This window comes from Alcanivorax sediminis (assembly GCF_009601165.1).
GTDB classification, from domain to species: Bacteria; Pseudomonadota; Gammaproteobacteria; order Pseudomonadales; family Alcanivoracaceae; genus Alcanivorax; species Alcanivorax sediminis.
On record NZ_WIRE01000003.1, the window covers coordinates 1 to 55701 of the forward strand.

Consider the following 55701-nt stretch of genomic DNA (forward strand, 5'->3'; position numbering starts at 1 on the left):
CATCGCCGATGGTAGTGTGGGGTCTCCCCATGTGAGAGTAGGTCATCGTCAGGCTCTTAAATAAACAAAAGGCCCCCGTTGCTAACGCAACGGGGGCTTTTTGTTATTGGGGGTTGTGTGGGGTGCGCGGGTTGAGGGTCGAGGAGTGGACCGCTGCTCGTCTTAGGCGCTTCCCCTGGCTGGGCCACACGCCCCCTGCCGTCGCCGTCAGTCATGCCGACCAGCGTTGGAGTGCCGGCGCTAAAGTCCTGTCGGGTGCCGTGAAGGTCAGGCGATAAACAGCTACCCCGTGGCCTTCGTGCTCGCAAAGGCCTTTTTGCGTGGCATTTTCCCTTGCTAAAGCCGCTTACTTTAGTCTGCTCTGAGCTCGGTAAGCGGAGCTTGGGGGCGGCTGTCACTGCAAGTTCGCTGTCATTGCTGCTGGCCATGTGCAGATTATGAATTTTGTTCATGGGTCTGGATCACAAATAATCAACGGTTTGCTTCTTTATCCCGCGCTTTTGGCCATCTATTCTCTATCCGTTCCCCTTGTTCTGGCCTGCAGAGCAGTGCGAATTTTCTGCGCTGGACTCTGCATTGCCGGTTTGGAAAGTGGTAAGGTTGAGCCTGTTTTTCTGTCACCACGATAGCGTGCTGTGGCAGAGGCATCGGGAGTAAGCGTAGTCAGTTTTGGTGGGGCGCACTGGGAAGTCGCCTTGATGATTCGCAGGGTTGGCCTGCAGCGGCTCCGCCTTGAGGGCCGTTTCAACTGTTTGGATTTGGGAAAAGGTTTGCATTATGACAACAGAAAACAAAGCCAGCGTAACGACCCCCCTGCAGGCGCTTCAGCAGCGCGTTGAGCAGCAGGGTGATGCCGTGGCATTTGTTCAGCCACTGGGTGGCGGCAAGGTGCGTGAGTATACCTGGAAAGAGATTGAGCTGGAGGCGCGCAAGATGGCGGCCTACCTGCAATCCCAGGGCATGCAGCGGGGAGATCACATCGCACTGGTTTCCAAGAACTGTGCAGAATGGATCATGGCTGACCTGGCAATCTGGATGGCCGGTGGTGTCAGTGTTCCCTTGTACCCGACCCTGGTGGCAGAAACTGTTCGTCTGATCATGGAGCACAGTGAATCCAAGATGCTGTTCGTCGGCAAGCTGGATGATTGGGACATCATGAAGGATGGCGTTCCTGACGGTGTGAAGCAGATTTCTTTCTCCCTGGCGCCGCAAGACGTGCAAAGTGCATTCCCGATGTGGACGGACATCATCCGTGACACGGCTCCTATTGAAGAGATTTACACCCCGCAGCCCGCTGATCTGGCCACCATTGTGTACACCTCTGGCACGACAGGTATGCCGAAGGGCGTGATGCACGACTTCCAGGCGCTTTCTACCGTGGGTAGCAAGATGATCAAGGTTTACGATCTGCAGCCTGACGAGCGTATGATTTCCTATCTTCCGCTGTCGCATGTTGCTGAACGTCTGGCGGTTGAAATTGCACAGCTTTATGTGGGTAACAAGGTCTTCTTTGCAGAGTCCCTCGAAACCTTTGGTGAGGACATCAAGCGGGCCCAGCCGACGGTGTTCTTCGCTGTACCGCGAATCTGGTCAAAGTTCTATCAGAAGGCATCCGAAGCGGTTCCACCCAAGAAGCTGAATACCCTGTTGAAAATTCCGTTCTTGAACAAGGTCATCAAGAAAAAGGTTCTCGGGGCCATGGGGCTGGATGAGTGCCGTATTGCCTTGTCTGGAGCAGCAGCGCTGTCTCCTGAGATCATCACCTGGTTCAAGAAGCTTGGGCTTGAGATTCTTGAGGTGTACGGCATGACCGAAAACCTGGCCTGGTCGCATACCACTGAGGTGGGTGATCAGCAAATTGGTTGGGTGGGTACCCCCAATGACGGCGTTGAGTGCCGTATTGCCGAGAATGGTGAAATCATGGTGCGTAGCCTGGGCAACATGAAGGGCTACTACAAAATGCCGGAGAAGACGGCAGAAGACCTCACCGATGATGGCTGGCTGCATACTGGTGACAAGGGCCAGATTGACGCCAAGGGTCGCCTGAAAATTACCGGTCGAGTGAAGGAAATCTTCAAGACCGAGAAAGGGAAGTATGTGGCGCCTGTGCCGATCGAAAACCACATCGTTACCCTGCCTGGACTGGAGTTGGCCTGCGTGATTGGTGAGGGCATGGGGCAGCCTGTAGCGCTGCTGAACTTGACTCCAGAAGAACAGGTTCGTCTGTCTTCCGAGTCTGAGAAAGAGCATTTCACCCAGGAGCTTGAGAAGCACCTCAAGCACGTGAATGGTCTGATCGATCCCCATGAGCGCCTGACGACCCTGATTGTGTGCAAGGACGCCTGGAGCGTGGAGAACAACATGATTACTCCTACTCTCAAACTGAAGCGTAATGTGATTGAGGAGCATTATGCAGAGGGCATCAAGCAGTGGTCTAAAACCAAAGGGGTGGTCTGGGAAGCTTGAGCACCCTAAAGGAGGCGGATCAGCAACTGATCCGCCTGCTGGCCGATGGCCAGTTTCGTTCCGGCTCTCAGCTCGGAGAGGTATTGGGTGTATCACGCGCTGCCGTCTGGAAGCGTGCGCAACGCCTTAACGACTTCGGGCTGGCACTGGAGTCAGTGAAAGGGAAGGGTTACCGGCTTGCGCAGCCCATTGAACTTCTCGATGCTGAGTACCTTCAGGACTATCTCTCAAAGACGGTTACTCCCGTCGACCTTCATTATTCTCTGATTACAGATTCCACCAATGCGGATGCATTGGCAGCCAGCAATCAGGCTGGTCGTCCGGCCGTGTTTATGGCGGAATGTCAGTTGGCGGGAAGGGGGCGAAGAGGCAGGCAGTGGCAGTCGCCGTTTGCTGCAAACCATTATCTTTCCGTTCGTTATCCCATTCAGGGAGGGTTTGGCGCGCTCGGAGGACTCAGTCTTGCTGTGGGTGTTGCTGTTGCGGACGCACTAACCTCAATCCAGCCGGGAATGCCGGTCGGTCTGAAGTGGCCCAATGATTTGCTGGTTCATGGGGCAAAGCTGGGCGGTGTCCTTATTGAGTTGGCTGGCGAGATGGATGGTCGTGTCGATGTGGTTGTTGGGGTCGGCTTGAATGGTCGTATGACAGCAGCTCAGGCGGAGCAGATTGATCAGCGCTGGACGGATCTGGCCAGTGTGATGGATCAACTGCCGACAAGAACCCAGGTGGCAGCAGAGGTACTCTCAAGGCTGCTGATCATGCTGGAAGAATTTTCAACGCAAGGTTTTGCGCCCCTGGTGTCTCGCTATGAGCGCTATGACCAGGTCGCAGGCAAGACCGTGAAGGTGCAGTCAGCTGAGCAGGTGCTGACTGGTGTGGCTGCAGGTGTCTCGGCTGATGGGGCGCTGAGGCTGGAAACCGCTGAAGGGCTGAAAGAGCTGTATGGCGGCGAAGTGAGTTTGAGAATTCAATGAAATTGTTTGTGGATGTGGGGAATACCGCGCTCAAGTGGCGTGCGCGCTCTGGGTCGGACGTTGTGCAGGGCGGGTGTCGCCATGAGCGGCGCTGGGCAGAAGTGGTGGAAACGATTGCTGGCGTCGACGGTGGCTGTGAATCTGTCTGGGTGGCATCTGTTGCAGGTGCTGAGTCCGATAAAGACATAGCGAATGCGCTGAGGCTTAAAACGGGAGTTGAACCGCAATTCTATTATTCGCAGGCAGATGATTATGGCGTAACCAGCTGTTATCCGGAGCCGCGCCGTTTGGGGGTGGATCGCTGGGTTGCCATGGTTGAATGCCATCAGCGCTTTGGTGCGGGCATTATCGTAGACTGTGGTAGCGCGCTGACCATTGATGCTGTGAATGCCAGTGGCCAGTTTTTGGGTGGTTATATTGTGCCGGGTCTTGGTATGTTGCGCGGTGCCTTATTGCGCGATACGGCGGATGTTCATGTAGAGACCGGTTCCGCACAGCTGGGCTTGGGTAAAAGTACCGCTGAGTGTGTGCACAACGGTTTGTTGCGCATGTCTGTGGCCTTCGTCACGGAGGTGGTGCTTGAACTGCGCCAAGTGCTTGATGATACTTGCAAAGTATTGATTACGGGCGGCGATGCGCCAGCGTTGATGGACGCCTTCGGGTTTGACTTCACGCATGTTCCTGACCTTGTGCTTGATGGTCTCGAGCGTATTGCTGCTGATAAAGAATAAGGTGGGGGAGCACCCGTGCGGTGGATTTTTTATAGTTTGTTTGTCATTAACCTGGTCTACCTGGGTCTCCAGCTTGCCAAAAGCCTGACTGAACCTGCTCGAGTGGTGAGCATCCAGCTCCCTGAAATGGAGGGGGGCGCGCCTCTGGCCTTGCTTTCTGAGCAGGCGCAGTCGCGACGGGTCGTTCGCAAGGCGGTCTCTTCCGGCTCATTGTGTCCCGTCATCGGTCCCTGGGAAAATCAGGATGCTGCCCGAGCGGGAGTGGTTCAATTGCAGGCGGCGGGTGTGTCTGCCAAAGTTCGGGCGCTGGCAATTGAGAAGGATCGCCTTAGCTGGGTGTATCTGCCTCCCTTTGAAAGTCGTGACAGGGCGTTGGTAGTACTGCAGGAATTGCAGGATCGTGGCGTGGACAGCTTTATCGTCAAGGACGGAGAGGACGCAAATGCCATTTCCCTCGGTTACTTCTCCAGTGCTGAATCGGCTGAGGGTTTACGCGTAAAGATGCGAAATGCCGGTTACCCGGCGTTTGTTCGTGAAACCTCCAAGACGGTGACGGAGTACTGGGCTTATCTGCTTGATCCCAATGCGATTGATAAGCCAGAGGTAAAAGTTTTTCTTGAGGCAAATCAGTCTCTTAAGCTCGATAGAGTCTCCTGCAACTGAAGGGCTGCGCAATTATTAGGCGTTTGACGTTTAATTGGATTGCGCCCCCCAATTCCTTTCTATAGAATGCGCAACCCTTATGAGCTGGCGTAGCTCAGTTGGTAGAGCAGCTGATTTGTAATCAGCCGGTCGGGGGTTCGACTCCTCTCGCCAGCTCCAGCTTTAAGTCGTCGCTAACTGCTTGAAAATATGTTGACAAGTGGTTGAGGCGTAAAGAAAATGTAGGCCCTTTTCTGGAGGGGTTCCCGAGTGGCCAAAGGGATCAGACTGTAAATCTGACGCGAAAGCTTCGGAGGTTCGAATCCTCCCCCCTCCACCAGATAAAGTAGATCGCTAGCGATCTGCAAGCCGGAAGGCTGGCAAGGCATCGGAAGGTTTGCGGGCATAGTTCAGTGGTAGAACCTCAGCCTTCCAAGCTGATGATGCGGGTTCGATTCCCGCTGCCCGCTCCAATTCCGGAAGAGTTTGGTCATCGCAAGATGGCATGAAGGTTATGCTCATATAGCTCAGTAGGTAGAGCACACCCTTGGTAAGGGTGAGGTCACCGGTTCAAATCCGGTTATGAGCTCCAATTTCCGGGCCCAGGTATATCCTGGGCCCGGCTTCATGTGTCTTGATGGTGCCAAGGCGGCCTGCGTTTGTCGAATGCAGTCCTTAAATGTGTCTTTTCGGTTGTATGTACGCCATATGGCGAGAAAGCGCAGCCAAGTTGAGAGGTGAAGAGTCGTGGCAAAGGAAAAGTTTGAACGTAATAAACCGCACGTAAACGTAGGCACCATTGGCCACGTTGACCATGGTAAAACCACACTGACCGCTGCGCTGACCCGCGTATGTGCGGAAGTATGGGGCGGTAACGCTGTTGCCTTCGACGGTATCGACAATGCTCCGGAAGAGCGTGAGCGTGGTATCACCATCGCTACCTCTCACGTAGAGTACGATTCCCCGACTCGTCACTACGCCCACGTAGACTGCCCCGGGCACGCTGATTATGTGAAAAACATGATCACCGGTGCTGCCCAGATGGACGGCGCGATCCTGGTATGTTCCGCAGCTGATGGCCCGATGCCGCAGACTCGCGAGCACATCCTGCTGTCTCGTCAGGTTGGCGTACCTTACATCGTTGTGTTCCTGAACAAAGCGGACATGGTTGACGATGAAGAGCTGCTCGAGCTGGTTGAAATGGAAATTCGTGAGCTGCTGAGCGACTACGACTTCCCGGGCGACGACACTCCGATCATCAAGGGTTCTGCTCTGAAGGCTCTGGAAGGCGATACCAGCGAGATCGGTATGCCGGCAGTACAGAAGCTGGTTGAGACCCTGGACGAGTACATCCCTGAGCCGGAGCGTGCGGTCGATGGCGCGTTCCTGATGCCGATCGAAGACGTATTCTCCATCTCTGGTCGTGGTACCGTGGTAACCGGTCGTGTAGAGCGTGGCATCGTGAAGGTGGGTGAGGAAATCGAGATCGTGGGTATCCACGACACCACCAAGACCACCTGTACCGGTGTTGAAATGTTCCGCAAGCTGCTGGACGAAGGCCGCGCTGGTGAGAACGTTGGTGTTCTGCTGCGTGGTACCAAGCGTGATGAAGTTGAGCGTGGTCAGGTGCTGGCCAAGCCGGGCTCCATCAAGCCGCACACCAAGTTTGTTGCTGAGGTGTACGTGCTGAGCAAGGACGAAGGTGGTCGTCACACTCCGTTCTTCAACGGTTACCGTCCGCAGTTCTACTTCCGTACCACTGACGTAACCGGTGCTTGTACTCTGCCGGAAGGTACTGAGATGGTTATGCCGGGCGATAACGTTCAGATGAACGTTGAACTGATCGCTCCGATCGCCATGGAAGACGGTCTGCGCTTCGCTATTCGCGAAGGTGGCCGTACCGTTGGCGCTGGCGTGGTAGCCAAGATCACCGAGTAATCTCTCGGAGATAAAGGGTGGCAGGCATGCCTGCCACCCTGTTTTGTTTTAAACGTTTCAAAGTTACAGGCCAGTAGTTCAATTGGTAGAGCACCGGTCTCCAAAACCGGCTGTTGGGGGTTCGAGTCCCTCCTGGCCTGCCAATTTTCCCAAGGTGATCTTGGGTGGTAGGGTGCATCGTCCGATGAGCGAGAAAACTGAAGCACATTCCGGCTCCGCAGCTTTAGAGGCTGTGAAGTGGTTGCTGGTAGTGGGTTTTGTGGCTGCTGCCGTAGTCGGTAATAGCTATTTCTCCGATCAGCCTACCCTTTATCGGGTTGTTGGCGTCGTAGCTGTGGCGCTGATCGCCGTCTTTGTCGCTCTGCAGACTGAGCAGGGTAAGGCGTTCAATCAGTTGCGCAAGGATTCCATGGTGGAGTTGCGCAAGATTGTTTGGCCAACCCGTCAGGAAACCCTGCAGACCACCTTGATTGTTCTGGTGTTTGTGGTACTGGTGGCCTTGCTGCTGTTTGTGCTCGACTGGATTTTGGGTGGCCTGATGTCCTGGGTGATTGGTTAAGGGGTTTACATGGCTAAGCGCTGGTATGTGATACATGCCTATTCAGGTTTCGAGAAGCACGTAAAACGCGCCCTTGAAGAGCGCGTTAAATTGCGTTCTATGGAAGAGCTTTTTGGCGACATTCTGGTTCCTACCGAAGAAGTGGTGGAGATCAAGGGTGGCCAGAAGCGCAAGTCCGAGCGCAAATTCTTCCCCGGCTATGTTCTGGTGGAAATGGAAATGTGCGATGACTCCTGGCACCTGGTCAAAGAGACCCCAAAGGTGATGGGCTTTATCGGTGAAGATCCGAAGAACCCGGGTCGCGTTTCTCCGATTACCAAGAAAGAGGCGGATGCCATCCTGCAGCGTATGGATGACGCCGTAGAAAAGCCAAAGCCGAAGACACTGTTCGAAGCGGGCGAAGTGGTGCGGGTCAACGATGGTCCGTTCGCAGATTTCAATGGTGTGATCGAAGAAGTGAATTACGAGAAGAGTCGCCTTCAGGTGGCGGTAATGATCTTCGGTCGTTCCACGCCCGTAGAACTGGAGTTTGGTCAGGTAGAGAAGACCTGATTCCGGTCCGGGAAAAGTATTTGGGAGCCCCGGTCGCCTGATGGCGGCCGGGGCGTTTTGACAACCTGAGGGGAGCCCGCTCTAAGCGAGGCGCTTGCACCCAAGGAGTCTGAAAATGGCGAAGAAAGTACAAGCCTACATCAAGCTGCAGGTTGCAGCTGGTCAGGCTAACCCGTCACCGCCGGTTGGTCCTGCACTGGGTCAGCACGGTGTGAACATCATGGAGTTCTGTAAGGCGTTCAACGCCCAGACTCAGCAAATGGATGCTGGTGCGCCGGTTCCAGTTGTTATCACTGTCTACAGTGATCGTTCTTTTACGTTCACCATGAAAACCCCGCCGGCATCTTACCTGCTGAAAAAAGCAGCCAAGATCAAAAGCGGTTCTGGTGAGCCGAACACCAAGAAAGTGGGCAAGGTAACCCGCGCTCAGCTGGAAGAGATCGCCAAGGCTAAAGAGCCTGATCTGACTGCCGCTGATCTGGATGCCGCTGTTCGCACTATTGCGGGCTCTGCTCGTTCCATGGGCCTGGATGTGGAGGGTTAACCAATGGCTAAACTGTCCAAGCGTCTGCGCGCCATCCGCGAGAAAGTAGAATCCGGCAAACTGTACCAGGTAGAAGAGGCTGTTGCCCTGCTGACTGAGCTGTCTGGCGTGAAGTTCAAAGAGTCTGTAGATGTAGCGGTAAACCTGGGTGTTGACCCGCGTAAATCCGATCAGAACGTGCGTGGTGCTTCTGTACTGCCTCACGGTACTGGTAAAACCGTTCGCGTTGCTGTGTTTGCCCAAGGCGCCAAAGCCGAAGAAGCAAAGGAAGCTGGCGCTGACGTGGTAGGTTTTGATGATCTGGCTGAACAGGTTCAGGCCGGCGAAATCAACTTCGACGTGGTTATCGCTTCCCCGGACGCCATGCGCGTTGTGGGCAAGCTCGGTACTATCCTGGGCCCGCGTGGCCTGATGCCGAACCCGAAAGTTGGCACCGTAACTCCTGATGTTGCCCAGGCTGTGAAAAACGCCAAGGGTGGTCAGGTGCGTTACCGTACCGACAAGGGTGGCATTATCCACTGCACCGTGGGTCAGGTTGGTTTCGATAACACCGCCATCAAGGAAAACGTGGAAGCACTGCTGGCTGACCTGAAGAAAGCCAAGCCGTCTTCTGCCAAGGGCACTTACTTCAAGAAAGTGACCCTCTCCACCACCATGGGCCCGGGTCTGACTATCGATCCCGCATCCCTGGCGATGTAAAGCATTCGGTGCACCGCTCAGGCGGTGCACCAACAAGGACTTTGATTTCGGCAGCTTGCTGCCGGAGCGTCAAAGACCACAGGCGCCTTGGCGGGTTCTCCCGGATAAGGCTTAAACCATCAGCCTGCGTAGACGCGGTGTGGTTCAGGTTTCGCTGTGACCCCCGCGTATGAGTTCGCTAGCGAATTCATAAATGGGTGGCCGGTTTCGACCGGTTGTATTCATCGAGGAGGTTACACAGTGGCTCTGAGACTAGAAGACAAGAAAGAGATTGTCGCCGCGGTAAATAAAGCCGCACTGGGTGCATTCTCCGCTGTGGTCGCCGACTATCGTGGCTTGAACGTTGCTCAGTTGACCGAGCTTCGTTCGAAGGCGCGTCAGCAGAACGTTTACCTGCGTGTTATTCGTAACACGCTGGCTCGTCGTGCCTTTGAAGGTACCGATCTTGAGCTGCTGAACGAGTCGCTGATTGGTCCGACCATCATTGCTATGTCGCTGTCCGAGGAAGACATGGGCGCTGCTGCCCGTCTGTTCAAGGACTTCGCCAAGGACAATGACCAGCTGGAGCTGAAGACCGGTCTGTACGAAGGCAAGCTCTATTCTGGCGCAGAAATCGATGTACTGGCAAAACTGCCGAACCGCGAACAGGCTCTTACCAGCCTGGTGTCTGTACTGCAGGCTCCGGTTTCCAAGTTTGGCCGTTTGCTGACTGCGCTTAAAGAACAGAACGAAGGTGAGGCAGCCTGATCGGCTCCTGAACCGCACATCATCAAGATTTGGAGAAGTTAAAATGGCAATGTCCAAAGAAGATATCCTGAATGCAGTTGCTGAACTGTCTGTACTGGAACTGGTTGAGCTGATCGAAGCGTTCGAAGAGAAATTCAACGTTTCTGCTGCTGCCGTAGCTGTTGCTGCTGGCCCTGCTGCTGCTGGCGAAGCTGCCGAAGAGAAGACCGATTTCGACGTCATCCTGACCGGTTTCGGCGACAAGAAAGTTGGCGTGATCAAGGCCGTACGTGAAGTAACTGGCCTGGGTCTGAAAGAAGCCAAAGAGCTGGTTGAAGGCGCTCCTGCTCCTGTTAAGGAAGGCGCTGGCAAAGACGAAGCCGAAGAGATCAAGAAAAAGATCGAAGAGGCTGGCGGTACTGCCGAGCTCAAGTAAGCGCATTGGCGCTTTGTCTTTCCGCCATCTGGCGGAAAGACGCCGGCTGGCAGCTATTTGGCTGCCAGCCTTTTGTCGTTTCTGTGTGAGGGGTTTCATGCAGAAATATCACCAGGTGGTGATAGATCAACAGCTGAGGAACGCAGATGGCATACTCATTTACTGAGAAAAAGCGGATCCGCAAAGATTTCGGCAAGTTGCCGAAGGTGATGGATGTTCCCTACCTTCTGGCAATCCAGCTCGATTCCTACCGCAAATTCCTGCAGCAGGACAAAAGTGCAGAAGAGCGTCTGGATAGCGGTCTGGAAGCGGCTTTCCGGTCAGTATTCCCGATTGCCAGTTATTCAGGTAACGCAGCACTGGAGTATGCCGGCTACGAGTTCGGCAAGCCCGTGTTTGATGTTAAAGAGTGCATCATCCGCGGTACCACCTATGCCGCGCCGCTGCGCGTGCGCATTCGCCTTGTCATTTATGACCGTGAGTCTTCCGGGGCGATCAAGGATATTCGTGAACAACAGGTCTACATGGGTGAGATTCCCCTGATGACCGAAAACGGTACCTTCGTGATCAATGGTACCGAGCGTGTAATCGTGTCCCAGTTGCACCGTTCACCCGGTGTCTTCTTCGACCATGACAAGGGCAAGACTCACTCCTCCGGCAAGCTGCTGTATTCTGCCCGGGTGATTCCTTACCGTGGTTCATGGCTGGACTTCGAATTCGATCCGAAAGACATGGTCTATGTCCGGATCGACCGTCGCCGCAAACTGCCGGCGACCATTCTGCTGCGTGCATTGGGTTACACCTCCGACGAAGTGCTGGAGATGTTCTTCGACACCAATGAAATCGTGGCAGAAGACGGCCTGTACCGTATGAAGCTGGTGCCGGAGCGTCTGCGTGGTGAGACTGCAACCTTTGACATCCTCGCTGATGGCGAAGTGGTTGTTGAGCGTGGCCGTCGTATCACTGCCCGCCACATCCGTCAGCTGGAACAAGCCGGTCTTGAGTATCTTGAAATTCCTGCTGAATATCTGCAGGGCAAGTACCTGGCGAAGTCCATCATTGATCAGGACACCGGTGAGGTGCTGATCGAGTGTAATACCGAACTGACAGCCGAAACCCTCGAAAAGCTGGAAGCTGCAGGTATTAACGAGTTTGAAACCCTGTACACCAATGACCTGGATAACGGCCCATTCATCGCCGATACCCTGCGTGCCGACCCGACCCGTACTCCGCTGGAGGCGCTGGTTGAGATCTATCGCATGATGCGTCCGGGTGAGCCTCCGACGAAAGAGTCGGCGGAAAACCTGTTCAAGAACCTGTTCTTCACCGACGAGCGTTACGACCTGTCTGGTGTGGGTCGCATGAAGTTCAACCGTCGTCTCGGTCGTGAAGACGAAACCGGACCGGGCATCCTGTTCGATGGCCGTTACTTCAGCTCCCGTACCGATGAAGAAGGGAAGCAGTACTTTGAGCAGATGGGCGAAGAGTCCTCTGACATCATCGATGTGCTGAAGACCCTGGTCGACATCCGCAACGGTAACGGTGTGGTCGACGATATCGATCACCTGGGTAACCGTCGTGTGCGTTCTGTGGGTGAAATGGCCGAGAACCAGTTCCGGGTTGGCCTGGTGCGTGTCGAGCGTGCGGTCAAGGAGCGTCTGAGCCTGGCTGAATCCGAAGGCCTGATGCCGCAGGATCTGATCAACTCCAAGCCGGTGGCGGCTGCGGTGAAAGAGTTCTTTGGCTCTTCACAGCTGTCCCAGTTCATGGATCAGAACAACCCGCTGTCCGAGATTACTCACAAGCGTCGTGTTTCCGCGTTGGGCCCGGGCGGCCTGACCCGTGAGCGTGCCGGCTTTGAGGTTCGTGACGTTCACCCGACCCACTATGGTCGTGTGTGTCCGATCGAGACCCCTGAAGGTCCGAACATCGGTCTGATCAATTCCCTGGCCACCTATGCCCGCGCCAACGAGTACGGCTTCCTCGAGTCTCCGTATCTGAAGGTGATCGATGGCAAGGTCAGCGAAGAAATCGAATACCTGTCTGCTATCGAAGAAGCCGAGTGCGTGATCGCACAGGTGGACGCGAAGATGACGGAAGACGGTGGTTTTGCGGAAGACTTCGTAACGGTACGTCACCGCTACGAATTTACCGTGATGGAGCGTGACACCATTACCCATATGGATGTCTCTCCCCGTCAGGTGGTATCCGTGGCCGCGTCCCTGATCCCGTTCCTTGAGCACGATGATGCAAACCGTGCCTTGATGGGTTCCAACATGCAGCGCCAGGCTGTGCCGACCCTGCGTGCCGACAAGCCGCTGGTAGGTACCGGTTTCGAGCGTCACGTAGCCCGTGACTCCGGCGTGTGTGTGGTGGCCACCCGTGGCGGTATCGTCGACAAGGTGGATGCTTCCCGGATCATCGTGAAGGTGAACGATGACGAAGTGGCCGAGGGTGAGGCAGGTGTTGATATCTACAACCTGACCAAATACACCCGTTCCAACCAGAACACCTGTATCAACCAGCGTCCGTTGGTGAAAGTGGGTGATCGGGTTTCTGCCCGCGACATCATGGCTGACGGTCCCTCCGTTGACATGGGTGAACTGGCCCTGGGTCAGAACATGCGCGTGGCGTTCATGCCCTGGAATGGTTACAACTTCGAGGATTCCATCCTCATCTCCGAGAAAGTGGTGAAGGAAGATCGCTTCACTTCTATCCACATTCAGGAGCTCACCGCGATTGCCCGTGACACCAAGCTGGGTCCGGAAGAGATTACTGCGGATATCCCTAATGTGGGCGAAGCGGCACTGTCCAAGCTGGATGAGTCCGGCATCGTTTACATTGGTGCGGAAGTGGAAGCCGGTGACATTCTGGTGGGCAAGGTAACACCGAAAGGTGAAACCCAGCTGACCCCGGAAGAGAAGCTGCTGCGTGCCATCTTCGGTGAGAAAGCCTCTGACGTGAAAGACACTTCTCTGCGTGTGTCTTCCGGCGTTAAAGGTACTGTTATTGACGTGCAGGTCTTCACCCGCGATGGCGTGGAAAAAGACGAGCGTGCCCGTCAAATCGAGCAAAGCGCACTCGAACAGTTCCGCAAGGATCTGAAGGATGAGTACCGCATTCTCGAGAAGGACATCCTCGAGCGTCTGCGTACCGTTATGGTAGGCAAGAAGGTCAATGGCGGTGCAGGCTTCAAGCGTGGTACTGAGCTGACCGGTGAGATGCTGGATGGTCTGGATGCTGACAAGTGGTTCGAACTGCGTCCGGCTGACGAGGACGTTGCCGAGCAGCTTGAGCGCGCCCAGCAGTACCTGGAGCAGCACAAGAAAGAGCAGGATGAGCGTTACAAGGACAAGCAGGCCAAGATCTCCGGTGGTGACGATCTGGCTCACGGTGTCCTCAAAGTGGTCAAGGTTTACCTGGCTATCAAGCGTCGCATCCAGCCCGGTGACAAGATGGCCGGTCGTCACGGTAACAAAGGTGTGATCTCCGTGATCATGCCGGAAGAAGATATGCCGTATGACGAAAACGGCGTGCCGGTTGATGTGGTCTTGAACCCGCTGGGTGTACCGTCCCGTATGAACGTGGGGCAGATTCTGGAAACCCACCTGGGTTGGGCTGCCAAGGGTCTTGGTGAGCGTATCGGCGAGATGCTGGCCGCTCAGAAGAAGATTGCTGATATTCGCAGCTTCCTCGACAAGATCTACAACAAGGCAGGCGCAGGCGGCTCTCCGGAAGACCTGGACAGCTTCAGCGATGACGAAATTCTCGAGCTGGCCAAGAACCTGGTGGGCGGCGTGCCCATGGCTACCGCCGTATTCGACGGTGCCAAAGAGTTCGAGATCAAGGAACTGCTGGAGCTGGCTGGCCACGATACATCGGGTCAGATTCAGCTGTGGGATGGCCGTACCGGCGAGATGTTCGATCGCAAGGTCACTGTTGGCTACATGTACATGCTGAAGTTGAACCACCTGGTGGACGACAAGATGCATGCCCGTTCCACCGGCTCCTACAGCCTGGTTACCCAGCAGCCGCTGGGTGGTAAGGCGCAGTTCGGTGGTCAGCGCTTCGGTGAGATGGAAGTGTGGGCGCTGGAAGCCTATGGCGCAGCGTACACCTTGCAGGAAATGCTCACCGTCAAGTCTGACGACGTAAACGGCCGTACTCGCGTTTACAAGAACATCGTCGACGGCGATCACCGCATGGATCCGGGTATGCCGGAATCCTTCAACGTATTGCTGAAGGAAATCCGTTCTCTCGGTATCAATATCGAGCTGGAAAACGACTAAGGCAGTGGGCTCCGCACCATTGAGTGCGGAGCCACTGTGTACCCGGGTTTAGGAAAGAATCTCGAGCGAAAGCTCACTACGGAGGACTGGCCTTGAAAGACTTGCTGAATCTGCTCAAAAGTCAGGGACAAGTCACGGAGTTTGACAAGATCCGCATCGCGCTCGCGCCGCCGGATCTGATCCGCTCCTGGTCTTTTGGCGAAGTGAAAAAGCCTGAGACCATTAACTACCGCACGTTCAAGCCTGAGCGTGATGGTCTGTTTTGTGCGCGTATCTTTGGTCCGATCAAGGACTACGAATGTCTGTGCGGTAAGTACAAGCGCTTGAAGCACCGTGGCGTTATCTGTGAGAAGTGTGGCGTTGAAGTTACCCTCTCCAAGGTACGCCGTGAGCGTATGGGCCACATTGAACTGGCGAGCCCTACCGCACACATCTGGTTCCTGAAGTCACTGCCGTCCCGTATCGGCCTGATGCTGGATATGACCCTGCGTGATATCGAGCGTGTGCTGTACTTCGAATCCTTTGTGGTCACCGAGCCTGGCATGACTACCCTGGATCGCGGCCAGCTGCTGACTGACGAAGAATACTTTGATGCCCTGGAAGAATTCGGTGACGAATTCGAAGCCAAGATGGGTGCCGAAGCTATTCAGCAGCTGCTCATGGAGCTGGATCTGGATGAAGAGATCAAGATCCTCCGTGAAGAAGTGGAATCCACCAATTCCGATACCAAGCTGAAGAAGCTGTCCAAGCGTCTCAAGCTGATGGAAGCGTTCCGCGATTCCGGTAATGCGCCTGAGTGGATGATCCTGACGGTCCTGCCGGTTCTGCCGCCGGATCTGCGTCCGCTGGTACCCCTGGACGGTGGTCGTTTTGCCACTTCTGATCTCAACGATCTGTATCGCCGTGTGATCAACCGGAACAACCGTCTCAAGCGTCTACTGGACCTGAGCGCCCCGGACATCATCGTGCGTAACGAAAAGCGTATGCTGCAGGAATCTGTGGATGCGCTGCTGGATAACGGTCGTCGCGGCCGTGCCATCACTGGTTCCAACAAGCGTCCGCTGAAGTCCCTTGCTGACATGATCAAGGGTAAGCAGGGTCGTTTCCGTCAGAACCTGCTGGGTAAGCGTGTTGATTACTCCGGCCGTTCCGTGATCGTGGTAGGTCCGACCCTCAAGCTGCACGAGTGTGGTCTGCCCAAGAAAATGGCGCTGGAGCTGTTCAAGCCGTTCATCTTCGCCAAGCTGGAAGCCCGTGGTCTGGCGACCACCATCAAGGCGGCCAAGAAGATGGTGGAGCGCGAAACCGCTGAGGTGTGGGATATCCTCGCCGAAGTCATTCGCGAACACCCGGTGATGCTGAACCGTGCACCCACGCTTCACCGTCTGGGTATCCAGGCGTTCGAACCTGTACTGATCGAAGGTAAGGCCATCCAGCTGCACCCGCTGGTGTGTGCGGCGTTCAATGCGGACTTCGACGGTGACCAGATGGCGGTACACGTACCGCTGACCCTGGAAGCCCAGCTCGAAGCCCGTGCGCTGATGATGTCTACCAACAACATCCTGTCGCCGGCCAATGGTGAGCCCATCATCGGTCCGACCCAGGACGTGGTATTGGGTCTGTACTACATCAGCCGTGATCGCGTTAACGCCCAGGGTGAAGGCCAGGTATTTGCCGACACCAAGGAAGTGATGCGCGCCCTGGCCAACAAGCAGGTGCACCTGCACGCCCGCGTTAAAGTGCGTGTTCACGAAGTGGTGAAAGACCAGGAAGGTAACGTGGAAGAGCGTACCTTCATCGCCGATACCACCCCCGGCCGTTGTAAGCTGTGGGATATCGTGCCGGCAGGTCTGGGCTTCGACATGGTCAACCAGAACATGACCAAGAAGGCCATCAGCAAGCTGCTGAACACCTGCTACCGTATTCTGGGTACCAAAGAGACCTGTATCTTTGCTGACCAGCTGATGTACCTGGGCTTCCGTGAAGCTACCCTGTCCGGTTCCTCCATTGGTGTGGAAGACATGGTGATCCCGGATGCCAAGTACACCATGATCGACGCTGCCGAAGAGGAAGTGCGCGAGATCGAGGAGCAGTTTGCTTCCGGTCTGGTCACCCGCGGTGAGCGTTACAACAAGGTTGTGGATATCTGGGCGCGTACCAATGACCAGATCGCCAAGGCGATGATGGAAAATCTCCGTGTCGAAGTGGTCAAGAACCGCGACGGCAAGGACGAGGAGCAGGGCTCCTTCAACTCCATCTTCATGATGGCCGATTCCGGGGCGCGGGGTTCCGCGGCTCAGATTCGTCAGCTGGCCGGTATGCGTGGTCTGATGGCCAAGCCGGATGGCTCCATCATCGAGACCCCCATTACCAGCAACTTCCGTGAGGGTCTGAACGTACTCCAGTACTTCATCTCCACTCACGGTGCTCGTAAAGGTCTGGCGGATACCGCTCTGAAGACTGCGAACTCCGGTTACCTGACCCGTCGTCTGGTTGACGTGGCACAGGATCTGGTGGTTAACGAGATCGATTGTGGCACCGAAGAAGGCTTGCTGATGACTCCGCTGATCGAAGGCGGTGACGTGGTAGAGCCGCTGCGCGAGCGTGTACTCGGTCGTGTGGTTGCCCGTGACGTTCTCAACCCGCTCAACCAGGACGAAGTCGTCGTGGAAGCCGGCACGCTGCTGGATGAAGTGTGGGTAGAGCTGCTGGAATCCAAGGGTGTCGACGAAGTGCTGGTGCGCTCACCGATTACCTGTTCCACCCGTTGGGGTGTGTGTTCCACCTGTTACGGTCGTGATCTGGCCCGTGGCCATCAGGTCAACGTGGGTGAGGCAGTCGGTGTTATCGCTGCCCAGTCCATCGGTGAGCCGGGTACCCAGCTGACCATGCGTACCTTCCACATTGGTGGTGCGGCGAGCCGGGCATCTGCGGTATCCAGCATCCAGATCAAGCACGGTGGTAAGGTACGTTTCCACAATGCCAAGCACGTGCAGCACAAGGACGGCCTGGTGATCGTTTCCCGTTCAGCTGACCTGGCGGTTGCCGATGAGCTGGGTCGTGAGCGTGAGCGTTACAAGCTGCCCTACGGTGCTACCGTGACGGTGAACGAAGGTGATGTGATCGAAGGCGGTCGGGTTGTTGCAACCTGGGATCCGCATACACACCCGATCATCGCGGAAGTGGAAGGTAAGGTGCAGTTCGGTGATATGGAAGAAGGTATCACCGTGAACCACCAGACCGACGAGCTGACCGGCCTGACCAACATCGAAGTGCTCGGTTCCCAGAACCGTCCCTCCGCGGGCAAGGACATGCGTCCTGTCGTACGTGTTGTAGACGGCAAGGGTAAGCCTGTTGTGATGCCTAACACTGACATGCCGGCCCAGTACTTCCTCCCGGGGGGCGCGCTGTGTGGTCTCAAGGATGGTGCCAGCATCGGTGTCGGTGACGTGATTGCGCGGATTCCGCAGGAATCCTCCAAGACCCGTGACATTACCGGTGGTCTGCCCCGTGTTGCGGATCTGTTCGAAGCCCGTAACCCGAAGGAAGCCGCCATCCTCGCCGAGAAGACCGGTACCGTGTCCTTCGGCAAGGAAACCAAAGGCAAGGTTCGTCTGGTCATTACCCCGGACAACAGCGATGACACCTACGAAGAGCTGATTCCCAAGTGGCGCCAGCTGAACGTGTTCGAAGGTGAGCGTGTGGAGAAAGGCGAAGTCGTTTCAGATGGCCCGCTGAATCCGCATGACATCCTGCGTCTGAAAGGCGAATCCGAACTGGCCCGTTACATCGTTAACGAAGTGCAGGAGGTTTACCGACTGCAGGGTGTGAAGATCAATGACAAGCACATTGAGACCATCATCCGCCAGATGCTGCGTAAAGTGGAGATTCTGGAAGTGGGCGAGTCCTCCTTCATCAAGGGTGAGCAGGCTGAATACGCTCGCGTGATGGAAGAGATCGAGCGCCTCAAGGCCGAAGACAAGATGCTGCCCCAGTATGAGCGTCAGCTGCTGGGTATCACCAAGGCGTCTCTGGCCACCGAGTCCTTCATCTCCGCGGCCTCCTTCCAGGAGACCACCCGGGTACTGACCGAAGCGGCAGTAACAGGTAAGGAAGATGATCTGCGCGGCCTGAAGGAAAACGTGGTAGTGGGTCGTCTGATCCCGGCCGGTACCGGCTACGCCTACCACATGGATCGCCGTCGCCAGCGCGAAGACGCGCGCGGCCCGGAGGCTCCAACCATGGACGAGGTGGAAGCCGCCCTGTCCGAGGCTCTCAGCTCTTCTGACGAGTAAGGCTGGCGAGCCAAGGGGCGCCCTTTCAGGAGCGCTCCTGCAGAATTCCCCTCTTTCGGGAGGGGACAGGGACACCCTGGTAGCCTTGACGGGATGCCGGGGTGTCCCTACAATCGCTGCCCCCATATTTTATGGGTGGTAAATGGGTGATATTGGCCGTGATATGCGGTTTTTGTCACAGAACTGTAAGCGTGAGGCAGTAGTTTCATGGCAACTGTAAACCAGCTGGTGCGCAAGCCGCGCAAAAGCAAGGTAGAAAAGAGCGACTCCGTAGCCCTGCAGGGCTGCCCCCAGCGTCGCGGCGTTTGCACTCGGGTGTATACCACTACCCCGAAGAAGCCGAACTCCGCACTGCGTAAAGTGTGTCGTGTGCGTCTGACCAATGGTTATGAAGTATCTTCCTACATCGGTGGTGAAGGTCATAACCTGCAGGAGCACTCCGTAGTTCTGATCCGTGGCGGTCGTGTAAAAGACCTTCCCGGTGTGCGCTACCACACTGTTCGTGGAACCCTGGATACGGCAGGTGTGCAGGATCGCAAGCAGCGTCGCTCCAAGTATGGCGCCAAGCGTCCGAAGAAATAATTGAGCTACCTTTTCTGAATGCTGTAGCTCAATAGAGCTGCAGAGGGATGAGTAAGGTCCGGACTCTGTTCCGGAATTACCTGAAGCTTTCCCCGCCCAAAGCGGGAACGTTAGAGGAACACATCCGATGCCAAGACGTCGCGTTGTTGCCAAACGTGAGATCCTTCCGGATCCTAAGTTTGGAAGCCAGTTGCTGGCAAAATTCATGAACCATGTAATGGTGAGTGGCAAGAAGTCCGTTTCTGAGCGTATCGTGTACGGTGCGCTGGAAATCATCGAAGAGCGCAAGGGCGGTGACTCCCTGGAGCTGTTCGAGAAGGCCCTGGACAATATCCGTCCGGCCGTCGAGGTAAAGAGCCGCCGTGTGGGTGGTGCTACCTACCAGGTTCCTGTTGAAGTTCGCCCGAGCCGTCGTACCGCACTGGCCATGCGCTGGTTGGTAGACGCCGCCCGTAAACGGGGCGAGAAGAGCATGCCGGCCCGCCTGGCTGGTGAAGTGCTGGATGCCGCCGAAGGTAAAGGCTCCGCGATGAAGAAGCGTGAAGACGTGCATCGTATGGCCGAAGCCAACAAGGCGTTCTCCCACTTCCGCTTCTAAGGCAGAAGGCAATCGAGTAAACCGGCCTGCGATCAGGCCGGTTTTTGTATTTGAACCAGTGAATCGAGGTTAGCAGCGTGGCTCGTAAGACTCCTCTTAATCGCTATCGCAACATCGGTATCTGTGCGCACGTAGATGCGGGCAAGACCACCACTACCGAGCGTATTCTTTTCTACACTGGTGTATCCCACAAAATCGGTGAGGTACACGACGGTGCGGCTACCATGGACTGGATGGAGCAGGAGCAGGAGCGTGGTATTACCATTACCTCTGCTGCGACTACTACCTTCTGGCAAGGTATGGATCAGCAGTACGACCAGCACCGCATCAACATCATCGATACTCCCGGACACGTGGACTTTACCATTGAGGTAGAGCGTTCCCTGCGTGTACTGGATGGTGCCGTGGTGGTGTTCTGTGGTTCTTCCGGTGTTGAGCCGCAGTCCGAGACTGTATGGCGTCAGGCCAACAAATACGAAGTACCGCGTATCGTGTTCGTCAACAAGATGGACCGTGCCGGTGCCAACTTCGACCGCGTATGCGACCAGATCCGTAACCGTCTGGGTGCCAAGGTTGTACCGATCCAGTACAACATCGGTGCTGAAGATGACTTCAAGGGTGTTGTCGACCTGATCCGGATGAAGGCTATCTTCTGGAACGAAGACGACATGGGTATGACCTACGAAGAGAAGGACATCCCGGAAGACATCAAGGCGCGTTGTGAAGAATTGCACGAGCAGATGGTTGAGGCCGCTGCCGAAGGCTCTGAAGAGCTGATGGAAAAGTACCTGGAAGAAGGTGACCTTTCCAATGACGAAATCAAGGCGGGTCTGCGTCAGCAGGTTCTGGCCAACGAAATCGTTCTGGCTCTGAACGGCTCTGCGTTCAAGAACAAGGGCGTTCAGGCGCTGCTGGATGCGGTTATCGAGTTCCTGCCTGCCCCGGACGAAGTAAAAGCGATCCAGGGTGTTCTGGAAGACGGTGAAACTGTTGAGGCCCGTGAGTCATCTGATGACGCACCGTTCTCCGCGCTGGCTTTCAAGATCGCCACCGACCCGTTTGTAGGTTCCCTGACCTTCATTCGCGTGTACTCCGGTGTCCTGAACTCCGGTGACAGCGTAATGAACTCCGTACGCCAGAAGAAAGAGCGTGTGGGTCGTCTGCTGCAGATGCACGCGAACTCCCGTGAAGAGATCAAGGAAGTTCTGGCCGGTGACATCGCTGCCTGTGTGGGCCTGAAAGACATCACCACCGGTGACACCCTGTGTGACCTGAACAAGGTGATCGTGCTTGAGCGTATGGAATTCCCGGAGCCGGTAATTTCCGTAGCGGTTGAGCCGAAGTCCAAGGCAGACCAGGAAAAGATGGGTCTGGCACTGGGTCGTCTGGCTCAGGAAGATCCCTCCTTCCGCGTGAAGACCGATGAAGAATCCGGCCAGACCATTATTTCCGGTATGGGCGAGCTTCACCTGGACATCATCGTTGACCGCATGAAGCGTGAGTTCAAGGTTGAATGTAACGTAGGTGCACCGCAGGTAGCCTACCGTGAAACCTTCACCAAGGGCGCCGACGTTGACGGCAAGTTCGTCAAGCAGTCCGGTGGTCGTGGTCAGTACGGTCACGTTAAGGTTCGCTTCGAGCCTATTGATCGTGATGAAGAGTTCCAGTTCGCTGAGGAAATCCACGGTGGTACCGTTCCGAAGGAATACTTCGGTGCTGTACAGAAGGGTATCGACGAGCAGCTGAAGGCTGGTGTTCTGGCCGGTTACCCGATCCTGGGTGTGAAGGCGACGCTGTACGATGGTTCCTACCATGAGGTGGATTCCAACGAAAACGCTTTCCGTATGGCGGGTGCTCTGGCTGTTAAGAATGCAGCCAAGGAAGCCGGCGCGGTACTGCTCGAGCCAATCATGAAAGTTGAAGCGGTTACCCCGGAAGACTACATGGGTGACGTGATGGGCGATTTGAACCGTCGTCGCGGCATGGTACAGGGCATGGAAGACACCATGGCCGGTAAAGTAATCCGCGCTGAGGTTCCGCTCTCCGAAATGTTCGGTTACGCTACTGACCTGCGTTCCATGTCTCAGGGTCGTGCCAGCTACTCCATGGAGTTCCTGAAGTACTCTGAAGCACCGAAGAACATCGCTGAAGAAGTTATCAGCGGCAAGAAATCTTAAATTTACGGTTAATTTGTTAAGGGTATAGAGCCGTGGCAAAGGAAAAGTTTGAACGTAATAAACCGCACGTAAACGTAGGCACCATCGGTCACGTTGACCATGGTAAAACTACTCTTACCGCTGCGCTGACTCGTGTATGTGCGGAAGTATGGGGCGGTAACGCTGTTGCCTTCGACGGTATCGACAATGCTCCGGAAGAGCGTGAGCGTGGTATCACCATCGCTACCTCTCACGTGGAGTACGATTCCCCGACTCGTCACTACGCCCACGTAGACTGCCCCGGGCACGCTGATTATGTGAAAAACATGATCACCGGTGCTGCCCAGATGGACGGTGCGATCCTGGTATGTTCCGCAGCTGATGGCCCGATGCCGCAGACTCGCGAGCACATCCTGCTGTCTCGTCAGGTTGGCGTACCTTACATCGTTGTGTTCCTGAACAAAGCGGACATGGTTGACGATGAAGAGCTGCTCGAGCTGGTTGAAATGGAAATTCGTGAGCTGCTGAGCGACTACGACTTCCCGGGCGACGACACTCCGATCATCAAGGGTTCTGCTCTGAAGGCTCTGGAAGGCGATACCAGCGAGATCGGTATGCCGGCAGTACAGAAGCTGGTTGAGACCCTGGACGAGTACATCCCTGAGCCGGAGCGTGCGGTCGATGGCGCGTTCCTGATGCCGATCGAAGACGTCTTCTCCATCTCTGGTCGTGGTACCGTGGTAACCGGCCGTGTAGAGCGTGGCATCGTGAAGGTGGGTGAGGAAATCGAGATCGTGGGTATCCACGACACCACCAAGACCACCTGTACCGGTGTTGAAATGTTCCGCAAGCTGCTGGACGAAGGCCGCGCTGGTGAGAACGTTGGTGTTCTGCTGCGTGGTACCAAGCGTGATGAAGTTGAGCGTGGTCAGGTACTGGCCAAGCCGGGCTCCATCAAGCCGCACACCAAGTTTGTTGCTGAGGTGTACGTGCTGAGCAAGGACGAAGGTGGTCGTCACACTCCGTTCTTCAACGGTTACCGTCCGCAGTTCTACTTCCGTACCACTGACGTAACCGGTGCTTGTACTCTGCCGGAAGGTACTGAGATGGTTATGCCGGGCGATAACGTTCAGATGAACGTTGAACTGATCGCTCCGATCGCCATGGAAGACGGTCTGCGCTTCGCTATTCGCGAAGGTGGCCGTACCGTTGGCGCTGGCGTGGTAGCCAAGATCACCGAGTAATTCGTTACCCGGTATCAAGGAAAGGGTCGCTTCGGCGGCCCTTTTTTTGTTTGTGCTATGGCGAGCCAGGATCGGGTACTCCTTCTGTGTTTTTTGCCCGAAGGTCTAGCTGCCCCTGTTAATTGAGTAACTATAAGTATTACCTGCATGTAAAACCTACTAGTAAGGGTGCTCCGTTTTAGTGTTACCCCTCTACACATTTCTGTTTGCCCGGCGTTAGATAAAGCTCATGGATTGGGTGATTGCTCAATCAGTTGGAAATGGCTTCTAACGAACGGGGAAAGGGAATGTCCACTATCTCAATTTTTGGGCTGGGCTATGTTGGCGCAGTCTGCACCGCCTGCTTCGCAAAAAAAGGTCATACCGTCATTGGTATGGATGTCAGTGAGGGAAAGGTTGCCCAGGTCCAGCGTGGTGAGTCACCCATTGTTGAAGAACAGCTGGGAGAGCTACTGGCGGAAGGTGTGTCAGCCGGACGCATTACCGCTACCACTGATGCCAAACAAGCCGTTGCTGACAGTCAGGTGTCCTTTGTTTGTGTCGGCACGCCGAGCGACCAGAGCGGTTTTCTGAATACCCGTTATCTGAAAGCCGTCTGCGAAGATATCGGTCTGGCGCTGCGCGACAAGGACGATGTTCATCTGGTCGTGATTCGAAGCACTGTGCTGCCTGGGCTGGTGCGTGGTGATCTGCTGCCTATTCTCGAGGCCGCTTCAGGCAAGAAGGCTGGCATCGATTTCCTGCTGGCCGTTAACCCCGAATTCCTGCGTGAATCCACTGCCATTTATGATTTCTTCAACCCACCGATGACGGTGGTGGGCGGCATCAATGAAGAGGCGTCAGATGCGCTGGCCGCCCTATACGAAGGGCTTGATGCGCCGCTGGTGAAGATGGCGCTGGAAGAGGCCGAGCTGGTGAAGTACGCCTGTAATTCCTGGCATGCCACCAAGGTGTCGTTTGCCAATGAAATCGGCAACATCGCCAAACAGGCCGGTGTGGATGGTCGCCGGGTGATGGAAGTGGTGTGCATGGACAATAAGCTGAACCTGTCCAGTTACTACATGAAGCCAGGGTTTGCCTATGGCGGTTCCTGCTTGCCCAAAGATGTTCGGGCGTTGAACGCCTGGTGCGCAAAGGTGTCGCTACCGTCGCCATTGTTGGCATCGCTGTCGAGCAGTAATGACAATCAGGTGGATCGGGCCATGGCCATGATCCGTGGATCCGGAATGAAAAAAGTGGGCATGCTGGGACTCAGCTTTAAGCCGGGTACCGATGACTTGCGCGAAAGCCCCCTGGTTAGCCTCGCGGCCCGGCTGCTTGCAGAAGGCTATACCCTTGCGGTTTACGACAGCAATGTCAGCTATGCCAGTAAGCACAGCCCGGTGGCGGAACAGCTTTGGAGTAGCTACGGCGAGCTGTTCAATTGTCTTGTTGAAGACATGGATCAGCTGGTTGAGGACAGTGACGTCGTGGTGGTCGGACATGCGATCCCTGTATTCAAGGATGTGGCGGACTCTGTGAACAGTGGCCGCTTGCTGATTGATCTGTGTGGCTATCTCCCCGGTGTTTCCAGCGAAGACCGTCAAGGGATCTGCTGGTAATCGTCATGAAAAATCTCGGGGAATGGCTGTTGTGGCTATCCGTGGTGATGGGGCTGGCCGTTCTGATCGACCCCGCTTATCTGGATAGTAGCGATCGCAAGTTCATCATGCTCATCGGTGCCATTGGGCTGTGGCGCTACTCCATGGGGGGCATGCATCTGCTGCGCGGACTGTGGTTCATGCGGGTGACCTTTCCTGCCATGCGCCGCACTATTGTCCGCGATCCAAAGGCTTATGCGCCGAGTCATGTGTACCTGGTGGTGACCAGCTTTCGTATCCCCGCAGATACGACCTGGAATGTCTATGCCAGTGTATTCCGAGAGGCGGTAGGCTGCGGAACGCCTGCCACCGTGGTGGTGTCGATTGTAGAGCGGGCTGATGAGAGCCTGATCCGGCAGTGCCATCGTGAGTTTGATCCACAGGGCAGCGTCAAGCTGATCATCTGTCGGGCCCGTGGCACTGGCAAGCGTGATGGGCTGGCGTTGGCCTTCCGGGCTGTCAGTCGCACTATGCCAGACCGGGATGCCGTGGTGGGCGTGGTCGATGGCGACACCATGCTGGCACCGGATTGTGTTCGCGACTCCGTCTGTTTTTTTGGCTTGATGCCGAACCTGGGTGGTCTTACCACCAACGAGCAGTGTGTGGTCCGTGGCAGTCGGGTCATGCGGGACTGGCATACCATGCGCTTCGCCCAGCGTCACCTGAACATGTGCTCCATGGCGCTCTCGCACCGGGTGCTGACCATGACGGGGCGCATGTCATTCTTTCGCGCAGCGGTGCTCACCGCACCGGAATTTATTGCCGATGTGGAGTCCGATCACCTCCAGCACTGGCGTCTGGGTCGGTTTCAGTTTCTCACTGGTGACGACAAGTCCAGCTGGAACTCCCTGATGACATTGGGCTGGGACACTTTTTATGTGCCGGATGCCCACACGCTGACAGTGGAACATCCCCCTCATCATCGTTTTGTGCCGGCTACCTTGCAGCTGATGTTTCGCTGGTATGGGAACTCACTGCGCCAGAACCTGCGCGCAACCCGTCTCGGCTGGCGTCGACTCGGGCTATTCACCACTTTTGTGTTGTATGACCAGCGAATCAGCATGTGGACCTGCCTGATCGGTTTAACCGCCGCTCTGATAATGGCGTCGTTGCAGAACTGGCAGCTGTTGGTGGTGTACCTGTTCTGGATTGCATTGTCGCGCACCTTCGTGGCGGCCTTGCTGACAGTGACTTGTCATCCCGTAGGGCCGCTATATCCAGTGCTGTTGTATTACAACCAGGTGGTGGGTTCACTGGTGAAAATCTTTGCGATGTTTCACCTCGACCGACAAAGCTGGACACGGCAGAAAACCACCTTGTCCGTACAGAACGCAGGCTTTGATGCGACCTTCAACCGCATCAGTTCAAAAACCATGTTGTTTTCGGCAGGAAGCCTGTTTGTGTGTTTGATGATGCTGCTGACCGGCAGCTAGAGCAAAGCGTAGCACCTGATGGTTTGGGGACCGGGTGCTGCCATGGAGGGAAGGATCGTGGAAGAGAAAAAAATTCGTCAGGTGCACGAATCACAGGAAGAGCGTCAGCACGTCAGGGTCAGGCTACAGGGAAGTCTGCGACTGCGTCTGCAGAGCCCGGTGAAAGGGATTTTTTCTCTGGAGGATGTGTCACTGGGTGGCCTGTCATTCATTGCTGGTCAGGTCAATCTGGCGCCAGGAACGCTATGTCATGGCGAGATTGTCTTTCGGCTCGGGCGGGCCAATTTGTCCATGCCGATCAGTTTCAAGGTGATCTATCAGCAGGACGGCAGCCAGCGGGTGGGTGGTCAGTACACCGTCATCGATCAGCAGAATACGGATTTGCTGCGCTTGTTGATCAGCAACTATCTGGCCGGTGAACTCACCGAGCTGGATGACGTGATCGACAACATGAAGCGCGAAAATTATGTGGCCACTCGCAAGAGCAAGCAAAACCCGGTTGCCCGAACTCGCTGGGACCGTTCTCGTGCCATGTTTGGCAGCGTGCTGTTCTTCGCCGCCGGTTTACTGGCGTTCATGGTGGTGGCCTACAAGCTCTATCAGCATGCCTTTCTAACCCGTGCCGATGATGCCTGGGTGTCCATGCCCGGCAAGACGGTGCGAATGCCGGAAAACGGTTATGTACAGATGCTGTTGCCGGAGGGCGCTACCCGGGTGGAGCAGGGGCAGCCGCTGCTGACGGTGTCATCGCGTTTGGTCGCGCGACTTAATAACGGAGTGTTACTGGATAGTCTGGACCCGGACAAGGTTCGCGCCCTGCTGGATGCAGCGGTGTTTGATGTCACGTTGAACAGCCCCTGTGATTGTGAAATTGCAGAGTTGCTGATTAAGGACGGCGAGTTTGTTCACAAGGACAGCCTGTTGATGGAGTTGGTGGATCCCAGTGGCCCTGCATCCATCACGGCGCTGTTTGGCGGCAGTGCCGACGAGCTGGGTGCGGCCGTTGGCGATGCGGTCACCGTGCGCTATCTGGATGGGCAAACCGATGCCGGTGCCACGATTACCCAGCTGGTGCGAGATGAGGAAAGTGGCATGTTGCGAATGCAGATCGCTGCCGAACGTGTGTTGCCGTCCTCTGCCCAGAACCAGCCTGTCAGTGTCACGGTGCATCCGTCATGGCTTCCCGTTCTCTGACCATCGGTCTGGTGGCCCTGCTTGCCGGCTGCCAGATGCCGGCGGATACCAGCACTGCCCGTTATTTGCTTGCCCAGGGTAACACCGCTGAAGCACGCCAGCAGTTACGTGAGCTGGCAGAGGCGGGGGATGCGGCCGCGCAGGTGGAATACGGCAAGCTGATTGCGGGTGATCAGGGGTCGGATCCAGCAGACGCCATGAAATGGTATCAGCGTGCCTGGCGTCAGCAGGAGTACCGTGCAGGTCCCGCCAGCTTGCGACTGTTCAAACGCTATCAGGGCAGTCTCGCCTTTGGTGAAACCCGTGCCCGAGAGGTGCTTGCGCCACTCCGGCCCCGTGAAAGTCCGCAGGATCTGCAGCTGGCACTGGATGTGGTGGTGCTGTACCCCGGCGCGGCCACGGACAAGGAGTGGCAGGAGTGGCTTCGACTGTACCGTCGTAGCTGCGTTATTGACTGTTATTTCGAAACCTATGCGGGGCGCTACGCCCAGCACCGCGGGGAATTCGAACAGGCAGAAATGCTTTACAGCCTGGCGCTGCATCGTGATCCGAGAGCCGTGGAATACCTGCAGGACATGCACTGGAACAACGGTGAGCCGGAGCGGTTTGTGGCGCTGATGCAAAACCTGGAGGGGGATGTGTCGCTGGATGGCGCCTACTGCCTGCGGGTGGCGACCCTCATCAAGGCCAATGCGATCAAGGCGGAGCATGACCCCTCCGTGATGCGCTGGCTGCAAAGGGCGGTGGATAAAGGGGAGTCGTTGGCGTTGTCAGAGCAACTTCGCTACATGCTGGCCTGGCCCGATTTCTACAGCCATGAGGCGTTCACCGACACGGTGGCCGAGCTGTTGCCGAAAGATCCGGCGGCGGCGATGTTCTATCGGGCGCAGGGGGATCTGCAGTCGCTCTGGTATGCACTCAGGCCGGAGCGCGCCCGTGCGGATCTGGAAGATCTGGTTAAGCAGGATATGACACAGGCGTTGATGCCATTGGGGACGCTTTACGAGAGCGGCTTCCTGGGGGAGGCAGACATGGATAAAGCGGTGGAATACTACACTCGCGCAGCAGAAGCGGGAATTGCGCAGGGGGATGAGGCCCTGGCTGATCTCTATCTCCGTGGTCGTGGCGTGATGCGTGACCCGATCAGGGCGTATGCCCACAAGGAGGCGAGCAAGGTCCTGTTGCCGAGGACCGCCCGGGAAGAAGCCAGGGAGCGACTCGCACTTCCGGAAAGTCTTCAGCCCGCCGGAGAGCAGGCCGCCCGGGAATTGGTTGAACAGCGTCGCCGCTGGCTGGAGGGGCAGTTTCATGTCGCGATTACGCACTAGAGCAACCGCCGTGCTGCTGGCCTCTGCCGCCATGGTGGCCGAAGCTGCACCGCTGCCGGTACATACCTATGACCAGCGGTTGTACTTCAGTGCCGGTGAGTCACCTGACTATCTCAAGCTTTATATCGATGAGCAGACCGAGGCAAACGGGTTACTGCGGTATGAGCCTCGCTACTATTGGCGCAGTGGCGATACCGAGTGGCATCGCTGGGATGCCCAGCTGCGCGCCAAGTTGTTGGTAGCCGTGGGGCGCCCCAGTAGCCTGCAGGCTGATGAAAATGGCCGCATCCGCGAGGATGAGCATTACGCGGAATTGCGTGATGCCTGGGTTCGCCGCCGTATGCTGTTTGGCTCGCCATCGTTATCGCTGGCGATGGGGCGGCAGTCCTACAAGGATGAAGAGGGCATCATCTGGGACCTCCCTCTTGAAAGTCTGAATCTGGATTACCGGGCGAGTCTCTGGCGGGCGCACCTGGTTGCCGGTCAGCAGGTGGCGACTTTTCGCTCAGATGATTCCGATCTGGATCCGCGAGATGAAGATATCTTTCGGGTGCTGGCGGGCGTGGGCAAGCAGTGGCTGCCGGGGCACTGGTGGGATTTGCAACTGCATTATCAGGATGACAGATCCGGGGCGCAGGTGGAGAGGCTCGATGATCTTCTGGATGTGCGGGATTTCACTGGCTACTGGGCAGGGGTAAGGCTGCATGGGGAGGGAGGGTATGCCCCTGCACTTGGCTACACCATCAACGGTTTGTTTCAGGAAGGCGAGTTGCAGCGCTATGCGATTGATGGCCGGGGTAGCCGTATCGAAAGTGAGGATACAGTGCAGGGTTATATGGTTCAGGGGGAGCTTTATGGCCGCATCGACAGTTTAAGCTGGCGCCCCGCACTGGGAGTGCGTGCCGCCACCACGGACGAACCAGACTATGAGGTGAACGACGGTTTTTTCCAAAGCCGGGTGCAGAGCAACCGGCGTCCGGGGGTGGCGGATCTGTCATCCGGCGTGCTGGGAGATTTGCTCGACTATGAAATGAGAAACCTGGCTTTCGCTGCAGCCTGGTACCGGCAGCAACTATGGCCTCGTGCCGAGCTGGAGTTACTGGCCGGCTCGTTGCAAAGGTTAAACACGTCTGTGCGGGTCAGCAGTCCAATCAGTAATCCGCTGGTGGAGGGGGAGGCTCACCTGGGCAATGTGGTGAATGTGGCGCTGGGGTGGCAGTCATTTCCCCTGGCCTTGTCTGAGCGCCGCCAGATGCAGCTTTCCGCAAGACTCAGTTATTCCGCTTTTGACATGGGCGATGCCTATGAAAGGCCGGAACAGATTCACCAGATTCTGTTTGTTATCGCAGGGAGGTGGTAACGATGGTCTTTTCATCCAATCTATTTGTATTTTTGTTCCTGCCGCTTTTTCTCGCGGCCTACTACCTGACACCAATGCGCGGGCGAAATCTGACCATTCTGTTGGGTAGTTATCTGTTCTACGCTTGGTGGCGTCCGGATTTCCTGCTGCTGTTTGTGGCCATCACCCTGTGGAATTATGTGTTCGCGCTGATCATTCACCGGTTTCGGGAGCATCCGCGCTGTTTCTATTGGCTGGTGCTTGGGGTGGCGGGTGACCTGGCTGCGCTGGGCTACTTCAAGTACGCCAACTTCGGTGTAGACAGCATCAGCGCGATGATGGTGTCGGTAGGCCTCAATCCCTTTTTCCTTGAGAAAATCATCCTTCCTCTGGGAATTTCCTTTTATACGTTCCAGGCATTGGCTTATCTGGTGGATGTCTACCGCGGGGATGCCAGGCCAACGCGCAGTTTTATCAACTTTGCCGCGTTTATTTCTTTCTTTCCGCAGCTTATTGCCGGCCCGATTTTGCGCTACCGGAATCTGGAACGACAGTTTGAACAGCGAACCCATTCCATGGAGCTGTTCTCGTTGGGGGCAAGCCGTTTCCTCTTGGGCTTTATCAAGAAGGTGCTGATTGCTGACAGTATTGCTCCAGTGGCGAGCTACCTGATGGCGGCCCCCGAGCCCGGCTTTGTGGATAGCGTGTTTGGTGTCGTGGTATCGACCTTGCAGTTGTACTTCGATTTTTCCGGTTACTCGGATATGGCCATCGGGCTTGGCATGATGATGGGCTTCAAGTTTCAGGAAAACTTCAACCAGCCGTTTATATGCCAGAGCGTGACGGAGTTCTGGCAGCGATGGCACATCACCCTGTCACAGTGGCTGCGGGATTATCTCTACCGGCCATTGAAGAAGACGCTCGGCTGGCCCGTGTCCGCAGCAACGTTTACCACGCTGACACTGGCGGGCTTGTGGCACGGGGCGGATCTGGCCTTTGTCCTGTGGGGTGCAGCACTGGGAGGGATGATGGTGCTGGAGCGGCGGTTCGGCTGGGTGACTACCATGTCGACGCCGTATTCCCTTTGGAAGAACTACCGGGCATTGGCCTTCCTGTGGTTTATCTGGCCATTGTTCCTGGCCGCTAATGTGACAGATGCCTGGCGAATCATGTCCGGCCTGCTGGGCATGAATGGCTGGGGGAGTTTGCACAACCTCGCCCTGTGGGTGTCGCCAATGACGCTGTTTTTCTGCGTGGTGGCCATGTTCTGGGATCGAGCCAGTGCTTACTACAACAAGCGCTTCTACCTGGGGCTCGACAAGGGCAACGTATACCAGGATGTCAGTGGCTGGCGTGTCCCGTTGTTATGGTGTGGTTTTGCTTTGGCGGTGACCCGGCTGTCGGCCGAGTCGTTCTCTCCCTTTCTCTATTTCCAGTTCTGACAGGAGCTCGCCATGATTGCCATGAAAAAAGCTTCTCTGGTCAATGGCTGGCTATTCCTGGTCGTCATTTTTTCTGGGTTGTTGTCATTGTTGTACCCCGTCGGGCACTTCTTCGTCACGGAGCCGGCCGCCTGGGAGCAGTTCCGCAAGGGTGAGCTGGTACGCAAGCTGGAGCGTCACGTGGATGAGCAGTTTGTACTCCGAGAGCCCTCGATTTCCCTCTGGGCGGATGCCAGCTTCCTGCTCTTTCACGCCGGTCGGCCGGGGGTTCTGGTGGGGGAGAAGGACTGGCTCTTTACCCGAGAAGAGTATTACTTCGATCGTCGCAGTGAGCAGGTGTTGGCGAAGAACCTGGATGAGCTGGCGCTGACGGTATGCGCGCTTGAAGCGATGGGCAAGGAGGTGCTGCTGATACCTGTGCCCGCCAAGCGTCGTATTTATGCAAAGTGGAGCGATCGCTCAGTGTCTACAGGCATGGACTCGCTCTATCAGCAAATCACTTCTGCACTAAGCGCCTCCCGAATTCCCTGGCTGGATACCTTGCCATTGATGCAGCGGGCCGCGAGTAAGGATGCCGTCTTCATGCGCACGGATACCCACTGGAGCCCCTACGGCGCTGAAGTGGTGGCGGCGGGGGTGGCATCAACACTGGCGCTTGCGTCTACTCAACGCTTTCAGACCCAGCAAGTCGCGGTGGAACCTTATGAAGGAGACTTGCTTCGCTATCTCCCGACCAGCCGGGGCTTGGGTCCTGAGCGGGAGGAGTTACTGGTGCGCTATGAAACGTCCGCTCTGGGTCAGGCTCAGGATGCCGCTGCCTTGCTCGGTGATGACATGCCGCCGGTGGCGTTGGTGGGCACCAGCTATAGCGCGATGGATGAGTGGCACTTCCCGGGTTTCCTGAAACAGCAGCTGGGCGAGGATGTACTGGTCTATGCGCTGGAGGCCGAGGGGCCGTTTGCGGCCATGCGAGAGTTTATCACCGACCCCGCCGCCAGGGATGAGCGGGTGAAGTATGTGCTTTGGGAGGTGCCGGAAAGGGCGCTGATTCAATCAATGGAACCGATTGTGGAGGGGGAACGTCATGCGTGTATGGCTCATGATTCTGACCATACTGCTGAGCTTGCCGGTGTGGGCGGCTCAGGACGGTAACGAAGGGTTGTATGAAATGGCTGCGCCACCTGATTCGGCTTTTATCAGGGTGGTGAATATCTCTCAGGTGCAGACAACGGTGGCCATGGATGAATGGCGTCAGTCGCTGGCGCCAGGTCAGGCAGGCGACTATCTCTACCGGCCTGCGGGTGAGGCGCAGTTGAAGGTCAACGACAAGCCATTCACATTTAGCTTCGAGAAGCGGTCGGTGCAGACGCTGGTGTTTGATGGCGCTTCACTGGTGCCCCATCAGGACACGTACTTCAACAGCCGCCTCAAGGCGTTGCTGGTGATGTATAACCTGTCTACCCAGCCCGCCTCACTGCAGACCAGTAACGGCGCGGTTAATGTGATCGGCCCTTTGTTGTCGGGCACTAGTGGTGAACGCCAGATCAACGGCGTCAAGGTCTCGCTGAAAGTGGCCCTGGATAGCGGCGCCGAGCTGCCGCTGCAGGAAGTGGTGTTACAGCGTGGGCGAGTCTATACCGTACTGGTCACCCCGGGCAGCAGCGGCGCGGAAGCCCGCCTGGAGGAAACCCATGTGGCTACGACAACTCCCTGATCGGGTTCGCTGGCTGCTGATTGGAGGTGGCCTCGCCATGGCCGCTCTCGCAGCAGCGGAGCCGAACACCAGCCATGCGGGTAACGATGACGCAGAGGAGGAGGCGGTGTTGCGGGGCGCGTTTCTGAAGCCCCCATTCACTTGTGAGGCACTGTCTGATCCGGCCACCTATGCTGCAGGAAGCATGGCCAGCATGCGGCAATTGATTGCCGGTGAGACTTACTGGTATTTCCGCAGCGAGGTCGATTTACAGCAATCTTTTCACCTCGATGAGGCCAGCCAGGCCGCCTTTGCCGAGCTGGTTAGCCGGCTTGCCCAGCGCGGCGTTAGGCTGGTCGTGATGCTGCAGCCTACTCGCGGTCTGATGCATTCGGATGCTTTGCTGTCGCCCTGGCAAGAGCAGTACTCTCTTGCGGCGGCCAGGCATTCTTTTCTGAAAAAAGCGCACACTTTGAGAGCGCTTGGGGCCATCGTGCCAGACATGGAGCCGGTGCTGACCGGGCAGCACGAGAAGGAGTATTTTTTCCGTCGTGATCACCACTGGACTCCCTATGGCGCGGATGTGAGTGCCCGCCAGGTGGCTGCTGCGATGCTGGCGGAGCCTGCTCTCGACGAACTGCCGGAAATAGCGTTCGAGACCCAACCGGATATCCTGCTGCGAAAGATGGGCACCATGAATGTGGCCGTCAGCAGTGTCTGCGGCAATGCCTATGGTTTCCAGTGGGTGCGTGGGGCGGTCACCTCGCCAGTGGAGAGGATCGACAGTGCTGATGCCTTGTTTGGCGATGTGGCCGCTCCGGCAATTGCGCTGGTGGGCACCAGTAATTCCGATAATCGTGATGAACGCTACAAGAACTACAATTTCCATGGCTATCTGCAGCAATACCTCAGCCGCGATATCGTCAACTTTGCCATGACCGGTGGTGGGGCGACAGGGTCGCTGGAAGACTTGCTGCTGTCAGATGCTTATCAGAGTGGCCAGTTTCGCTACCTGATCTGGGAACTGCCTGTGAGCTATGCGCTGGAGGATCAGGTGGTTTGGCGACAGCTTCTCCCTGAAGCATCAGGAGGCTGTGCCGACCAGACCCTTCTTGCCAGTGAAAAAGTCACTGTCCCTGTCGCCAGTATCGACGAGCGTGCAGAAGTACTGGCTAACTCCGGGCAAAACCGGCACTTGACCGCTGGCAAGGATCATCTGCTGCTGGACATGAACTTCTCGGACAGTAACTTCAAGCAATTCTATGTGCTGGCTTATTACGATGACGGCCAGCGCGAAAAAATCCGCATTCGCCGCCCTGCACGACTGGACACAGGACGTTTCATGCTGCGCCTGGATCCTCCCTCCCGGCACAGCAATCTGTTATCGGTGCTGTTGGAATTTGAACAACCAGTGGCGGCGGCCATGGAGGTGGAGGTGTCACTGTGCGACTACTGACAGCACTTGTTCTGGGCATGATTTCGGGCTGTGGTCAGGCTTCGCTGGTGCCGCTCTTTGATCGCCAGCCCCAGAGTACGGGGGCACCTGACTCACGGGCGCTGACTCGCTGCGAGGCGCAACTCCGGGGCTATCCCCCTTATGCCGGGCCTTTGGCTATGGGCAGCAAGTATGATCAAGCGCGGTCGAGCAAGGATACTCTGGACCGCAAGGCCGCCAGGCAGTACGAGGCGCAGGTAGAGGATATTTACGGCTACCTGTCTTTTCTGGGGCAGGTTACAGAGTATATGCGGGATCCCCGTCCCGCTGTCCGCGCAGCAGCAAAAACCTGTTTTGCCGAGGCGCTTGAGCCATGGGCCCAGGCCAATGCTCTTGCCCAGCGAGATGCCAGCAAGCAGGGGGAGGCGGTGCGTAAATGGTTTCTGTCGGCGCTAGCCACCAACATGATGAAAGCCCAGGCGCTGACGGATTGGCAGATCAGCGAGGCTCAGCGTAACTGGCTGGGACGACTGGCTGACCGGGTACAGGCCCATGCGGAGCCCCGGCGGCAGCGGATGGATTTGTACAATAACCATGATTACTGGTCCTCCTGGGCGGTCATGGCAGCGGCGTTGGTGCTGGATGACCCGGCGCGGCTTGTGTGGGCGGAGGAGGGGTACTGGTTGGCTATTGGTCAGATTACCCCGCGCCAGGGAGGCGTGGTGTTGCCCAGGGAGGCGGCCCGCGGTAAGCGGGCGGAGGAATATCACGCTTTTGCCATCACCCCATTGATCTTGATGGCAGAGGCCGGCACCCGTAATGGTTTGAATCTGTACGGCGGGAATGGTGCGCAGTTACATGCTCTGGCCCAGCAGGTGGTGCATTTCTGGGCGGGAGATGGGAAGGGAGCCTCCTTTGCGCAAAAGCAGGTGGCCATTGATGACAGCAAGATGGCCTGGTGGCCGGTTTACGCACATCGTTTTCCGGATCGCCTGCCGTTGCCAGCAGGGGATGGGGATCGTTTTGGCTCCCGGTTTACTGGAGGCTCGCTAGCGGGCTTGTGGGAAGCATCTCAGTGAAGCGAATGGCGACTTTTTTTCCTTGCAGCAATGGCGGTAGCACATCGGCTTCCTGATCGGCCAGGTTGCCTGCCAGATATTTTCCCCGGTTGCTGGCGTGGCGAAGACTGACGCCGCTGATTTCCAGTTTGCCTTCGCCGCTCGTCTGCAGTGCAGCCAGATGATTCTTGTGCAGGCGCAGGTTGCTCATGCTGCCGTTGACTTCGTGCCCCGGGGCCGCCTGAATCGAGATGGCATAGCGTTGATTGTGGCTGATATTGGCCTCTTCAATACTGACCTCCATACTTCCGTCAAGACGTAGGCCATCACTGCCGTTGTTTCTCAGGGTGAGGGCTTTCATCAGGGTAGTGTGCTGTCCGCGCAGGCTCTTGATCTGGGCGCCATACTCCAGGTTGTTTTCGCTGGTAACGCTGGAAATGTGCACTTCGCCGTTGTGGTTCTCAAGCAGAATGCCGCTCCCGGCGTTGTGACGAAGCACGCTATCCTTCAAATCCAGCGCGGCGTAGCCCCCTGCCCGCAAGCCGTGTCCTCCGGCATTGCTGACCACCAGACGTTCGATCCTCGCCCGGCTGCTTTGCAGCACCAGGCCCTGCTCACGGCTACCGCTGACGGTAAGCCCGCTGATGCTCACCTGACTGCCTGCCTCAGCATCCAAACCGCGATAAAGGTTGCGGAACTGCGAATCCACAATATAAAGCCGTGCAGGGGCGCCACTATCCTGGTAGCGGTGACGGGCTACGCTGACGCCGTTGGCGCGATAGTCGGCGCGGCCAAGGGCGATTAGCGCGCTGTTGAGGATGCGCGTGGTGGAGCCCCCCCAGCCGTGAATGAATCCACTGCTCCGGTCGCCATTGCTGGTAATGGTGCTGTGCTCGATGACCAGTTCACCGCGGTTGATCAGACAGCCGCCATGGCGCCCTTCGATGAACAGGTTGCTGTCTGACAGGGTTAGTCGGGCACCAGGGCCAATCACCAGCGGATAGTGAAGAGTCCAGCCGGTATCTGAATGACTCAGGGTGCGGGGGCCAAGTTGTTGGGCGAGCTGGTCAAGGCTGTATTCACCGCTATTGAGCACGATGGCTTGCGGGTGGCCCTGCTGGTAGTGGGCAATCTGACGGAACAGGCCATTGGCGGCAAAGGTTTCCAGTGGCCAGTTGCTGGCTTCATTGGCATAGATGGGCGTGAGCTTCACTGCCGCCATGGCTGGCTGCAGGGAGAGCAGTGATAAAACAGCGAACAGTGCGGTGAGGAGTCTGTTCATGATGCGCTCCTCAGCAGGCTGCTCAACTCCCGGGTCTTGCTGACCAGCAGCTCCGGGTTGGCGCGGGTTTCTACGTTCAGGCGGATCAGCGGTTCGGTATTGGAGGCCCGCACGTTGAAGCGCCAGTCGCTGAACTCCAGGCTCACCCCGTCAGTGTCGTCCTGATTCAGGGCAATGTGGCCATACTGGTCGAGGATGCTGCGCAGCGCTGCGCCGCTGTCGGGTACCGAGAAGTTGATTTCACCGGAAACCGGGTAGCGGTTGGCGCGCTCTCGCACCAGCGCAGACAGAGGCTGCCCGGATTCAGCCAGCAGGCGGGACAGGTGTAGCCAGGGCAGGATGCCTGAGTCGCAGTAATGGAAGTCCCTGAAGTAGTGGTGGCCACTCATTTCGCCCCCGTACAGGGCGTTGTCCTTGCGCATGCGCTCCTTGATGAAGGCATGGCCGGTTTTGCTCTGCAGGGGGTGGCCGCCGGCTTTCTGCACCGTATCGATGGTGCTCCAGGTCAGGCGTGGGTCGTGGATAATGGTGCTGCCGGGTTGGCGGGCGAGCAGGGCGTTGGCCAGCAGGCCGATGATGTAATAGCTCTCAACAAAGTCGCCATGCTCATCAAAAAAGAAACAGCGATCAAAGTCGCCGTCGAAGGCCACGCCCAGCTGGGCGCCATGACGGATCACCGCCTGGCTGGTCTCCGCCCGGTTTTCCGGTAGCAACGGATTGGGTACCCCATTGGGGAAGGTTCCGTCCGGGGTGTCTTGATAACGGTGGAGCAGAGGATGAATTCCCTTCTGCGCCAGCGCTTCCTGCAGTACGTCCAGTGCGGGACCAATGGCGCCGTTACCCGCATTGCTGACCATGCAAAAGCCATCAAGGGGCTGGCAGTCCACCAGATGAAGCAGGTGGTCAATGTAGGGGCGTTTATCGGTGCGGCGATGGCGGATGCCACGGATGCCGGTGTCCGGGAAGCGGTTTTCAATCACTCGGTCCCGGATCTCGAACAGCCCTGTATCGCCGCTGATAGGGCTGGCCCCGCGGCGGACCAACTTCATGCCGTTGTAGTCTGCAGGGTTGTGGCTGGCGGTGATCTGAACGCCGCCATCAGCCTGATGGAAGACGGTGCCGAAATACACCTCCTCCGTGCCGCTCAGGCCGATATCCACCACATCTGCACCGCTGCTCATGATGCCCTCGCAGAGGGCATTACAAAGCGCGGGGGAGCTCAGCCGCATGTCGGCGCCGACGACAATGCTGCGGGCCTTGAGCCAGTCGGCCATGGCCCGGCCAATTCGCCAGGCCATGTCCTCGTTGAGCTCCTCGCCGATCTTGCCGCGGATATCATAGGCCTTGAAGCAGGCAGTGCTCATGGTAGCTGCGCCACTTTTTCGCTGGCGTCCTCTCGGTGGTAACGGTCACTGATGCGAATGATGTCATCTTCGCCAAGATAGGTGCCGGACTGGACCTCAATCAGCTCAAGAGGGATGCGTCCCGGGTTCTCCAACGAGTGCACCTCGCCAATGGGGATAAACGTTGACTGGTTTTCAGCGACCAGAAAGGTGTTCTGCCCGCAGGTGACCTTGGCGGTGCCAGACACCACAATCCAGTGCTCGGCACGGTGATGATGCATCTGCACGGACAGTTGCTCGCCGGGCTTCACGGTAATGTGCTTCACCTGATAGCGGTGGCCCTTGTCCACAGAGTCGTATTTGCCCCAGGGGCGGTGTACCAGGCGGTGGTTCTCAGTTTCCGGGCGTTTGCGTGCCTTGAGGGTGTCGGTGATTCGCTTCACCTCCTGGGCCTGGCTCTTGTGGGCCACCAGGATGGCATCGGGTGTGTCTACCACCACGAGATCCTCGACACCGAGCAGGGCGACCAGACGCTCATCGCTCATGGCCAGGCTATTGCTGCTGCCATGGCTGATGATATCGCCGCGCAGATGGTTTCCGTCACCGTCTTTCTCCAGGTGATCCCACAGGGATTGCCAGGAGCCGAGATCATTCCAGAACAGTTCCACCGGCACCACGGCGCCATCTCGGGTGTGCTCCATGATGGCATAATCAATGGAGAGGTCTTCGCAGCGGGCAAAGCTGCTCTCATCCAGGCGGATGAAATCCAGGTCTGCAGCGCCTTGCAGAAGGGAGTGAGTGCAATGGGCCAGCATTTGCGGGTGGTGTTCACGCAGCTCCTGAAGATAGCGTTCGGCGCGGAACAGGAACATGCCGCTGTTCCACAAATAGTTACCGTCTTCGACAAACCGCTGGGCAGTGGCGGCATCCGGTTTTTCGACAAAACGTTCAATCAGGTGATGCTCACCCCGGGATTCCCCCATACATATATAGCCGTAACCGGTTTCGGGCCGGTTGGGTTGAATGCCGAAAGTCACCAGCAGCCCGCTCTCGGCAGCCTGGTATCCGGTTTTGATGGCGGCTTCCAGTGCTTCCGGGTTGCGGATAGCGTGATCCGCCGGGCAGACAAAGATTTTGGCATTAGTGTCCCGTTGACGAGCCTGCAGTGCGGCAAGGGCGACTGCCGGGGCGGTATTGCGTCCGCAGGGCTCAAGAAGGATGTCTGCTTCTATTCCGATATCGCCAAGCTGCTCTGCCACCAGAAAACGATGCTCTTGATTGCAGACGACAATGGGGCGTACGGCGCGCAGATCCGCTGGTAGCCTCAGGAATGTGGCCTGAAGCATGCTGAACTCGCCATTCAGGCGTAGCAGTTGCTTGGGGTAATGAGAGCGAGACAGCGGCCACAGGCGCGAGCCAGTGCCACCGGCAATAATGACTGGAATCAGCATCAGAAATCCCTTCCTTCCTTAATACAACGAACCCGCAACAAGCGGGAGCGGCTTAAAAGCCTTCCTCGAGAGCAAACATTGCGCTGTGCCTGATGAAGGTGGAAAGGGAGAAGATGCAGGTTTTACGAAATTCCGCTCTGATGGGTAGTTTGGTAACGCTTCATAGGGAGTAGTTTTGGGCTATACTCGCCCCCCGCGCGGCTAATTTGCAGATTGTTTGAAATTACCCCTTGCAAACCTCGGGGGGGCTGTCTATTATTCGCGCCCTGCCTCAAGGCAGTTACCAACCGGGGCATTGTTCCCGGGCATGTTTTGACACCACGTACCTATCCATGGAGATCAGGTGGGTGGGCTTTTTGCCATATAAATTATGGTTCGAAACAGTCTGGAGTTTGTTAGCTATGGCTAACCAAAGAATCCGCATCCGTCTCAAGGCCTTTGATCATCGTCTGATCGATCAATCTGCCCAGGAGATCGTGGATACGGCCAAACGGACAGGCGCGCAGGTTACGGGTCCTATCCCGCTTCCCACGCGTAAAGAGCGTTTTACTGTGCTGATCTCTCCGCACGTAAACAAAGATGCGCGAGATCAGTATGAGATCCGCACTCACAAGCGTCTGGTTGACATCGTCGAGCCTACGGACAAAACCGTGGATGCTCTGATGAAGCTTGATCTGGCTGCTGGTGTGGATGTGCAGATCAGCCTGGGTTAACAACGGGCGGGTTAATAACCGCGACAGGTTGTGAAGAGGTAAACAATGGCGATTGGTGTGATCGGTCGAAAATGTGGCATGACTCGCGTGTTCACTGAAGAAGGTGTCAGTGTTCCTGTGACCGTCATCGAGGTGACCCCGAACCGGGTTGCTCAGGTTAAGACCGAAGAATCAGATGGCTATCAGGCCGTGCAGGTAACGGTGGGTGAGCGCCGTGCCAGCCGTGTGACCAAGGCTCAGGCCGGTCACTTTTCCAAGGCTGGTGTCGAAGCAGGTCGTGGCGTTTGGGAATTCCGTGCTGAAGCTGGTGAGCTGCAGCCTGGTTCCGAAGTGACCGTAGAGGGTTTTGAAGCAGGTCAGATGATCGATGTGACCGGCACCTCCAAGGGTAAGGGTTTTGCTGGCGGCGTTAAGCGCTGGAACTTCAGCACCCAGGATATGACCCATGGTAACTCTCTGTCCCACCGTGCTCCGGGTTCTATTGGTCAGAACCAAACCCCGGGCCGCGTGTTCAAGGGCAAGAAGATGGCTGGGCACATGGGTGCTGAGCGCGTCACGGTCCAGAATCTGGAAGTGGTGCGTGTAGACGCTGAGAAGAATCTGTTGCTGGTTAAAGGTGCGGTCCCCGGTGCTACCGGTGGTGATGTGATCGTGCGTCTGGCAGTGAAGGCGAAGGCCTGAAAGAGGAATAGAGGATGAATCTCAATACTGCCTCTGGAGGTACCGTTAGCGTTTCCGAAGTCGCCTTCGGCAAGGACTTTAACGAGCCTCTGGTTCATCAGGTTGTAACTGCGTATCTGGCTGGTGCCCGTCAGGGTTCCAAGGCACAGAAAAACCGTTCCGATGTGAGTGGTGGTGGTCGCAAGCCGTGGCGTCAGAAGGGCACTGGTCGTGCTCGTGCTGGTACCATTCGCAGCCCGATCTGGCGTGGCGGCGGCAAGACTTTTGCTGCTACCAACCGTGACTTCTCTCAGAAAGTGAACCGCAAAATGTATCGTGGCGCGCTGCAGTGCATCGTGTCCGAGCTGGTTCGCCAGGAGCGTCTGGTTGTTGTTGACGAGTTCACTGTTGACTCGCCGAAGACTAAAGCCGTTGCGGCTAAGCTGAAAGATCTTCAGCTGAGCAATGTGCTGATCGTGACTGATAGCGTGGATGAGAACCTGTTCCTGGGTTCCCGTAATCTGCCGAAGGTAGATGTACGCGACGCGCAGGGCGTTGATCCGGTCAGCCTGATCGCTTTTGAAAAGGTGCTGATCACCGTGCCGGCTCTGAAGAAACTTGAGGAGGCACTGGCATGAATCAAGAGCGTATCCTGACTGTGCTGCGTGCTCCGCACGTTTCAGAAAAAGCGACAGTTAATGCTGACGAGAAGGGCACCTTTGTATTCAAGGTGGCCAAAGATGCGAACAAGCTGGAAATCAAGAAAGCCGTTGAGGCGCTTTTTGAAGTGAAGGTTAAGTCTGTTCGTACCGCCAATGTGAAAGGCAAGTCCAAATTCTTTGGTCGCGTTGCTGGTAAGCGCGCTGACTGGAAGAAGGCCTATGTTTCCCTTGCGGAAGGCCAGGACATTGACTTCCTCGGCGCAGAGTAAGGAAGGGAGTAAGGAATAATGGCGATTGTAAAGTGCAAGCCGACTTCTCCGGGCCGCCGCTTTGTAGTCAAGGTGGTCAACGAGGATCTGCACAAAGGTGCTCCCTACGCGCCTCTGGTAGAAGCCAAGAGCAAGAACGGCGGTCGTAACAATAACGGTCGAATCACTACCCGTCATAAAGGTGGTGGTCACAAGCAGAAGTACCGTATTGTCGATTTCCGTCGTAACAAGGACGGTATCGTTGGCGAAGTTGAACGCCTGGAATACGATCCGAACCGTTCAGCGCACATTGCCCTGGTCAAGTACCTGGATGGTGAGCGTCGTTACATTCTGGCTCCCAAGGGCCTGAAAGCAGAAGACCGTATCCAGTCCGGCGAAGATGCGCCGATCAAGGTTGGTAACGCGCTTCCGCTGCGTAACATTCCGCTGGGTTCCACTGTCCACAACGTGGAAATGAAACCTGGTAAGGGTGGTCAAATCGCACGTTCTGCCGGTACTTCCGTGCAGGTACTTGCGAAAGACGGCCAGTATGTGACTCTGCGTCTTCGCTCTGGCGAAATGCGCAAGGTACACGCTGACTGCAAGGCGACCCTGGGTGAAGTATCCAACAGTGAGCACAGCTTGCGCTCACTGGGTAAAGCGGGCGCCAAGCGCTGGCGGGGTGTACGTCCCACTGTACGTGGTGTGGCGATGAACCCGGTAGACCATCCTCATGGTGGTGGTGAAGGGCGTACTTCTGGTGGTCGTCATCCGGTTACCCCTTGGGGTGTACCGACCAAGGGCCACAAGACCCGTACAAACAAGCGCACCTCCAAGATGATTGTGCGTGACCGTCGTAAGTAAGGGATAGAGAGAGGTTCAGGCTGTGCCACGTTCACTCAAAAAAGGTCCTTTTGTGGATCACCACCTGCTAAGCAAGGTGGAAGATGCGGTGGAAGCCGGCTCCCGTAAGCCGATTAAAACCTGGTCCCGTCGCTCCATGATTATTCCGGAGATGGTGGGTCTGACTATTGCTGTTCACAATGGCAAACAGCATGTGCCGGTGATTGTTTCCGAGCACATGGTTGGCCATAAGCTGGGCGAATTCGCCCTGACCCGCAACTACCGCGGGCATATCGTGGACAAAAAGGCTAAGCGATAAGGTGACAGCCATGGCTACTGAAGTTGCAGCCCGTCTGCGCGGTGCAAGAATTTCGGCTCAGAAAGCCCGCCTCGTAGCGGACCAGGTCCGAGGCCTGGAAGTCGAGAAGGCGCTGAATCTTCTGGAATTCAGCCCCAAGAAGGCGGCAAAAATCGTTAAGAAAGTGCTGGAGTCCGCAATTGCAAACGCGGAAAACAACGACGGCGCTGACGTTGACGAGCTGAAGGTATCCACAATTTTTGTGGACGAAGGCATGAGCATGAAGCGTATCCGTCCGCGGGCCAAAGGCCGCGCAGACCGGATCATCAAGCGTACTTGCCACATTACTGTGAAAGTCTCGGAAGGTCAGGAGTAACCAGATGGGTCAGAAAGTACATCCGGTCGGTATTCGCCTGGGCATTGTTAAAGAGCATAACTCGCTCTGGTATGCCGGACCGAAGTCTTATGCAGACTGCCTGGTTACCGACCTGCAGGTTCGTGAGTTCCTGTTCAAGCGTCTGAAGAATGCATCGGTGAGCCGCGTCAAGATCGAGCGTCCGTCAGAAAACGTACGGATCACGATCTCAACCGCTCGTCCCGGTATCGTAATTGGCAAAAAAGGCGAAGATGTCGAGCGCCTGCGCCGCGATGTTGCCGCCAAAATGGGCGTGCCGGTTCATATCAACATCGAGGAAGTGCGCAAGCCCGACCTGGATGCGCGTCTGGTAGGCGACAACGTCGCTGGTCAGCTGGAGCGTCGAGTGATGTTCCGCCGTGCGATGAAGCGTGCCGTGCAGAACGCCATGAAGTCTGGCGCTGAAGGTATCAAGATTCAGCTGTCCGGTCGTCTGGGTGGTGCAGAGATTGCGCGTACCGAATGGTACCGCGAAGGCCGAGTGCCGCTGCACACATTGCGTGCTGACATCGACTACGCAAGCGTACGTGCTGAGACCACTTACGGCACCATCGGTATCAAGGTGTGGATCTTCCGTGGCGAAGTGCTTGGTGGCATGGAGCAGGTTCAGCAGGAAGAGCAGCAGAAGCAGTCCAAGGGCGCCAAGAAGCGCGGCCGCGGTTAAAGGGTAACGAACGATGTTGCAGCCGAAGCGTACCAAATTCCGGAAAGTTCATAAGGGCCGCAACCGTGGCCTGGCAGAGCGGGGCAGCAAGGTGTCTTTCGGCACCATTGGCCTGCAGGCAACTGGTCGCGGTCGTCTTACCGCACGCCAGATTGAAGCCGCCCGTCGTGCCATGACTCGTCACATCAAGCGTGGCGGGAAAATTTGGATCCGGGTTTTCCCGGACAAGCCGATCACCCAGAAGCCGCTCGAAGTGCGGATGGGTAAAGGTAAAGGTTCTGTAGAGTATTGGGTTGCCCAGATTCAGCCGGGCAAGATGCTTTACGAAATGGAAGGTGTTTCTGAAGATGTGGCGCGTGAAGCGTTCCGTCTGGCCGCTGCCAAGCTGCCGGTAAGCACCCGTGTCGTAACTCGGACGGTGATGTAAGCCATGAAAGCGAGCGAGCTGAGAGAGAAAAGTGTTGAAGAGCTGCAGCAGGAGCAAATCAACCTGCTTGAGCAACAGTTCAAGCTGCGTATGAAGTCTGCTTCCGGCCAGCTTTCTAAAACCCACGAGCTTGGGACGGTCCGCCGTAACATTGCGCGCGTTAAAACCATTCTGAGACAGAAGCAGGGTAACTAGTCATGGCAGAGGCAAAAATGCGCCGGACCGCTACCGGCAAAGTGATCTCCAACAAGGGTGAGAAAACCATCACTGTGTTGGTAGAGCGCCGGGTTCAGCACCCGATTTACGGCAAGATCATCAAGCGTTCCAGCAAGCTGATGGCGCACGATGAGCAAAACCAGTGTCAAGAAGGCGACCTGGTAACCATCGAGGAATGCCGTCCGATGTCCAAGCGTAAGACCTGGACATTGGTAAATGTAGTCGAACAGGCCAATAAGGCCTAACGGACCGTTGCTGTGGCTGCCTGTAGAGGCAGAGTTGGAGAGATTTAGCGATGATTCAGACTGAAAGCATGCTCGAAGTCGCCGATAACAGCGGCGCCCGTCGAGTACAGTGCATCAAAGTGCTGGGTGGTTCTCACCGCCGCTATGCAGGCATTGGTGACATCATCAAGGTCACAGTGAAGGAAGCAATTCCGCGCGGCCGTGTTAAGAAAGGTGATGTAATGACCGCCGTGGTTGTACGTACCCGTAAAGGTGTGCGTCGCCCCGATGGTTCTTTGATTCGTTTCGACGAAAATGCCGCGGTGCTGTTGAACAACAACAAAGCACCGATCGGTACCCGGATCTTCGGCCCGGTAACGCGCGAGCTGCGCACCGAGCAGTTTATGAAGATCATCTCCCTGGCACCTGAAGTTCTGTAAAGGCGGGTGAAGGTAATGCTTAAGATCAAGCGTGATGACGAAGTCATCGTAATTGCGGGCAAGGACAAAGGTAAGCGTGGCACCGTCCAGCAAGTTCTGGACAATGGTCGCGTAATCGTTGGCGGCGTTAACATGGTGAAAAAGCATGTTAAAGCCAATCCTAACCGCGGTACTCAAGGCGGCATCGTAGAACAGGAAGCGGCTCTGCATGCTTCTAACGTTGCCATCTGGAACCCCAAGTCGCAGAAAGCGGATCGTGTGGGCTTCCGTTTTGAAGACGGCAAAAAAGTGCGTTTCTTCAAGTCCAACGGCGAAACGCTGTAGGTTTAGGTGACCCATGAGTGATCTGAAAAAGATTTATAAAGACGAAATCGTACCCAAGCTGAAAGAAGAGCTGGGTCTCGGTAACATCATGGAAGTGCCGAAGATCACCAAGATCACCCTGAACATGGGTGTTGGTGAAGCTTCAGCCGACCGTAAGGCGATGGACGGTGCTCTTGCCGACATGACTGCCATTTCCGGTCAGAAGCCCCTGGTAACCAAGGCTCGTAAGTCTGTTGCCGGCTTCAAGATCCGTGAAGGTTGGCCGATCGGCTGCAAGGTAACCTTGCGCAACGATCGCATGTACGAATTCCTGGAACGCCTCGTTTCTGTTGCGATTCCGCGTATTCGTGACTTCCGTGGTTTGAATGCGAAATCCTTCGATGGCCGTGGTAACTACTCCATGGGTCTTCGTGAGCAGATCGTGTTCCCGGAAATCGATTTCGACAAGGTCGACAAGCTGCGTGGTTTGGATATTACCATCACCACCAATGCTAAGACTGACGACCAGGCACGGGCGCTGCTGCGCGCCTTCAACTTCCCGCTGAAGGGCTAAGAGGATTTATCATGGCTAAAGAATCCATGAAAAACCGGGAAGCAAAACGCGCCAAACTGGCTAAGCGTTTTGCCGCCAAGCGTGCAGCGCTTAAGGCGATCATCCAGGATCCCAATGCAGAACCTGAAGCGAAGTGGGATGCCCAGCTTCAGCTGCAAAAATTGCCGCGCGATTCTTCCCCGGTGCGTCAGCGTAACCGCTGTCGCCTGACCGGTCGTCCGCACGGTTACTACCGCAAGTTCGGCCTGAGCCGGATCATGCTGCGTGAAGCAGCTATGCGCGGTGATGTTCCCGGTCTGGTAAAAGCCAGCTGGTAAGCCAAGAGTTAGGTAGCGGAGCGATTGCGGCATGAGCATGCAAGATACCCTGGCGGATATGTTTACCCGTATCCGTAACGCCCAAATGGCAAAGAAAGTACAGGTTGAGATTCCTGCCTCCAAGGCAAAGGAAGCGATTGCCAAGGTACTTCTGTCTGAGGGTTACATTGCTGGTTACAAGATCAGCGAAGACATCAAACCGATTATGACGGTTGATCTGAAGTATTTTGAAGGTAAGCCGGTGATCGAGAAGATCGCTCGCGTTAGCCGTCCTGGTTTGCGTGTTTACAAGAACGCAAACGAGATCCCGAAGGTGAAGGGCGGCCTGGGCGTGATGATCGTATCCACCAACCAGGGCATTATTTCTGACCGCGCAGCACGCAAAGCCAATGTTGGTGGCGAGCTGATCTGCGAAGTGTCCTAACAGAAGCGACGTAGACGGGTTAGGTGCAGCAATGTCTAGAGTAGCAAAAAGTCCGGTAAATCTGCCGCAGGGCGTCGAGATCAAGGTCGACGGCCAGAAAGTTGCCCTGAAGGGTAGCAAGGGCAGCCTGGAGCATGACGTACACGAGCTGGTTGCAGTGTCTGTTGAGGACGGTGTGGTTTCTGTAAAGCCGCACGAAGAATCCCAGAAGGCATGGGCCCTGGCAGGTACCACGCGTGCTCTGTTGAATAACATGGTAACGGGTGTTGCCGAAGGTTTTGAGCGCAAGCTTCAGCTCCTCGGTGTTGGTTACCGTGCACAGGCTCAGGGTAAGGTGCTTAACCTGACTCTCGGTTTCTCCCACCCGGTTGCCTACGAGCTGCCTGAAGGGGTAACTGCTGAAACTCCGAGCCAGACTGAGATCATTATCAAGGGCATTGACAAGCAGCTGGTAGGTCAGGTTGCAGCCAATGTTCGGGCCTTCCGTCCGCCGGAGCCCTATAAGGGCAAAGGGGTGCGCTATGCTGATGAGCAAGTGCGCCGTAAGGAAGCCAAGAAGAAATAATCGTCGAGATTAATGCCATGAAAGACAAAAAAGTTGCACGTCTGCGCAGGGCAAAACGTACTCGCCTGAAGATCCGTGAACTGGGCGAAGTTCGTCTCTGCGTAAATCGTACTCCGCGTCATATCTATGCGCAGGTAATCTCTGCGAATGGTGGCCAGGTACTGGCTTCCGCTAGCACTGTAGAGAAAGATCTGCGTGCTGAAGCTACCGGTAACACTGACGCAGCGGCCAAAGTGGGCCAGCTGATCGCTCAGCGTGCCAAAGAAGCGGGCGTTGAGCGCGTTGCCTTTGACCGTTCCGGTTTTAAATATCACGGTCGCGTAAAGGCGCTGGCTGACGCCGCGCGTGAAAACGGGCTTGAATTCTAAGGGTGCTTGGTTATGTCGAAAGTTGATCCCAACGAAGGTCTGCAGGAAAAGCTGGTTCAGGTAAACCGGGTTGCTAAAGTTGTTAAAGGCGGCCGTATTTTCGGTTTTACCGCGCTGACTGTAGTGGGTGACGGCAAGGGCAAGGTCGGCTTTGGTCGTGGCAAGGCCCGCGAAGTGCCTGCCGCTATCCAGAAAGCCCTGGAAGCTGCTCGCCGCAACATGATTCAGGTGGAGCTGAACGGCACCACCATCCAGCACCCGATGAAGGCCCGTCACGGCGCCTCCAAGGTGTACATGCAGCCGGCCGATGAAGGTACCGGTGTGATTGCCGGCGGTGCGATGCGCGCCGTACTGGAAGTCGCAGGCGTTCAGAACGTACTGGCCAAGTGCTATGGCTCCACCAATCCGGTTAACGTGGTTCGGGCTACCTTTAACGGCCTGAAGTCCATGGCGTCTCCGGAGTCTGTGGCTGCCAAGCGTGGCAAGTCTGTCGAAGACATTCTGAACTAAGCGCAGATAACGGAATCGTTACGATGGCTGAAAAGATCAAGGTTAAGCTGGTTAAGAGCACCAACGGCCGGCTGGAAAAGCATAAGGCCTGTGTGCGCGGTCTCGGTCTGCGCCGCATCGGTCATACCGTTGAAGTAGAAGATACCCCGTCTGTACGCGGCATGATCAACAAGGTCGCGTACATGGTACAGGTAGAGGGAGAATAAGTGATGCGTCTGAATGATCTGCATCCTGCCGAAGGTTCCCGCCCGAGCGCCAAGCGTGTTGGTCGTGGTATCGGTTCCGGCCTGGGCAAGACTGGTGGTCGTGGTCACAAGGGTCAGAAGTCTCGCTCCGGCGGTACGGTGAAGCCCGGCTTTGAAGGTGGTCAGATGCCGCTGCAGCGTCGTGTGCCGAAGTTCGGTTTCACGTCCAAGCTGGCTATGGGTACTGCCGAAGTTCGCCTGGCTGAACTGGCCAAGGTGGAAGGCGACGTTATCGATCTGGCTTCCCTGAAAGCTGCCAATGTCGTTCGTCGTGACATGAAGCGCGCCAAGATTGTTCTTTCTGGCGAAATCAATCGCGCAGTAACCGTTCGTGGTGTGGCCATTACCAAAGGCGCCCGTGAAGCGGTTGAGAAGGCTGGCGGCAAAGTCGAAGAATAAGGCGACGCTCTATGGCGAAGAATCGCGCTCAGACATTGAATGGTGGCGCGCCGAAAGTAGACAGCAACGCGATGCGTGAGCTGTGGCGGCGAATCGGTTTTCTGTTGGGCGCCCTGGTGGTGTTCCGGATCGGGGCACATATCCCGGTCCCGGGCATGAACCCGGATGCGTTGCAACAGATGTTCAACAATAACCGGGACACCATTCTTGGCCTGTTTAACATGTTCTCCGGGGGGTCCCTGGAGCGCATGAGTATCTTTGCGCTGGGCATTATGCCCTACATCACTGCCAGCATCGTGATCCAGCTGATGACGGCAGTGGTACCGACTCTTGAACAGCTTCGTAAGGAAGGTGAGCAAGGCCGGCGCAAGATTACCCAGTACACCCGGTATTTGACCGTGGCACTGGGTGCTATTCAGTCCTTCGGCGTGTGTGCGGGTCTGAAGAGTCAGGGTATTACCCTGCTGCCTGAAGCGGCGACCACCATGCAGGTGGCCAGCTTTTACTTCGTGGCGGTGACGAGTCTTCTTACCGGTACTGTGTTCCTGATGTGGCTGGGTGAGCAAATTACCGAGCGGGGTATTGGCAACGGTATTTCCATGCTGATCTTCGCTTCAATCGTGGCAGGCCTGCCCGGTGCTGTGGCTCAGACTTTTGAGTCTGCACGGACCGGTGATCTTAGCCTGATCATGATGTTGTTTGTGTTCCTGGTGGCACTTGCCGTGATCTTCGGTGTGGTGTTTGTGGAACGTGGACAACGCCGTATTACGGTTAACTATGCACGTCGTCAGCAAGGTCGTCGTGTGTATGCAGCGCAGCAGAGTCATCTGCCGCTGAAGGTGAACATGGCAGGTGTTATCCCGGCTATTTTTGCCAGCTCCATTCTGCTGTTTCCGGCTTCACTGACCCAGTGGTTCAGTGATTCCAACCCGGATTCATGGTGGGGCCAGGCATTACGTAGCGTCAGTGATGCCCTGTTGCCGGGTACTCCGCTGTATGTATTGCTGTTTACCCTGTCAATCGTGTTCTTTTGCTACTTTTATACAGCGCTGGTGTTCAATCCGAAGGATGTCGCTGACAACCTGAAGAAATCCGGCGCCTATATTCCGGGTATCCGCCCGGGCGAGCAGTCCGCTCGCTATATCGATACCGTAATGGGCCGTCTGACCCTGATCGGTGCGGTATACATGACGCTGGTGTGCCTGTTGCCACTGGGTCTGCAAGCTGTTGCCAACGTGCCCTTCTATTTGGGCGGCACCTCTCTGCTGATCGTCGTGGTAGTAGTCATGGACTTCTGGTCGCAGGTTAATTCGCACCTGACGTCCACCCAGTATGAGAAGTTGATGAAGAAAGCCAACCTGAAAGGGTATGGCGGCACCGGACTGGTGCGTTAACGAACGAGGCGAGTGCGATGAAAGTTCAGGCTTCTGTGAAGAAGATCTGCCGTAACTGCAAAGTGATCCGTCGTAAGGGTCGCGTCATGGTGATCTGCAGTGCCGAACCCCGGCACAAGCAGCGCCAGGGTTAAGGTTCAGTCTTCTTTTAAGTGTTTGGTTGAAATTCAGTCGGCGTAGCGCTAGACTCTGCCGCCTTTCGGCGCCATAGAGCCTGGCGCACCCGTTTTGTGAATCGGAGATATTCGGATGGCCCGTATTGCAGGCGTTAACATCCCGGAAAATAAGCACACGGTGATTTCCCTCACCTACATCTTCGGGATCGGTCGTACCCGTGCACAGCAGATCTGTGCCTCGGCCGGTATTGAGGAAACCGCAAAGGTTCGTGACCTGAGCGTTGAGCAACTTGACGTCATTCGTGGCGAGGTAGCCAAGTTCTCTACCGAGGGTGACCTGCGCCGGGAAATCAACATGAACATCAAGCGTCTGATGGACCTCGGTTGCTACCGCGGTATTCGCCATCGTCGCGGCCTGCCGCTCCGCGGTCAGCGCACCAAAACCAATGCTCGGACCCGTAAAGGTCCGCGTAAACCGATTCGCAAGTAAGCTGATACGTCAGCGGCTGGATTTGGATAGGCATTATGGCTAAGTCAAAGAAAGATAGTGGCGCACGTCGCAAGAAGGTAACGCGCACCGTAGCGGACGGTATCGCTCACGTGCACGCTTCCTTCAACAACACCATCATCACCATTACCGATCGTCAGGGCAACGCACTGTCCTGGGCGACCTCCGGTGGTGCTGGCTTCCGTGGTTCCCGTAAGAGCACCCCGTTTGCTGCCCAGGTGGCTGCTGAAAACGCGGGCAATGCTGCCAAGGACTACGGTCTGAAGAATCTTGAAGTTCGCGTGAAGGGCCCGGGTCCTGGTCGCGAGTCCTCCATTCGTGCCTTGAATGGTTGTGGCTACAAGATTACCCATATTGAGGACGTTACGCCGATTCCGCACAACGGTTGCCGTCCGCCTAAAAAGCGTCGCGTGTAACGGGAGTTAGAGCAAGATGGCAAGATACATCGGTCCCAAGTGCAAGCTTTCCCGTCGTGAAGGCACTGATTTGTACCTGAAGAGTGGTATTCGTCCGCTCGAGTCAAAGTGTAAAGCTGAACAGGCTCCTGGTCAGGCTGCGGGCGGTCGTCGTCCGGGTCGTCTGTCCGACTACGGTGTTCAGCTGCGCGAGAAGCAGAAAGTTCGTCGTACCTACGGTGTACTGGAAAAGCAGTTCCGTAGCTACTACAAGAAGGCAGCCTCCTCCAAAGGCGCAACCGGCGAAGTCCTGCTGCAGCTTCTGGAAGGTCGTCTGGATAACGTGGTATACCGCATGGGCTTCGGCTCTACTCGCTCTGAAGCGCGTCAGCTGGTATCCCACCGTGCCATCCTGGTTAACGGTCAGTCTGTGAATGTGGCCTCTTACCAGGTGAAGCCGGGTGACGTGATCAACGTTCGCGAGAAGTCCAAGAACCAGCTGCGCGTGAAGAACGCCATGGAACTGGCTCAGCAGCGTGGTTTCGTTCCTTGGGTTGAGGTAGACGAGAAGAAGCTGGAAGGGACTTTCAAGTCCAAGCCAGAGCGTATCGACCTGCCTGCCGAGATCAACGAAAACCTGATCGTCGAGCTGTACTCCAAGTAAGGACTGCCTGAGGGATCTCTATGACCGCTGTGAACGACTTTCTCACGCCCCGCTCGATCGCGGTCAACGCGATCAACCAGACCCACGCCAAAGTGGTTCTGGAACCGCTGGAGCGTGGTTTTGGCCACACTCTGGGGACTGCGCTGCGCCGCATCCTGATCTCCAGCATGCCCGGCTGTGCGATCACCGAAGTGGAGATCGAGGGCGTACAACACGAATACTCCTCCATCGAGGGTGTTCAGGAAGATGTTATCAACATCCTGCTGAACCTGAAGGGCGTAGCCCTGAAGATGGAAGACCGCGAAGAAGCTACTCTGGAACTGGTCAAGAAAGGCCCCGGAGCAGTCACCGCGGATGACATTCAGCGTGATCACAGTGTTGAGATCGTCAACCCTGATCACCTGATCTGCACCATCACCGGCGACACCGAATTGCGTGTGAAGCTGAAGGTGCAGAAGGGGCGTGGCTACGAAGCTGCTGATTCCCGTCAGACTGACGAAGATGAGACTCGCGGTATTGGCCGTCTGCAGCTGGATGCCAGCTACAGCCCGGTTCGTCGCGTAGCTTATGTCGTTGAAGCTGCCCGTGTTGAACAGCGTACTGACCTGGACAAGCTGGTTATCGACCTGGAAACAGACGGAACCATTGATCCGGAAGAAGCGATCCGTCGTGCTGCCACTATCCTGCAGCAGCAGATCGCCGTATTTGTTGATCTGGAACAGGACGCCAAGCCTGAGCCGAAGCAGGAACGCGAAGAAATCGATCCGATTCTGCTGCGTCCGGTAGATGATCTGGAGCTGACCGTACGCTCTGCCAACTGCCTGAAGGCAGAGAACATCTACTACATCGGTGATCTGGTACAGCGTACCGAGGTTGAGCTGCTGAAGACCCCGAACCTGGGTAAGAAGTCTCTCACCGAGATCAAGGACGTGCTGGCCTCCAAGGGCTTGTCGCTGGGTATGCGTCTTGAGAACTGGCCGCCGGTCAGCCTCCGTGACGACGACCGGCTGAACACCAAATTGCGCTAAGTTAGTTGTTGTGGACGCTGTGAAGCGCCCCTGAACATAGGAACAGAATCATGCGTCATCGCAAAAGCGGCAGAAAACTGAATCGGAACAGCTCTCATCGTCAGGCGATGTTCCGTAACATGGCCGTGTCTCTGCTGGAGCACGGGGCGATCAAGACCACTCTGCCCAAGGCTAAAGAGCTTCGTCGTGTGGCTGAGCCGCTGATCACCCTGGCCAAGGAAGACTCCGTAGCCAACCGTCGTCTGGCTTTCAACCGCACCCGTTCCAAGGAAGTGGTTGGCAAGCTGTTCAACGAACTGGGTCCGCGCTACAAGAGCCGTCCTGGTGGTTATGTACGTATCCTCAAGATGGGCTTCCGTGCCGGTGATAACGCACCGATGGCCTATGTTGAGTTGGTAGACCGTCCTGAGGTTGTTGAAGCGGACGCCGAATAAGCGTTTTGTTTCAGTGATCAAAAAAACCGGGCCATGTGCCCGGTTTTTTTATGCCTATTGCATACCCGCACGGCTGTACTATCCTGTAAATCGCGCTACTTAACGGTGATGCTTGCCTTTGCGAGCTGCACAAGATTTGCTTTCAGGGTGTTGCATCTCCGCGTTGGCAGTGAACTTAGGCGGTGGGCACAGCTATGGCGATAAAGGGTTTTCACGCGCACGTTTACTATGATGAGCATACGTTTAGTCAGGCAGCCGCTCTGTGCCAGTCAGCGCATCTCAATTTCGACCTGCCCATGGGGCACATGCACCGTAAGCCAGTAGGCCCACATCCGAGCTGGAGCTGCCAGTTAAGCATTCCCCGACGCTTGGCAGGGGAGGTGATCCCCTGGTTGATGGCAAGCCGTAACGGCCTCACTATCTTCGTACATGGGCTCAGTGGCGATGATCTTCGTGATCACACTGAGCTGGTAATGTGGCTGGGCGAAAGCCAGCCACTGGACTTGAGTATGTTCCAGTACTCGGCCTGACCAACCTCTGTCAGTCAGGCCGAGCATTTTTTAATGCTGTACCACCGCTCTGCCGCGGTACATTAGTGTCTTGCCGGTACCGGGTTCGTTCCTGGTGCTCTCCTTTCCTTTTTTTCTTTCGTCATTCATTTCGACAGGCTGGCCTCGATAGAATCGCACCGGAAGGGTTGGCTCCGGGGTAATTAGCTCATCCGGGCCCTCCAGTTCGATCAGTGCCAGACGAATTTCCCCGTAAAGGCGCTGCATTCCCTGGGAGCGGGTGCGGCCGGCATAGTGGGCCAGCTTATGGCGAAGCTCCGGGTCGGTTAGCGAGAGGTTGGCATCAAACTCTGCGCGGATCAGGCGGCGGCACTGGTTAACCAGGTTCACGATGTTGTACTGCATAAGCCAACGGTGATCAGTAGCGGTAGTGCTCATCACATACTCCTCAGACAAGGTCTGTGCATTGCGAGTAATTGGGTTAAAGCAGAATTCGTGCCACTACCTGATGCGGCTTACTGGCCACCCTGAGGGGCAGGGTGGCCAGTTTGGTGCGGGTATGCGTTATTTTGAAGCGTGGTTGTCCTGTTGCAGACAATTTGCATAGAAGCTGGTTGTGGCAGGCCAATCAGAGAACACCCCAATAACGCCTATCTGGCGGGCGAGAACGTCGAGTAATGTGTAGGTGTCGCCATCATTATTAATGGCCGGGGTGACGCTCTGAAAATACCAGCCACCACCATCGGCAAGAGGACCGGACCTCTCCAGTGACCAGGCGATAATGTCCAGACCAGCTGCACTCGCGGCTTTGGCGTACGCGCTGGGGACGATGCGGTTGTCAGAGTCCGTTGTGACTAACATCCATAGCGGTGGGGCGATGATGTTGACGCCATACCCTCTCAGCGTGTCCATATCGGGTTGCCATGTCCCGGGGTTTTCTGGGTCCAGGCCCTGACTGTCGCGGCCATCCAGAAAAACGGCCTGCTTGCCGTAAGCGCCTTCGTGATTGATCCAGTAGTGAACGTCATCCAGCAAGAAGGATTGAGGAAAGACCCTGTCGGGAGTA

Annotated in this window: 61 protein-coding genes and 5 tRNA genes (1 of these 66 only partly in view); 61 read left to right on the forward strand and 5 right to left on the reverse strand. The window is 56.3% G+C overall.

All coding sequences use genetic code 11. The features are described from left to right. Positions 1–777: 777 nt before the first annotated feature. From GFN93_RS15865 to GFN93_RS16020, 32 genes are all read left to right on the forward strand, one after another. Positions 778–2466 (forward strand): AMP-binding protein, encoded by a 1689-nt coding sequence (locus GFN93_RS15865; RefSeq protein ID WP_153502300.1) that lies wholly within the window; start codon positions 778–780, stop codon positions 2464–2466. After that, complete coding sequence (gene birA, locus GFN93_RS15870; protein WP_235902101.1) at positions 2463–3443, forward strand: bifunctional biotin--[acetyl-CoA-carboxylase] ligase/biotin operon repressor BirA; 981 nt, start codon at positions 2463–2465, stop codon at positions 3441–3443. Before GFN93_RS15865 ends, birA begins: the two co-directional genes overlap by 4 nt. Further along, on the forward strand, positions 3440–4174 hold the full coding sequence (locus GFN93_RS15875; RefSeq protein ID WP_153502302.1) for a type III pantothenate kinase: 735 nt from the start codon (positions 3440–3442) through the stop codon (positions 4172–4174). The genes birA and GFN93_RS15875 overlap by 4 nt, the downstream gene beginning before the upstream one ends. Positions 4175–4189: 15 nt before the next feature. Then, complete coding sequence (locus tag GFN93_RS15880) at positions 4190–4837, forward strand: SPOR domain-containing protein (RefSeq protein WP_328594800.1); 648 nt, start codon at positions 4190–4192, stop codon at positions 4835–4837. Between the two features lie 83 nt (positions 4838–4920). Further along, positions 4921–4996: transfer RNA gene (locus tag GFN93_RS15885), tRNA-Thr, on the forward strand. A gap of 76 nt (positions 4997–5072) precedes the next feature. Next, positions 5073–5156 (forward strand) — tRNA-Tyr (locus tag GFN93_RS15890). A 59-nt stretch (positions 5157–5215) separates the two neighbouring features. Continuing rightward, positions 5216–5289, forward strand: a tRNA-Gly gene (locus GFN93_RS15895). Between the two features lie 43 nt (positions 5290–5332). Continuing rightward, positions 5333–5408, forward strand: a tRNA-Thr gene (locus GFN93_RS15900). A gap of 155 nt (positions 5409–5563) precedes the next feature. Continuing rightward, positions 5564–6754, forward strand: coding sequence for an elongation factor Tu (gene tuf / locus GFN93_RS15905; RefSeq protein WP_328594801.1), 1191 nt, complete (start codon positions 5564–5566; stop codon positions 6752–6754). 67 nt (positions 6755–6821) lie between these two features. Then, positions 6822–6897 (forward strand) — tRNA-Trp (locus tag GFN93_RS15910). A 41-nt stretch (positions 6898–6938) separates the two neighbouring features. Beyond that, entirely contained in the window at positions 6939–7313 is a 375-nt protein-coding gene (secE, locus tag GFN93_RS15915; RefSeq protein WP_153502303.1) for a preprotein translocase subunit SecE, read from the forward strand. A 9-nt stretch (positions 7314–7322) separates the two neighbouring features. Next, positions 7323–7865, forward strand: coding sequence for a transcription termination/antitermination protein NusG (gene nusG / locus GFN93_RS15920; protein WP_153502304.1), 543 nt, complete (start codon positions 7323–7325; stop codon positions 7863–7865). Positions 7866–7980: 115 nt separating this feature from the next. Further along, the gene (gene rplK, locus GFN93_RS15925) at positions 7981–8409 is read left to right on the forward strand and encodes a 50S ribosomal protein L11 (protein WP_153502305.1); all 429 of its coding nucleotides are present in this window, start codon (positions 7981–7983) and stop codon (positions 8407–8409) included. A 3-nt stretch (positions 8410–8412) separates the two neighbouring features. After that, positions 8413–9108 (forward strand): 50S ribosomal protein L1, encoded by a 696-nt coding sequence (gene rplA, locus GFN93_RS15930; RefSeq protein ID WP_153502306.1) that lies wholly within the window; start codon positions 8413–8415, stop codon positions 9106–9108. A gap of 240 nt (positions 9109–9348) precedes the next feature. After that, positions 9349–9855, forward strand: a complete 507-nt coding sequence (gene rplJ / locus GFN93_RS15935; protein ID WP_022986303.1) for a 50S ribosomal protein L10 — start codon at positions 9349–9351, stop codon at positions 9853–9855. A gap of 43 nt (positions 9856–9898) precedes the next feature. After that, positions 9899–10270: a 50S ribosomal protein L7/L12 gene (rplL, locus tag GFN93_RS15940; protein ID WP_153502307.1), complete on the forward strand. Its 372-nt coding sequence runs from the start codon at positions 9899–9901 to the stop codon at positions 10268–10270. A gap of 146 nt (positions 10271–10416) precedes the next feature. Next, complete coding sequence (rpoB, locus tag GFN93_RS15945; protein WP_153502308.1) at positions 10417–14559, forward strand: DNA-directed RNA polymerase subunit beta; 4143 nt, start codon at positions 10417–10419, stop codon at positions 14557–14559. Between the two features lie 92 nt (positions 14560–14651). Continuing rightward, complete coding sequence (rpoC, locus tag GFN93_RS15950; RefSeq protein ID WP_153502309.1) at positions 14652–18854, forward strand: DNA-directed RNA polymerase subunit beta'; 4203 nt, start codon at positions 14652–14654, stop codon at positions 18852–18854. A 207-nt stretch (positions 18855–19061) separates the two neighbouring features. After that, positions 19062–19436, forward strand: a complete 375-nt coding sequence (gene rpsL / locus GFN93_RS15955) for a 30S ribosomal protein S12 (protein WP_022986299.1) — start codon at positions 19062–19064, stop codon at positions 19434–19436. 127 nt (positions 19437–19563) lie between these two features. Then, complete coding sequence (gene rpsG, locus GFN93_RS15960) at positions 19564–20034, forward strand: 30S ribosomal protein S7 (protein ID WP_153502310.1); 471 nt, start codon at positions 19564–19566, stop codon at positions 20032–20034. A gap of 77 nt (positions 20035–20111) precedes the next feature. Further along, positions 20112–22211, forward strand: a complete 2100-nt coding sequence (gene fusA / locus GFN93_RS15965; protein ID WP_328594807.1) for an elongation factor G — start codon at positions 20112–20114, stop codon at positions 22209–22211. Positions 22212–22243: 32 nt separating this feature from the next. Beyond that, positions 22244–23434: an elongation factor Tu gene (gene tuf / locus GFN93_RS15970; RefSeq protein ID WP_328594801.1), complete on the forward strand. Its 1191-nt coding sequence runs from the start codon at positions 22244–22246 to the stop codon at positions 23432–23434. Between the two features lie 287 nt (positions 23435–23721). Beyond that, positions 23722–25035, forward strand: a complete 1314-nt coding sequence (locus tag GFN93_RS15975; protein ID WP_153502311.1) for a nucleotide sugar dehydrogenase — start codon at positions 23722–23724, stop codon at positions 25033–25035. A 5-nt stretch (positions 25036–25040) separates the two neighbouring features. Next, the gene (locus GFN93_RS15980; protein WP_153502312.1) at positions 25041–26507 is read left to right on the forward strand and encodes a glycosyltransferase; all 1467 of its coding nucleotides are present in this window, start codon (positions 25041–25043) and stop codon (positions 26505–26507) included. 57 nt (positions 26508–26564) lie between these two features. Next, positions 26565–27701 carry a PilZ domain-containing protein gene (locus GFN93_RS15985; protein ID WP_328594808.1) on the forward strand — a complete coding sequence of 379 codons (1137 nt, stop codon included), beginning with the start codon at positions 26565–26567 and terminating at the stop codon, positions 27699–27701. Then, positions 27683–29029: a tetratricopeptide repeat protein gene (locus GFN93_RS15990; protein WP_235902102.1), complete on the forward strand. Its 1347-nt coding sequence runs from the start codon at positions 27683–27685 to the stop codon at positions 29027–29029. Before GFN93_RS15985 ends, GFN93_RS15990 begins: the two co-directional genes overlap by 19 nt. After that, positions 29010–30389, forward strand: coding sequence for an alginate export family protein (locus GFN93_RS15995; protein WP_153502314.1), 1380 nt, complete (start codon positions 29010–29012; stop codon positions 30387–30389). Before GFN93_RS15990 ends, GFN93_RS15995 begins: the two co-directional genes overlap by 20 nt. 2 nt (positions 30390–30391) lie before the next feature. Next, positions 30392–31810, forward strand: coding sequence for an MBOAT family O-acyltransferase (locus tag GFN93_RS16000; protein ID WP_153502315.1), 1419 nt, complete (start codon positions 30392–30394; stop codon positions 31808–31810). 12 nt (positions 31811–31822) lie between these two features. Beyond that, positions 31823–32962 (forward strand): alginate O-acetyltransferase, encoded by a 1140-nt coding sequence (locus GFN93_RS16005; protein WP_153502316.1) that lies wholly within the window; start codon positions 31823–31825, stop codon positions 32960–32962. After that, entirely contained in the window at positions 32895–33524 is a 630-nt protein-coding gene (locus GFN93_RS16010; RefSeq protein WP_153502317.1) for an alginate O-acetyltransferase AlgF, read from the forward strand. The genes GFN93_RS16005 and GFN93_RS16010 overlap by 68 nt, the downstream gene beginning before the upstream one ends. Next, positions 33502–34959: an alginate O-acetyltransferase AlgX-related protein gene (locus tag GFN93_RS16015; protein ID WP_153502318.1), complete on the forward strand. Its 1458-nt coding sequence runs from the start codon at positions 33502–33504 to the stop codon at positions 34957–34959. The genes GFN93_RS16010 and GFN93_RS16015 overlap by 23 nt, the downstream gene beginning before the upstream one ends. Further along, positions 34947–36017, forward strand: a complete 1071-nt coding sequence (locus tag GFN93_RS16020) for an alginate lyase family protein (RefSeq protein ID WP_328594809.1) — start codon at positions 34947–34949, stop codon at positions 36015–36017. The genes GFN93_RS16015 and GFN93_RS16020 overlap by 13 nt, the downstream gene beginning before the upstream one ends. Here GFN93_RS16020 and GFN93_RS16025 read toward each other — a convergent pair. The 3 genes from GFN93_RS16025 to GFN93_RS16035 are packed head-to-tail and all read right to left on the reverse strand — an operon-like array spanning position 35974 to position 40072. Beyond that, positions 35974–37278 carry a right-handed parallel beta-helix repeat-containing protein gene (locus GFN93_RS16025; RefSeq protein ID WP_153502319.1) on the reverse strand — a complete coding sequence of 435 codons (1305 nt, stop codon included), beginning with the start codon at positions 37276–37278 and terminating at the stop codon, positions 35974–35976. The two genes, GFN93_RS16020 and GFN93_RS16025, sit on opposite strands and share 44 nt — an antisense overlap. Continuing rightward, positions 37275–38642 (reverse strand): phosphohexomutase domain-containing protein, encoded by a 1368-nt coding sequence (locus GFN93_RS16030; RefSeq protein WP_153502320.1) that lies wholly within the window; start codon positions 38640–38642, stop codon positions 37275–37277. The genes GFN93_RS16025 and GFN93_RS16030 overlap by 4 nt, the downstream gene beginning before the upstream one ends. After that, positions 38639–40072, reverse strand: a complete 1434-nt coding sequence (locus GFN93_RS16035; protein WP_153502321.1) for a mannose-1-phosphate guanylyltransferase/mannose-6-phosphate isomerase — start codon at positions 40070–40072, stop codon at positions 38639–38641. Before GFN93_RS16035 ends, GFN93_RS16030 begins: the two co-directional genes overlap by 4 nt. A gap of 401 nt (positions 40073–40473) precedes the next feature. On the opposite strand from GFN93_RS16035, the gene rpsJ reads away from it, so the two are divergent. From rpsJ to GFN93_RS16180, 29 genes are all read left to right on the forward strand, one after another. Next, a complete protein-coding gene (gene rpsJ, locus GFN93_RS16040) occupies positions 40474–40785 on the forward strand; it encodes a 30S ribosomal protein S10 (RefSeq protein WP_022986497.1) in 312 nt (103 codons plus the stop codon). 45 nt (positions 40786–40830) lie between these two features. Then, a complete protein-coding gene (gene rplC, locus GFN93_RS16045; protein ID WP_153502322.1) occupies positions 40831–41466 on the forward strand; it encodes a 50S ribosomal protein L3 in 636 nt (211 codons plus the stop codon). 14 nt (positions 41467–41480) lie between these two features. Next, a complete protein-coding gene (rplD, locus tag GFN93_RS16050) occupies positions 41481–42083 on the forward strand; it encodes a 50S ribosomal protein L4 (RefSeq protein ID WP_153502323.1) in 603 nt (200 codons plus the stop codon). Beyond that, entirely contained in the window at positions 42080–42376 is a 297-nt protein-coding gene (gene rplW, locus GFN93_RS16055) for a 50S ribosomal protein L23 (protein WP_153502324.1), read from the forward strand. Before rplD ends, rplW begins: the two co-directional genes overlap by 4 nt. Positions 42377–42394: 18 nt before the next feature. Next, positions 42395–43219, forward strand: coding sequence for a 50S ribosomal protein L2 (gene rplB, locus GFN93_RS16060; protein ID WP_153502325.1), 825 nt, complete (start codon positions 42395–42397; stop codon positions 43217–43219). A gap of 22 nt (positions 43220–43241) precedes the next feature. Continuing rightward, positions 43242–43517: a 30S ribosomal protein S19 gene (gene rpsS / locus GFN93_RS16065; protein ID WP_328594813.1), complete on the forward strand. Its 276-nt coding sequence runs from the start codon at positions 43242–43244 to the stop codon at positions 43515–43517. Between the two features lie 10 nt (positions 43518–43527). Further along, the gene (gene rplV, locus GFN93_RS16070; RefSeq protein ID WP_153502326.1) at positions 43528–43872 is read left to right on the forward strand and encodes a 50S ribosomal protein L22; all 345 of its coding nucleotides are present in this window, start codon (positions 43528–43530) and stop codon (positions 43870–43872) included. Positions 43873–43876: 4 nt separating this feature from the next. Beyond that, positions 43877–44575, forward strand: coding sequence for a 30S ribosomal protein S3 (rpsC, locus tag GFN93_RS16075; RefSeq protein WP_153502327.1), 699 nt, complete (start codon positions 43877–43879; stop codon positions 44573–44575). A gap of 13 nt (positions 44576–44588) precedes the next feature. Beyond that, positions 44589–45002: a 50S ribosomal protein L16 gene (rplP, locus tag GFN93_RS16080; protein WP_153502328.1), complete on the forward strand. Its 414-nt coding sequence runs from the start codon at positions 44589–44591 to the stop codon at positions 45000–45002. 3 nt (positions 45003–45005) lie between these two features. After that, complete coding sequence (gene rpmC / locus GFN93_RS16085; RefSeq protein WP_035234262.1) at positions 45006–45197, forward strand: 50S ribosomal protein L29; 192 nt, start codon at positions 45006–45008, stop codon at positions 45195–45197. A gap of 2 nt (positions 45198–45199) precedes the next feature. Continuing rightward, positions 45200–45463, forward strand: a complete 264-nt coding sequence (rpsQ, locus tag GFN93_RS16090) for a 30S ribosomal protein S17 (RefSeq protein ID WP_153502329.1) — start codon at positions 45200–45202, stop codon at positions 45461–45463. Positions 45464–45513: 50 nt separating this feature from the next. After that, entirely contained in the window at positions 45514–45882 is a 369-nt protein-coding gene (rplN, locus tag GFN93_RS16095) for a 50S ribosomal protein L14 (RefSeq protein ID WP_022986486.1), read from the forward strand. Positions 45883–45897: 15 nt separating this feature from the next. Continuing rightward, positions 45898–46206 carry a 50S ribosomal protein L24 gene (gene rplX / locus GFN93_RS16100; RefSeq protein WP_153502330.1) on the forward strand — a complete coding sequence of 103 codons (309 nt, stop codon included), beginning with the start codon at positions 45898–45900 and terminating at the stop codon, positions 46204–46206. A 13-nt stretch (positions 46207–46219) separates the two neighbouring features. Beyond that, positions 46220–46759, forward strand: coding sequence for a 50S ribosomal protein L5 (gene rplE, locus GFN93_RS16105; RefSeq protein WP_153502331.1), 540 nt, complete (start codon positions 46220–46222; stop codon positions 46757–46759). A gap of 11 nt (positions 46760–46770) precedes the next feature. Next, complete coding sequence (rpsN, locus tag GFN93_RS16110; RefSeq protein WP_035234271.1) at positions 46771–47076, forward strand: 30S ribosomal protein S14; 306 nt, start codon at positions 46771–46773, stop codon at positions 47074–47076. Between the two features lie 31 nt (positions 47077–47107). Beyond that, a complete protein-coding gene (gene rpsH, locus GFN93_RS16115; RefSeq protein WP_153502332.1) occupies positions 47108–47500 on the forward strand; it encodes a 30S ribosomal protein S8 in 393 nt (130 codons plus the stop codon). Between the two features lie 31 nt (positions 47501–47531). Further along, a complete protein-coding gene (gene rplF / locus GFN93_RS16120) occupies positions 47532–48065 on the forward strand; it encodes a 50S ribosomal protein L6 (RefSeq protein ID WP_153502333.1) in 534 nt (177 codons plus the stop codon). Between the two features lie 17 nt (positions 48066–48082). Continuing rightward, positions 48083–48433 carry a 50S ribosomal protein L18 gene (rplR, locus tag GFN93_RS16125; protein ID WP_035234276.1) on the forward strand — a complete coding sequence of 117 codons (351 nt, stop codon included), beginning with the start codon at positions 48083–48085 and terminating at the stop codon, positions 48431–48433. Between the two features lie 12 nt (positions 48434–48445). Then, positions 48446–48943, forward strand: coding sequence for a 30S ribosomal protein S5 (rpsE, locus tag GFN93_RS16130; RefSeq protein ID WP_035234278.1), 498 nt, complete (start codon positions 48446–48448; stop codon positions 48941–48943). Between the two features lie 23 nt (positions 48944–48966). Then, the gene (rpmD, locus tag GFN93_RS16135; RefSeq protein WP_153502334.1) at positions 48967–49149 is read left to right on the forward strand and encodes a 50S ribosomal protein L30; all 183 of its coding nucleotides are present in this window, start codon (positions 48967–48969) and stop codon (positions 49147–49149) included. A 3-nt stretch (positions 49150–49152) separates the two neighbouring features. After that, positions 49153–49587 (forward strand): 50S ribosomal protein L15, encoded by a 435-nt coding sequence (rplO, locus tag GFN93_RS16140; protein ID WP_153502411.1) that lies wholly within the window; start codon positions 49153–49155, stop codon positions 49585–49587. An 11-nt stretch (positions 49588–49598) separates the two neighbouring features. After that, positions 49599–50981 carry a preprotein translocase subunit SecY gene (gene secY / locus GFN93_RS16145; RefSeq protein WP_153502335.1) on the forward strand — a complete coding sequence of 461 codons (1383 nt, stop codon included), beginning with the start codon at positions 49599–49601 and terminating at the stop codon, positions 50979–50981. A 17-nt stretch (positions 50982–50998) separates the two neighbouring features. Further along, on the forward strand, positions 50999–51115 hold the full coding sequence (gene rpmJ / locus GFN93_RS16150) for a 50S ribosomal protein L36 (RefSeq protein WP_008928865.1): 117 nt from the start codon (positions 50999–51001) through the stop codon (positions 51113–51115). Between the two features lie 115 nt (positions 51116–51230). Continuing rightward, the gene (gene rpsM, locus GFN93_RS16155) at positions 51231–51587 is read left to right on the forward strand and encodes a 30S ribosomal protein S13 (RefSeq protein WP_153502336.1); all 357 of its coding nucleotides are present in this window, start codon (positions 51231–51233) and stop codon (positions 51585–51587) included. Between the two features lie 35 nt (positions 51588–51622). After that, the gene (gene rpsK / locus GFN93_RS16160; RefSeq protein ID WP_011587706.1) at positions 51623–52021 is read left to right on the forward strand and encodes a 30S ribosomal protein S11; all 399 of its coding nucleotides are present in this window, start codon (positions 51623–51625) and stop codon (positions 52019–52021) included. 16 nt (positions 52022–52037) lie between these two features. Beyond that, complete coding sequence (gene rpsD, locus GFN93_RS16165; protein ID WP_035234291.1) at positions 52038–52664, forward strand: 30S ribosomal protein S4; 627 nt, start codon at positions 52038–52040, stop codon at positions 52662–52664. A 20-nt stretch (positions 52665–52684) separates the two neighbouring features. Next, complete coding sequence (locus GFN93_RS16170) at positions 52685–53692, forward strand: DNA-directed RNA polymerase subunit alpha (RefSeq protein ID WP_153502337.1); 1008 nt, start codon at positions 52685–52687, stop codon at positions 53690–53692. A 50-nt stretch (positions 53693–53742) separates the two neighbouring features. After that, the gene (gene rplQ, locus GFN93_RS16175) at positions 53743–54126 is read left to right on the forward strand and encodes a 50S ribosomal protein L17 (RefSeq protein ID WP_153502338.1); all 384 of its coding nucleotides are present in this window, start codon (positions 53743–53745) and stop codon (positions 54124–54126) included. A 194-nt stretch (positions 54127–54320) separates the two neighbouring features. Beyond that, entirely contained in the window at positions 54321–54656 is a 336-nt protein-coding gene (locus GFN93_RS16180) for a DOPA 4,5-dioxygenase family protein (RefSeq protein ID WP_153502339.1), read from the forward strand. A 30-nt stretch (positions 54657–54686) separates the two neighbouring features. Here the strand turns inward: GFN93_RS16180 and GFN93_RS16185 are convergent, their stop codons facing one another. Further along, entirely contained in the window at positions 54687–55073 is a 387-nt protein-coding gene (locus GFN93_RS16185; RefSeq protein WP_153502340.1) for a hypothetical protein, read from the reverse strand. A 126-nt stretch (positions 55074–55199) separates the two neighbouring features. Then, positions 55200–55701, reverse strand: the end of a protein-coding gene (locus tag GFN93_RS16190) for a glycerophosphodiester phosphodiesterase family protein (RefSeq protein WP_153502341.1). It continues 773 nt past the right edge of the window; 502 of the gene's 1275 nt are visible here — the last part of the coding sequence; the start codon falls outside the window, past its right edge; it ends in the stop codon at positions 55200–55202.

Coding starts and splice junctions, on each gene's coding strand:
- GFN93_RS16015 (WP_153502318.1), top strand. CDS start 33,502: ATGTGGCTACGACAACTCCCTGATCGGGTTCGCTGGCTGCTGATTGGA.
- rpmJ (WP_008928865.1), top strand. CDS start 50,999: ATGAAAGTTCAGGCTTCTGTGAAGAAGATCTGCCGTAACTGCAAAGTG.
- rpsH (WP_153502332.1), top strand. CDS start 47,108: ATGAGCATGCAAGATACCCTGGCGGATATGTTTACCCGTATCCGTAAC.
- rplA (WP_153502306.1), top strand. CDS start 8,413: ATGGCTAAACTGTCCAAGCGTCTGCGCGCCATCCGCGAGAAAGTAGAA.
- secY (WP_153502335.1), top strand. CDS start 49,599: ATGGCGAAGAATCGCGCTCAGACATTGAATGGTGGCGCGCCGAAAGTA.
- GFN93_RS15865 (WP_153502300.1), top strand. CDS start 778: ATGACAACAGAAAACAAAGCCAGCGTAACGACCCCCCTGCAGGCGCTT.
- GFN93_RS16180 (WP_153502339.1), top strand. CDS start 54,321: ATGGCGATAAAGGGTTTTCACGCGCACGTTTACTATGATGAGCATACG.
- GFN93_RS16185 (WP_153502340.1), bottom strand. CDS start 55,073: ATGAGCACTACCGCTACTGATCACCGTTGGCTTATGCAGTACAACATC.
- GFN93_RS15990 (WP_235902102.1), top strand. CDS start 27,683: ATGGCTTCCCGTTCTCTGACCATCGGTCTGGTGGCCCTGCTTGCCGGC.
- rpsE (WP_035234278.1), top strand. CDS start 48,446: ATGTCGAAAGTTGATCCCAACGAAGGTCTGCAGGAAAAGCTGGTTCAG.
- rplX (WP_153502330.1), top strand. CDS start 45,898: ATGCTTAAGATCAAGCGTGATGACGAAGTCATCGTAATTGCGGGCAAG.
- rpsM (WP_153502336.1), top strand. CDS start 51,231: ATGGCCCGTATTGCAGGCGTTAACATCCCGGAAAATAAGCACACGGTG.
- rpsQ (WP_153502329.1), top strand. CDS start 45,200: ATGGCAGAGGCAAAAATGCGCCGGACCGCTACCGGCAAAGTGATCTCC.
- rplF (WP_153502333.1), top strand. CDS start 47,532: ATGTCTAGAGTAGCAAAAAGTCCGGTAAATCTGCCGCAGGGCGTCGAG.
- rpmD (WP_153502334.1), top strand. CDS start 48,967: ATGGCTGAAAAGATCAAGGTTAAGCTGGTTAAGAGCACCAACGGCCGG.
- rplP (WP_153502328.1), top strand. CDS start 44,589: ATGTTGCAGCCGAAGCGTACCAAATTCCGGAAAGTTCATAAGGGCCGC.
- rplN (WP_022986486.1), top strand. CDS start 45,514: ATGATTCAGACTGAAAGCATGCTCGAAGTCGCCGATAACAGCGGCGCC.
- rplK (WP_153502305.1), top strand. CDS start 7,981: ATGGCGAAGAAAGTACAAGCCTACATCAAGCTGCAGGTTGCAGCTGGT.
- rplL (WP_153502307.1), top strand. CDS start 9,899: ATGGCAATGTCCAAAGAAGATATCCTGAATGCAGTTGCTGAACTGTCT.
- secE (WP_153502303.1), top strand. CDS start 6,939: ATGAGCGAGAAAACTGAAGCACATTCCGGCTCCGCAGCTTTAGAGGCT.
- rplB (WP_153502325.1), top strand. CDS start 42,395: ATGGCGATTGTAAAGTGCAAGCCGACTTCTCCGGGCCGCCGCTTTGTA.
- rplV (WP_153502326.1), top strand. CDS start 43,528: ATGGCTACTGAAGTTGCAGCCCGTCTGCGCGGTGCAAGAATTTCGGCT.
- GFN93_RS16010 (WP_153502317.1), top strand. CDS start 32,895: ATGCGTGTATGGCTCATGATTCTGACCATACTGCTGAGCTTGCCGGTG.
- GFN93_RS16170 (WP_153502337.1), top strand. CDS start 52,685: ATGACCGCTGTGAACGACTTTCTCACGCCCCGCTCGATCGCGGTCAAC.
- GFN93_RS15995 (WP_153502314.1), top strand. CDS start 29,010: ATGTCGCGATTACGCACTAGAGCAACCGCCGTGCTGCTGGCCTCTGCC.
- rplR (WP_035234276.1), top strand. CDS start 48,083: ATGAAAGACAAAAAAGTTGCACGTCTGCGCAGGGCAAAACGTACTCGC.
- rpmC (WP_035234262.1), top strand. CDS start 45,006: ATGAAAGCGAGCGAGCTGAGAGAGAAAAGTGTTGAAGAGCTGCAGCAG.
- rpsK (WP_011587706.1), top strand. CDS start 51,623: ATGGCTAAGTCAAAGAAAGATAGTGGCGCACGTCGCAAGAAGGTAACG.
- rpsL (WP_022986299.1), top strand. CDS start 19,062: ATGGCAACTGTAAACCAGCTGGTGCGCAAGCCGCGCAAAAGCAAGGTA.
- nusG (WP_153502304.1), top strand. CDS start 7,323: ATGGCTAAGCGCTGGTATGTGATACATGCCTATTCAGGTTTCGAGAAG.
- GFN93_RS15980 (WP_153502312.1), top strand. CDS start 25,041: ATGAAAAATCTCGGGGAATGGCTGTTGTGGCTATCCGTGGTGATGGGG.
- GFN93_RS16005 (WP_153502316.1), top strand. CDS start 31,823: ATGATTGCCATGAAAAAAGCTTCTCTGGTCAATGGCTGGCTATTCCTG.
- GFN93_RS16000 (WP_153502315.1), top strand. CDS start 30,392: ATGGTCTTTTCATCCAATCTATTTGTATTTTTGTTCCTGCCGCTTTTT.
- GFN93_RS16025 (WP_153502319.1), bottom strand. CDS start 37,278: ATGAACAGACTCCTCACCGCACTGTTCGCTGTTTTATCACTGCTCTCC.
- rpsD (WP_035234291.1), top strand. CDS start 52,038: ATGGCAAGATACATCGGTCCCAAGTGCAAGCTTTCCCGTCGTGAAGGC.
- rpsJ (WP_022986497.1), top strand. CDS start 40,474: ATGGCTAACCAAAGAATCCGCATCCGTCTCAAGGCCTTTGATCATCGT.
- rpsG (WP_153502310.1), top strand. CDS start 19,564: ATGCCAAGACGTCGCGTTGTTGCCAAACGTGAGATCCTTCCGGATCCT.
- rpoB (WP_153502308.1), top strand. CDS start 10,417: ATGGCATACTCATTTACTGAGAAAAAGCGGATCCGCAAAGATTTCGGC.
- GFN93_RS15975 (WP_153502311.1), top strand. CDS start 23,722: ATGTCCACTATCTCAATTTTTGGGCTGGGCTATGTTGGCGCAGTCTGC.
- GFN93_RS16035 (WP_153502321.1), bottom strand. CDS start 40,072: ATGCTGATTCCAGTCATTATTGCCGGTGGCACTGGCTCGCGCCTGTGG.
- GFN93_RS16030 (WP_153502320.1), bottom strand. CDS start 38,642: ATGAGCACTGCCTGCTTCAAGGCCTATGATATCCGCGGCAAGATCGGC.
- rplQ (WP_153502338.1), top strand. CDS start 53,743: ATGCGTCATCGCAAAAGCGGCAGAAAACTGAATCGGAACAGCTCTCAT.
- rpsC (WP_153502327.1), top strand. CDS start 43,877: ATGGGTCAGAAAGTACATCCGGTCGGTATTCGCCTGGGCATTGTTAAA.
- GFN93_RS15875 (WP_153502302.1), top strand. CDS start 3,440: ATGAAATTGTTTGTGGATGTGGGGAATACCGCGCTCAAGTGGCGTGCG.
- rplO (WP_153502411.1), top strand. CDS start 49,153: ATGCGTCTGAATGATCTGCATCCTGCCGAAGGTTCCCGCCCGAGCGCC.
- rplE (WP_153502331.1), top strand. CDS start 46,220: ATGAGTGATCTGAAAAAGATTTATAAAGACGAAATCGTACCCAAGCTG.
- rplD (WP_153502323.1), top strand. CDS start 41,481: ATGAATCTCAATACTGCCTCTGGAGGTACCGTTAGCGTTTCCGAAGTC.
- rpsN (WP_035234271.1), top strand. CDS start 46,771: ATGGCTAAAGAATCCATGAAAAACCGGGAAGCAAAACGCGCCAAACTG.
- rplC (WP_153502322.1), top strand. CDS start 40,831: ATGGCGATTGGTGTGATCGGTCGAAAATGTGGCATGACTCGCGTGTTC.
- rplW (WP_153502324.1), top strand. CDS start 42,080: ATGAATCAAGAGCGTATCCTGACTGTGCTGCGTGCTCCGCACGTTTCA.